Origin of the sequence: Aquimarina amphilecti, assembly GCF_900109375.1 — a bacterium.
Lineage (GTDB): Bacteria > Bacteroidota > Bacteroidia > Flavobacteriales > Flavobacteriaceae > Aquimarina > Aquimarina amphilecti.
This window is the reverse complement of record NZ_FOAB01000014.1, coordinates 1-42705: the sequence shown is the minus strand read 5'-3', so window position 1 is coordinate 42705 and position 42705 is coordinate 1. Positions and strand designations below refer to the sequence as shown.

Sequence of the window (42705 nt, the reverse complement as noted above, 5' to 3'; positions counted from 1 at the left end):
CTGCTCCAATTCCGAATAAAGTTTTTCCTGGTTTATAAGTAGCTTCTAAACCAGCATTATATGCGGACAGATCAACCGTTTCTGTAAACTTTCCAGTTTGTGCATATAAGTTTAAGGCTATTTTTAATCCCTTCGCAGGTTTCGCTACTAAATGTGTCCCAAAGGTTTGTCTATTTACAGTTCCATCAATTGGAGTTTGACCATCGGTATCTAAATTCTGATATGAGTTATTTACAAAAAGAAAACTTCCAGAGAATTTAGACCAGTCTTTATGTAGCCAAGCATAAGCCATTCCTTTGTAATCGAATACAGCTCTTACATTACCATCATTATTAGGATCAAATAAAGTATTTACTCTGCTTACTCCATTTTGATTAAAAGAAAAACCAAGATCTAGTTTTAGCCCACTTTCATTTTTATATTTAATCAAAGCTGCATCATGAAACCTTCCTTGCATTGCCCAATCCAATCCACCAAGTATTCTTTGATCATCATAAGACAGCGCTTGTCGACCTATTTTTGTAGACCATCCACTACCAAACTTAAAATTAATCCAAGCCTGCGCTAAGGAAAAACTATTGTTATTATCAGCAGCAGCTATCTGAGGTGTATCTCCCCAAACACTAACATCCTGCACACTAAGATATGTAGAAAACTTATCCGCAGTATATCCAAATTTTAAACGAGAACGTTGTTGTACAAATATAGCAGCATCTACTCCTGATGGAACAAGATTCCCGAAACCACGTAAATATTCTGCTCTGGGTCTTATGTCTGCATCAATACTAAGTTCTTGGGCCTTTATACTACCTATTAGTAATAAAGTACACATTAATAATTGTAGTCTTTTTTTCATATGAATTGGTTTTTTAAAATTTAGGTAAAAAAAAACGTATTAAAAACTTGTTTAAAATACGTTTTTTTCCCCGTTTAAATAACAGGTAATAACTTTAATTTATATTTTCACTTTTTCATATAAACCTGTAATTGTGTTAAAAGCTTTTGTTAGATCATTACTGATCTTATACATCTCAGCAGGCTTGAAACCCTGATTCATCAACTTATTTTTATTGTTTTTAACACTTTCCCACTTGGTCATTGCAAGTCCTAATTTTTCATCAATTTTTTCATTATTAAAATTAGAAATTAATAACATTGTTATAGTTCCATCAATTTCATTGAATACATTATTCAACATCTGTTCAGAGTTCTTCGTTTTTAATGTAGTCTGATTTGCAAAATAATACAATGCTAATCTTTGAGAAAGCATACGTTGTCTTCCTGCCATATTAATAATTTGCTTAAGCTCTAAGTCAGATTCACCTGAACCGTCATCCTCTAAAAGATCTTGATCATTTTTATTAGCTCCTTTAGACTCAACTATAACTGCAGATACTACATCATTTGTTGCTTTTAATAAATCTGTATTTAAATCAATAATCTTTTTTGCATTATCATAATTTGGTGTACTTTCTATAAGTTTTTTAAACTCTGTCCAGATACCATTTACTTTTGCAATTCTATCTTTAGTTACCTTATAACCAGAATTTTGATTGATGATACCATTCTGTTTCTCAAAGATAATTTTACTTGTTAAAAGATCTCTTTTTGCTTTGGCATCACTAGGGTTTTCTACTAGATATAAATAAGACTTAGCCATCTTCTGACTTAACATTCTTTGTTTTCCAGAAATATTAACCGCTTTATTAAACGTTAACATTCCATATTTCATACTTTGTTGTGCACTTATGGTGTTTGTACTTGGTACCATCATTCCTACTAGGAATAATAATATTATAGACTTAAATGTAAAACTGTTTTTCATTGTATAATTTTTATAATTGAGATTAATTTTAATATTCCTCTAAGGATAAATGGGTGATTTTATTATCTGATGATAGTCCTAAAACTAGAATTGTAGAAGAATTTTCGAATTCCATTAAATAACGTTTATTTCCATCGTCATCCATTAAAAAAGAAGATTCTCCCATCGTTCCTTTTTTAGCCTGATTATCAGTAATAAAACTCGTTACTTTGTCCAAAGTAAAAGAAGACTGTAAATCAGAAGAAAACAGTCCAAAAAGGGAATTAGCATCTTTTGCATTATATGCATCAGAAATTTTTGTGATAGTCATTTGATAACTATCCTCGGTTTGTGTAAAACTAAAACATATAGATAGTAATAGTACGTAGGTAATTTTTTTCATAAAGTTTGGGATTTGGTATTAAAGATTAATATTTTACTTATTATTCCATATTGGGAATTTACGGTTTAACCGTAAATCATATTGGATAACTGAAACAAAACTATTTCAAAAGTCGATTAAACACATATATCTTCGATATAATGCAGTTTTAATACGTCTAGTAGCATTTACTTTAAGTTTATTAGAAAATTTATATAAAAACCTATAACATTCGTTAGACAATATAAAATTGGTTTTTGCCAAAAAAAAACTGTTTATCAAAAAAATATTATGGCAGTCATAACTTTAAATATTTGATTTACTGAATAGTTACTAAGAGCATTTATAAAGTTTATTTTACGTACAAATCATTTTTAATATTATCTAAAACTAGATCAAGATTACGGGTAAACCGTAGTTTTGATACGCTTTTAACATAATTTTAACTTACGTTTAACAAGATGTCGTTAAAAAACTGATTTTAACGCTTAAAATGAATCTAATTAATCCAAGAAAAATATCTTGTTGTAAAATAATAAACACAAAAATCTCGTTATCAATTATTTAAAAAAACCGTATTCGTAAGCTTAATCCTACCAAAATTAACTAGCAAAATTACCTCACAATGTTTATGAAGAAAATATCTAAAACAATTTTAAAAATTTTAATAATCTGTGCTTTAACTATATTCACACAAATTGGTGGACTGCTTTTCTTTATTTCAGAATTAATGATCTCGAAAAACATCAAAAGTTATCGATTAAAAAAAATTAGCTGGTTTATTGGCTTATACATATTTAGTACATTCTTAATTGTACCATATCTCGCTCCTTTATTTGGGAGAGAAAAAATTAGAGATAATGATCTTATAGCATCGTGTACTTTTTTCACCAAATTATGTAATAGAAATTATGTAACTCCAGAATTGAATATCGCCTTACAAAACATAGCTAGAATTGTGAATAAAAATAATAATAAAACTAAGCTCATATATCTAGATGCTAATTTCCCTTTTATTAACGGATTTCCATTACCTCCTCACCTTAGTCATAATGATGGTAAAAAAATTGATCTCTCTTTTATTTATGCAAACACTAACGGTCAGATCACTAATAAAAAACCTGCGCTTTTTGGGTATGGTATTTATGAAGGCCCAAATTCTAAAGAATACGATCAAATTAAAGTATGCATGAAAAAAGGATACTGGCAATATGATTTTGCTAAATACTTGACTTTTGGAATTTCAAATAATCAACTTAAGCTTTCAAAAAAAGCAACAAAAGATTTACTTTTGACAATTGTAAATCAGAAAGAAGTAGGGAAAGTTTTTATAGAACCTCATCTAAAAAATAGATTAGGGGTGCAACATCCTAAAATTCGATTTCATGGTTGTCAAGCAGTAAGGCACGATGATCATATACATTTACAACTAAAATAACTTCAATAAAATTGAACCTTAGCTAAAAGAAAATGGAAGTCAAAACCTTATCATTACATCATATCATTAAAGAACCAACTATTAAAAAAGATAAAGCACCTGTTTTATTTATGTTTCACGGATATGGAAGTGACGAAAATGATTTGTTTTCATTTGCTTCAGAATTACAAGAAGAACTATTTATCATTTCGGTTAGAGCGCCGTACCCAATGCAACCTTATGGAAATGCTTGGTATGCAATCTATTTTGATGCCGCCCAAGGAAAGTTTAGTGATGATGCACAAGCCATTGAGTCACGAGATAAAATAGAAACATTTATAGATGAAGCTGTCGTAGCCTATAATTTAGATCCAACTAATGTTACATTACTTGGTTTTAGCCAAGGTACAATTCTTAGCTATTCTGTAGCACTATCATATCCTGAGAAAGTAAAAAATGTGATAGCATTAAGTGGTTATTTAAATGAAGATATCCTTAAAGAAGGTTATGAAAACAATGATTTTTCAAAACTTAACATATACTGCTCACACGGTAGTGTCGATCAAGTAATTCCTATAGATTGGGCAAGAAAAGCTCCTATAAAACTTTCTGAATTAGGAGTACAAACAACCTTAAACGAATTTCCTGTTGGTCATGGAGTAGATCCTCGCAATTTTTATCAATTTAAAGAATGGCTAAATAAACATATTTAGAAATACCTTACATCTGATAATAAGCGATAGTTTTTTTCGTTGAAATAGAGTCACTTATCTTTTAAATTCCAAAAATGAAAACACTATCCTCACTAATTGTTTTCGTGTTCTTTTTTGTTACCTTTTTAGGTAATGCACAGATCACGTATGAACCGGCATTCCCCAATATAGATTTTGAGTTTCCTGTAGAAATACAATCACCTAGTGATGGAACTGATCGAATGTTCATTGTAGAGCAAAGAGGACGAATTAAGGTTTTTCCACGAGTTAATAATGTAGTGCCTAATGGTGTAGATACCTTTTTAGATATAACAGATCGTGTACGTTTTAGAGACGGTCAAGAAGTTGGATTATTAGGATTGGCTTTTCATCCCGATTATGATACTAATGGATATTTTTACACCTACTATACCACGGATAGCCCTGTATCTGGTATATCAGTAAGAATGGTCCTTTCTAGGTTTACGGTTAATACTTCTAATTCCAATTTTGTAGATCCAGATAGTGAGTTGGTTCTTTTTCAATTCGATAAAAACCAAAATAATAGTAATCATAATGGTGGTAAAATTGCTTTTGGTTTAGATAATTATCTATATATATCTATTGGTGATGGTGGGGGCGGTAATGACCCTGAGGGAAATGGACAAAATATAAATACTGTTTTCGGAAGTATTCTTCGTATTGATGTAGATATAGATGGAAATAATCCAGTAGAAACAAATCCAGATTTACCAAATGGTAATTACGAAATCCCAAGTGATAATCCATTTGCCAATACTAATGGACTAGATGAAATATATGCCTATGGAATTAGAAACACTTGGAAATTTTCATTTGATAATGAAACTGGAAGGTTATGGGGTGCCGATGTAGGTCAGGGTTCTTTTGAAGAAGTAAATATAATAGAAAATGGAAAAAACTATGGATGGAGCAGGTTCGAAGCTAATTCTGTAGTCAATAGCAATGTAACCATCACAGAACCCACAATTTTCCCTGTACACTTTTATAATCGCAACCAGGGTGATCGCTCTATAACTGGTGGTTATGTTTATAGAGGTTCTGAAATCACTAGTTTAAGCCCAGACATTAATTCAAAATATATATTTGGAGATTATGTAAGCGGAAGAGTCTGGGTATTGGATTATAATCCTTCTTCTGGAACTGGTAATAGTACATTATTATTTAATACTTCAGGTGAATTTGTTTCTTCCTTTGGAGTAGATAAAAACGGAGAATTATATTTTAGTGATTATGGGAGTAATGCCCAAATATATAAACTAGTGGATGGAACGACCACAACACCGGGAACTGCTATAAGTGGTATTGGACAATGGCAATCATTAAATCAAGGAGTTCCCAATGGCGTCATTCAAGCTATCGTAACAGATACTAATGGCGATGTATATCACGCTGGAACTTTTAGTGAAGTAGGAAATATAAGCGCTAATAATATTGCCGTTTGGAATGAATCATCTGGATGGAGATCGCTAGGTACTGGATCTAATGGAACTATTAATACACTTAAAATTTCTTCCAATGGAAATTTATATGCTGGAGGAGCTTTTACTGAAATAGGAGGTGTTTCTGCACAAAATATAGCCGTCTGGAATGGGAACAACTGGTCTGCATTAGGATCAGGAATAGATGGAACAATAGCGTCTATTGAAATTGATGATAATAACAACATATATGCTGGAGGTGTTTTTGAAACAATAAATGGGAACACTGTAAGAAATATTGCATTATGGAATGGCACAACTTGGTCAGCATTGACTGATGTAGCTAGTGGAATAGCAGGCACAAATAATGAAGTAAGATCATTGGCATTAGACACAGACGGAATACTATATGTAGGTGGAAATTTTGATGAAGCCGGAAACGTTACTGCGAATAGAATTGCTACTTGGAATGGAACTAGCTGGGGAGCATTAGGTACAGGAACTAGTGGTTTTGTAGAGGCAATCGCAATAACTCCAACAGAAGTGTTTATTGGAGGTAATTTTTCTATAGCAGGTGGTCAAACTGTTAATAGAATAGCAAGATGGAATAAAAGCAATACTACTTGGTCATCTGTTAATAATGGAGTAAATAATATAGTAAACACATTAATTCACGATGGAAATAATTTATACGTCGCTGGTGCTTTTGACACTGCCAATATTGATACTAATAATAGTGTTATTGTTAATAATATCGCAAGATGGAATGAAACAAATGGTTGGGAAGCATTAGGTACTGATATTAATGTTGGAGTAGATATTAAAATAAACACCATGAGTTTTGCATCCGATAATGAAGGTATTAATACTGTTTTTGCTGGCGGTAATTTCTCTACTGCAGGAGCTATCAATGCTAGCAATACTGCGCAATGGATATCCGAAAATATCTTAAGTACTCCCGAAACTAATGACCCAACTGTCTATTTGTACCCCAATCCAACTACTGGCATAGTGCAATTACCTAAGGAAAATGAGTGGATACTTACTAATAATACCGGGAAAATAATTAATACCGGTAGAAGTACTACTATCGATATTTCTGGGTATGCTACCGGTATGTACTTTTTGAAATTAAAAGACAAAAAGACTTTAAAGATCATTAAAAAATAGAAAGCAAATTTTAACGGTATTTATCTCCAAGACCAACTCCTCTTAAGATCATAGGTGTTATTTTTTCTAACCTTTTCATTTTGGTAGTTTCTCGTTTTGCATTAGCAATATATTCTATATATTCTTTTTGTTTGTATGGAGTCAACTTAACAAAACCATTCTTTAAATTTATGTTAGCCTCTAACCTTTCTCTTAGCATTTCTGGTATTTTTAAATCAAAAGATGATTTTTTAATCTTTATTTCTTTACCCTCCTTTTGATTTCGTATTGCTTCTTGCACATATAATAATACTAAATCTTTATCTATATCGTCCAAAGATCTAAACCTCCATTGCCGTAAACCTTTTGTCTTCCCTTCTTGGGCATTAATCAATTTATTATGAATATCTTTTAGAAAAACCCCTTGATGAAACCATAAACCAACATAAGATTTAAATGCAGTTATACCTATCACATTTTTACTATTAACTGTGTACGTTGGTATTCCCCATTTTATGGTTTCTTCCATTTCTGTAGAAATCATGATTGATCGTAACAATTCTAAGCTTTTTCTCCAATATGATTTCTTAGTAATAAAAGCATCTACAGATTTAGTATTCTTCATAACATAAAAAATATAGTTCTATTTCATCTTTAAAATAAACCAACTTTAGTTTTTAAAACGAGTAAACATTATCCCTCTAAATATTCCTTTAATCGTTCCCCTAAAAAATAATTCCAACCTGCAATGCAACTTTCTCTAGAAAACTCAGGGATATCAGAAGGAAAATCTTCAATTACTGTAAGAGATAGCTTAAGTCTAGTTTGATTTTCTTTTTTAGACAATTCAAAAGTTACAAATGCATCACCTGAGTACTCGGCATAACTCCAAGTATATGTGATTTTTTCATTTGGCACCACTTCTAATACCTCCCAACAATGCGTATAGTTTCTATCTTCTACTTTTACTAAAAATTCAGTTTTAAAACCAATTTCTGGTACAAATGAATTTATAGTGGCAAAGAACCAGAGTCGCATTTCTCTTACATCTGTAATTGATCTCCAAACCTTCTCTTGAGAAATGGCATAACACTCTTCTATAACTATAGGTTCATCACTAGTTTTCATTAAGCTAAATATTTACATATCAACGTTTTGTTAACTTTACTAAAATAAACATGTTATATGTATTTACAAAAGATTACTATGGCATTGAATTTGATAAACTATCAAAAAAATCAATTCATGAGAACGCTACTTTCTTTAATATCTATCTTATTTTTATTTTCAGCCTGTTTTCCAACTAAAATAGCGCCTAATATCAAAGAGGATAAGGTAATGGTAGCTGAAAAATTTAAGAAAGGGTTGCCTAAAAGAAATTCCTTTATTTTCGAAGATCCCAAAGATGCGAATGAATTTTACCAATATATCAACAACAAATTTAATTTAAACGACACAGACGTTCGATGGAATGTTCCATTCATAGTAAATAACACAGAATATTATCTCTCTTTTAATGAGGTAGAAAGAACTACAAAAGTAATTAATGTTGCTCCTATGATCATAGATGCAGCTTTAGAAAATAATGACTTAGGGCCTGCTTTAGAGGATTCTTATACTAGCCGTAGCGGAAAATGGTATTTAGTCCTTACGGTTAATGATGAAGAGTTTATGGACTGTCTTAAAGAAAGTTATACTAAAAGAGACGAAATTGTAGTATTCCTTAGACAACTGAGAAAGGAGTATTTATCTACCAAAAATTACACATCTTTATTATTCAAAAAACAATAAAATTGATTTTTTATTTTACAGTCCAAAAACCACAACAACAATTTACTTTATTGGAATGTAAAAATCTACTAAGCATTTATTATCAGGGTGTTCTCGGAAATCATTGTGATAAATCTCAAAAGGCTTCTCTTCCTCTTTCTGATATCCTTGTTCGCTCATCCAAACAAATAAGCTACTCCAAGATTTTTCAAAATCATCTGGTGTAATTTCAAAAGATCCAACAATACATTTCCCATTTTTGATAGAAACAGGAGTTATTTCATTTTCTGTTGTAAAAGATTCTTTCATTAATATAGCAACGCTCATTCTTACTTTATCAGGTGATGTAATCTTAAAACTATCATGAAATATCCTTGCCATTTTTGCTTCTGGATTTTCTAATATCCCTTTGGACCTAGCCCATTTTAATATAGTATTAAAAGCATTTTCTATTCCGTTTACTCCTATATGAGTTACACTAGCAAAATGTAAATCAGAGATTTTTTTAACTTCAATTTTTGCATTCATTTTAATCCAATTTATATGATTATTAATATTGCAAATATATTTGTCAAAAATCAGGTCTTGTTGTCCAATCTTGCTTTCGGCTTTACTAATCTTGCTATATGTATCTGGAAGTTGTTTTCTAAATTTCGTTGGACTTACTCCATAAAACTTTTTAAATGCTCTAGTAAATGATGAATTACTATTAAAACCATACTGCATCGACAATTCGGTGATACTAACTTCTTTTTGATGCATTAAAACAGCCGCCATTTTCTCAATGCGCTTTCTATTAATATAAATATTTAGTGTTTCTCCTATTACCGCTTTAAAAATCCTATGAAAATGATATGGAGAATACATAGATATATCTGCAACAATATCTAGGGATAAGTCAGAATCCAAATGTTCATCAATATAGCCTAAGGCTAAGTTAATTCTGTGAATGTATTCTTTATTTGATTTTTGTTCTAAATAGAATTTCATAAAAACATTATAAGTTCTTTACTACTTTCTATATAACAATTCGAATTTTTATGTTCTCCCATATAATTAATTCAATTGATAAATAAAACATTGAATAAAACCCATTTTAGCACAATTTATTTTTTACTATAAGCTCTTTACTACACCAGTACCAAACAGCATCTTCACTCCCAGGTTCATAAGGAGCGAATTTATCAAACTCCATCCCTACTTTTTCCATCACTCTGATCGATGCTTCATTGTCTTTAAATGCAATTGCAATTATCTTTTTTAGTTTAAGGAAATCAAAGCCATACTTTAAAATTGCATGGGATGCTTCAGTTGCTATACCCAACCCCCAATATTCTGGCAAGAATCTATAACCAAGATCAATCTCATCAAATTCTGGCAAATATGCTAATCCTGCCCAACCAACAAATTTTTTCTCTTTTTTTAATATGGTAGCCCATCTACCAAATCCATATTTTTTATAATTAATAATTCTTGATTCTATAGCTTTTTTAATTTCTTCCCTAGATTTAACAACAGGTTCTCCAGTGTATTTTTGTACTGCTGGATTGGAATGCAATTTAAATAGTTCTTCTTTGTCATCAAGAGTAATTTCTCTTAATAACAACCTTTCTGTTTCTATTAAAACTTTCATTTTATCTTCTATAACGATTAGATATATCCTATTTAGAATATAAATATACCTAAAATGTTATATCTATTTGCTCAACGTCACTAGAGTTCCATTCAAATTTAATAATCAAAACATGCTCTTTTTCATTCCAATCAGCATCAATTATCTTATCCCCTAACTTAACGGATACTGGAGCTGTTTCAATATTATGAATAACTAAAGACACTACGCGAGAACTTTTGTCATAACTACTGCCTCTATCAGCTTTTAAGTTTACGCTAAGTGTTTTTTCACTATTCTTACTTTCGAAGTTTAAGATTTCATACTTTTCTTTTTCATAAGCGTTTGGTGTCTTACCATCATCATCGTATAATTTCCCAAAACTAGTCTTAGCTTGAGCATCATAGTAATAATGTAAGAAAAACTCTTTAGTACTATATTCTTCTGTACTCTGGATCTTTTCGATCATAGGAATAAAAGCACCTGCTTTTATAAATACGGGAATATGATCCTCTTCTGTCTCTACAGTAATATATCTTCCTCCTTCATATTTTTTACCGGTATAGAAATCATACCAATTAAAACCTTTTGGAAAATATACATCCTTAGAAGCAACTCCTGATTTTACTATTGGAGATACCAAGAAACTATCACCCCACAAGTAAGTATTAGATACTGTTCGTAGTTCTTTAGTATCAGCATCTTCAAAAAATAAAGGTCTCATTAGCGGAATACCTGTTTGATTATTTTCAAAAGCTAATGTATAGTTATAAGGAAGCATTTGATATCTCATTTCGATACTTTTCTTCGCTAAATCTTTTGTTTTTTTATCATGAAAAACTGGTTCTGGTGCGATATGCTCCTGAGCATGAGGTCTATAAATAGGTTGAAAAACTCCATACTGCAGCCATCTAGTATATAATTCTGAATCAAATTTATCTCCCCCTGCAAAGCCACCAAGATCAGAATGCATATAGCCTAATCCCTGAATTCCCATTGATAACGCAATTTCTGTTTGCGGCTGTAAACCACCCCAACTTCTACTAACATCTCCAGACCAAGGAATCATCCCGAATCTTTGCGATCCAGAATACCCTGCTCTCATTAAAATAAAAGGACGCTGATCAGAAAAATCTTTTTGATATCCTTCCTGAACTAATCTTGCCCAATCATGTCCATAAATATTATGCACTTCATCAGCCGATCCAGTCGCATGTAATAATGCTGAAGGGTGAACTTCAGGTTCTCCCAAATCTCCCCACCAACCTGCTACTCCATAGTCTTTAGTGTATGTTTTATAAATATTCCAAAACCAGTCCTTACCTTTTTGATCATAAATATCAATAATTCCAGTATTTCCAAAATAGAAATCATATCTAAAAGGACCACCTAATGTGTCTTTCCCAAGAACTTTTTCTGCTACAGCTTCTTCCCACTTTTTTGATGTTGATAAAACAAAAGGTTCTGTGATTAATATGGTTTTTACTCCTTGTTCTTTAAAATCATTGATCATTTGTTTTGGATTAGGAAATGAATCTTTTAAAAACTCAAAATTCCCCATATGACCTTTAATATCTTTCCCAAACCAATAAATATCTAAAATTACAGCATCAAGAGGAATCGAATCTTTCTTAAATTTAGCTATAGTCTCTTTAGTTTCTTTTTCTGAATGATATCCAAAACGACTTGCAAAATTACCAAAAGCCCATCGTGGAGGTAACGGTTGTTTACCCGTTAAATCAGTATACTGATTCATCAGATCTTTCCAATCATCACCAGCTACAACCTGATACGTCTTTCTTCCATTTATCGTTTCGTAACTAAGTGTATTATCCCGGTTACTATCAATATCCAAAAAACCAATTGGAGCATTATCAAAATGAACTGCATATTTTTTCGAAGACAACACTAATGGCATTGTATAGTTCATCAACTCAGACCGCGTTTCATAACCATAATGTGCTCTATTATATAATTGTAGACGATTACCTCTTCTATTCATCCCTACCACTCTTGCTCCTGCTCCATAAATAACTTCATCTTTATCTAAATTAAAATTTAAGATTTCTGTAGAATCTGTTTTTATATACCCTTTGTTTTCAGAAATTAGTTCTTTTCCTTTGTATATATAAGAAATATGAAAAGGTTCCTTAGTTATACGAACACTGATACCTTCAGAATCACCATATATTATCTTACTTTCTGTTTCTTCAACTTTAGCAGTAATCCCTTTTTCTAAAATGACAGCATGAGATTGAGCATTAAACGTTTCACTTGTTGGAATGAATGAAGTTTCAATAATCTTACTAGAATAGAGTTTTATTAAATATTTCCCATTATCTCTAGAAATTTCAATAAAACCATCTTTATTATAACTATCAATATTTGTTACAAAATCACTAGCATTAGGTTTACAGGAAAACGCTAAAAATGTTATTATTCCTGAAAGGAAAAAGAAAAAAAGTCTTGACTTCATTATATAATGGGTGTTTTCTAATGTTGATATCATCCAAATATACTAGAATCCCTTTAGAATAAGGACACAACGTTAAATGGCTATATCGAATTATCGATTATTCAGTCAAAACAAAAAAACACAACAAAAATCACAACAGTTTACTACAACGATTTCGTAACTATATTGAATTAATTTCACGATATAGTAATCGAATTCATACAGTATAAGCATTATCATAAAACACCTAACCTTAACCTAAAGATTTCTTGAGATACACTAAACATTTTGGTAATATCGAAAGACTACTTTTAAGGTATTAATAACCAATTTAATCTTAATTGTATCTCACATGAAAAATCATTTTTACGCTATGTCAAGTCGACACAGAAAATCAGTATGCATTTCTGCATGCCTAAGTTTTCTAATGTCTTTTTCTTCTTTTGCCCAAATAGAAAAGGACAAAACAACAGCACAATTTGACCTACCTAAAGACAATTATTATGGCCAGGAAATTTATGCTAAAGGAAAAGGAAAGTCCTTTGGAAATTTTGGGGATTTATTGTTTTCAAGAGCTGTATTAGCTGCACCTAGTTTTTCAGAAGGCCCAACTTCTGGTCTTTTTATTGGTAATGACCCTATTAATGAACAAGAACTTCCTTTTACTAATAAGCAACCTATTCAGGGGTTCTCTGCTATATTAAATAATATGGATGGAACTTTCACTGCAATGTCTGATAATGGTTTTGGGAGTATTGAAAACTCTTCGGATTACAACTTACGTCTATATAAAATTAAACCTAGGTTCGAAACTTTCTTTAGAAGAGGTAAAGGAGATATTCAGGTTCTTGGATACATTGAACTAAAAGATCCGAATGAACTAATCCCATTTGCGATCACCAACCACTTTAGTCAAGATCGAGTTCTAACGGGTGCTGATTTTGATATTGAATCTATACAAAGAACTGATAATGGAGAATATTGGATTGGAGATGAGTTTGGTCCTTTCTTATTACATTTTGATAAAAATGGAGTATTATTAGACGCTCCTTATCCCCTACCCGATCTAGATAATGAAGGGAAAGAATTACGTTCCCCACAAAATCCGTTTAGTGAAGAAGCAAGTGCTATTAGAGTTATGAATGCAATGAGAGCACATGCACAAGCTAATGGCAGTAAAGCTCCCGTAATGTCGCCTTGGTTTGTTATGTTGGATGATAATGATGAAACTACAGTAGTAGGAAGTAGAACGACAACTGCCAATGGTTTGGTTGAAGCATCAAGTGAATTATTTAATGTTTCTTCTTTAAATCGAGCTGGTCATCCAGTAGTTGTATACACCGTTAACGATACCGAAAACATGAATCGTTTATTAGATTTAGACTTACAAGGGATTATCTCTGATCGTCCAGATCTATTATTAGAAGCTGTTCAGAGTTTTGACAAAAATCAAGATGGACGCGCTGATTATATGGATGTTGATGGTCTTATCGACGTAACTCTTTTTGATGCACAAGGACATCGTGGCGCTAGAAATTTACGTCCAGAAAACACATTACCGTCTATGGAAGCTGCTTTAGATTACTTAATGCCTACATTAGAAACCGATTGTGGAATTACACTGGATGGCGTTCCTGTATTAGATCATGACCCTCATATAGAAGCAACCAAGACTAGAAAGGTAGATGGAACTCCATATGAACTTGAAGATGAAGTATTGGTAAAAGATCTTACATTATCTACTATTCAAAATACCTTTATAGCTGACAAAATATTAGCGGGAAGACCTGCCCAAACAAATGATCTATCACTTTCCCCTGTTGCAGTAGCATTCGCTATTGAAAAAGATTTCATCAATCCTTATGTAATGCCATCATTGCAACAATTATTCGATTTTGTAGAGTTTTATGTAGCATATTATAAAACGGGAGAAGGATCTTCTCATCCCGAAGCGACAAAACGTTGGATGAATGCTTCTAAAGTTCGTTTTAATATAGAAACTAAGATAAATCCAAGAACAGATTTAGATGACCGAGGTGATATTTTCGCCGAAAGAACATTTGGTCCAGAAACATTTACGAAAGCAATTGCAGACATTATCGTTACTAATGAATTAACCGATCGCGCGGATATACAAAGTTTTGATTTTAGAACATTACTACTTTCACAAGAACAATATCCAGAAATAAGAACGGTATGTTTATTTGGCGACTTCCCTAAAATTGGAGATGCTGGCGACGGTACTAACTTACAAGATCAAAATGGAGAAAATACTCCATGGTTAGCCGGAATGTACTGGCCATATAGAGTTACAAAATTAGATACTCCTTTTAATGTAAAACAAAGTGGTGGTTTCGAAGGGATGGCCTTAACAACAGACAATACCACATTACTACCTTTATTAGAAAAACCTTTAGAAGGTAGCGAGAATAACAATTTATTAGTCCACGAATTTGATCTTGCTAGTAAATCATATACTAACAAAAAATACGAGTATCCACTTAACGAAAATGCAACTGCTATAGGAGACTTCATAATGTTTAGTAGACAAAGAGGGTTAATTATTGAGCGTGACGGATCACAAGGGGATCTTGAAGGGTTTAAAGCGATTTACGAAATAGAATTAGATGAGGACTCAACTATTGTGCAAAAAAGATTAAATGTAAATTTATTAAAAATCAGAGATCCAAGAAGGATTTCGGAACCTGGTTTGTCCGGAGATATAGGAATCGGTAGAGAATTTGCATTCCCTTTTGTTACCATAGAAAGTGTTGTTGTTCTTAACCCTTATTTGATAGGTGTATTAAATGATAATAATTATCCATTTAGTGTAGGTAGACACGTAGGTGAAGGATTACCAGATGATAATGAGTTTATTCTACTTTGGTTAGATCAACGGTTAGGATTACCTTGGTATAATGAAAAAGATACTGCTTTAAGAGTTAAAGAAAGTGATTTCAAAACTTATCCAAACACTTTCTCCAATAAAGTAACTTTTTCTTCTACTAATAAAAATATAAACACGGTAGTTATTGATATATTTGATCTGGCTGGGAACTTAATTAGGAAGATTAATTCTGCAAAAACTGATGAAATTGGTTTTGAGTATACTTGGGATGGAAAAACCGATAGTGGTGCCGAAGTGTCCGCAGGCATTTATATTGCAATCATTGAAGCTGATGGAGAATTTATCAAGAAAAAACTGGTAAAAAAATAAAGTCAAAAATTAACCAACTTACCAATAACAATAACCAAAAAAAGAGACCTGCTGTATAAGCAGGTCTCTTCATATATTCGTTTACTGTATTCTAATTTTTAGGATATAAGAATGATTTTTCGACTTCGAAATCTACTACTCCATCTTTTCTAACATCATAAATAATAAATAACTGTCCCCAATAAACACCATCAGTAAAATCTGCTATAATCCACTTATGATTTAATAATCTTACTTTGTTTATTGCCATATTACCTTCCATTCCTCCAAAAGGAACAATTGGATTGTCAGCTCCTGCTTTATTTTGACTTATAATTTGATCACTAATTGTTAATTCTAATTTTTTAGCATCATACCCTTGTTCTTCAAAATAATTGATAGCTTCTTCATCACTCTCCAAAGAAAAATAAGTTAAATCAAGAATTCTATCAATCAAGGAATCTTTCTCTACGTCCTTAGATTTCAACTCACTTTCCTTTTCTTCAAGTTTAGTCCTTAAATTTTCAACCTTACCTTCATAAAATTCTTCTGCTTTTTTAGCACTCATAAATTGAAATAATATGAATAATACTGAAAAAATAAATAAGTATAGAAATATTCTACTTCGCATATTAAATTGTGATTTTTAAATTATCGTAGGCTAAGAAAACGTTTTTGGGCAATTGTTGTTGTACTTCTTCATGAAATCCGAGCATATGACTTATATGTGTCAAATATGTTTTTTCTGGTTTTACTTCAGCAATAAATTCTAACGCTTCCTCTAAATTAAAATGAGAATGATGTGGTTCTATTCTGAGAGCACTAACCACTAATACTTTTAGTCCTTTAAGTTTATCTGTTTCCTCTTCTTCAATAGTTTTTACATCTGTTAAATAAGCGAAATTTTCAAATCTAAATCCAAAAACCTGTAACCTGTTATGCATTAAATCTATTGGAATCACATCCAGGTTACCCAGTGAAAATGGTTGGTTAGTTAGTTCATTTTCGATAACACTGGGCGCTCCTGGATACTTATTTTCTGAAGAAAAAATATAACTAAACCTTGTTCTTAAAGCATTTAATACTCTTTTATGCGCATATACTGGAATATCTCCTTGTCTAAAAAAAAATGGTCTTATATCATCCATTCCCATGGTATGATCTGCATGTTCATGAGTAAAAATTATTCCATCTATTCTACTCACTTCATTTGCCAACATTTGTTGTCTGAAATCAGGACCACAATCAATAACATACTGATATTCATCCCAAGAAACTAATACTGATACTCTTAATCTTTTATCTTTTTCATCTTTACTAAGACATACAGGATGTGTACTTCCTATTATAGGAATGCCTTGTGATGTACCAGTACCAAGAAATGTAACCTCCATATATAATATTGACCGCAAGCAAATGTAATTATAATTTTTTTGCTCAAAAAGTAATTCATTTCCACACTTTATTATTTATATCTATTATAAAATGCAAAAAATTGCGTTCAGTTTTTTTTAATAATACTTAATCTATTAGTAACTTTACATAAACAAAAAAAGCCCTTTTCGCTATGCCTATTACTATCATGGGAGACAAAGAATTCGAGTCCGTCCCTTCACTTAAGAGTAAAGCCTTACGAATCAATCTAAATGCCAATATCTATGGTACCTTTGCAGAAATAGGTGCCGGCCAAGAAACAGCCCGTAATTTTTTTAGAGCTGGAGGCGCTTCAGGTACTATTGCAAAAGCCATGAGTGCTTATGATAAAGATTTTAGTGATGCTATTTACGGAATAGAAGATGATAAACGTTATGTTACCGAGGCTCGATTAAAAAAGATGCTGAAACATGAGGTCCGTCTTATAGAAGAGCGAATTAAACGAGAAAAACATCCAAATAAATTATTTTTTAGCTACGCAAATACAGTAGCTACAATTGATTTTGCTAAGAAATATAAAGGCCACGGCTGGGTTGGTATTCGATACCAAACGAAACCAGACGAAGATTACAACGAAATTATATTGCACATTCGTTTTCACGAAAATGATGCGAAATTGCAACAAATGACACTGGGAGTGTTAGGAGTTAATCTTATTTATGGTGCTTATTATAAATATGATAATCCTAAAAAATTGCTTCGTTATTTATATGACCATTTAGATAAAGATCAAATTGAAATAGATACTATTAACTTTTCGGGTCCTAGATTTAAAAAGGTTGATAATCGATTGATGAGTTTACAATTGGTTAAGAATGGAATGACAGAAGCAGTAATGTTCGGTCCTGATGGTAATAATGTTTTACCTGCTGCTGTCTTGTACAAAAAGAATATTCTTGCACTTAGAGGTAGTTTTAGACCAGTGACTAAAGTAAATATGGATATTTACAAGAAGTCACTTAATATGTTCCTAAATGAGAATAAGGTTAATAAAGATAAAACGATAGAAATTTTTGAAATCACTTTATCTAACCTAAGAGCAGAAGGAGAAATCGATGAAGTAGATTTTATGTCTAGAGCCAGACTATTGTGTTCTTTAGGGCAAACCGTGATGATTTCTAACTTTCAGGAGTATTATAAAGTTGTAGAGTATTTCTCTAACTATACCAAAGAACGTATGGCACTATCAATGGGTGTAAATAATCTAATTGATATTTTTGATGAAAAATACTATAGACATCTAAGTGGTGGTATTCTAGAAGCATTTGGTAAACTTTTCTTTAAAGACCTTAAAGTATACTTATATCCTCTAAAGAATCATAAAACTGGTAAACTAACTACTAGTGAAAACCTTAAGGTACATCCAAGAATGAAAGAATTATATAAATTCTTTAAATATAATGGAAAGCTGCAAGACATTGTAGATTATGATCCTACTATAATGGATATATTTTCTCGAGAAGTTCTTCAGAAAATTCAGGAAGGCGGAACCGGATGGGAAGAGCAATTACCTGATCTTATTCCAGAAATGATTAAGGAAAATAATTTCTTCGGTTATAAAGAAGCAGAAAAAATACAATAAACAGTTATTTTAGATTTTATACACTAATAATTAAGTATACATATTGGATAATATTATCCAATATGTATACTTAATTACCAATCTACAGTGTAAAGATGAAGATTTTCAAAACATGGTCTGAATCAATTTCCTATACACTTAGATATTAAATGCATAAAAAACATAACGCTGCATTGCATCCCATCTTAAGGTCTATTTCATCAATCTAATAGTTTCTCTATAATATTGTAATAAACAATAAGACTGCATTCAATTCCACAAATTAAAATAAAACAACCAAAATATTTGATACTGTAATTATAATAATTACATTTGTACTGTAATAAAATAAATTACAGTACAGAATTGGTTAAAACAAGATTTTCTATAGCGCTACACATAATGACATTATTAAGTATGTATGATAACGACTGGTTGTCATCTACTTTAATTGCCAGTAGTCTTAATATGAATCCAGTATTAGTTAGAAAAGAAATTGCTACACTAAAAGAAGGTGGTTATATTGAAAGTAAAGAAGGTAAAAATGGAGGTGTTCGATTGCTAAAAACATCTAATAAAATTCTTTTGTCTGATATATTTAATCTTATAAAAGGATCTGATACTGTTTTATCATTACTAAAAAATACGCCAAATCCTAATTGCAAAGTAGGTAAACAAATAAATGAAAAATTAGCTTCTGTGATGAATACAATTGATAATGCCATTAGTAAAGAACTACAAAAACAGACGCTAGAAGATTTCAAAAATCAGTTTTGATTTTTTTTAGGTTAAACTGTCATAAATTTTATTACAATTAAAAATTATAAAGGAAAATAACAATGATTGAGAAAAACAAGATAATTGACATAAATGGAATTTCCATTTTTTATAGAGAAGCAGGTATCGAAAACAAAGAAACTATTTTACTTCTACATGGTTTCCCTTCATCATCATACATGTTCAAAGACATTATCAAAGTATTATCTGATGAATATCATGTCATCGCACCTGATTATCCTGGTTTTGGATTAAGTGCAGCTCCTAGCCCAAGTGATTTTAACTATACATTTGATAACGTAACTAATGTGATAGAACAATTCATAGACGTTATTCGGTTAAATTCATTTTATCTATTAATGCAAGATTATGGTGGACCTATCGGGTTTAGAATTGCTACCAAAAGAACAGAATTAATTAAAGGATTAATCATTCAAAATGCCAATGCCTACATGGAAGGTTTAGGAGAATGGGCGATGAAGATTGGAACATTCCAACAAGCAAATGATTTAGATGGTTTAAACAATTTTAAAGATTATCTAATGTCAATTGAAGGACTTAAAGAGCAACATCTTACTGGTGCATCAAATCCCTCAAACGTTGACCCCTCCTATTATTTAATGGACAATGCTTTCTTAAATCGTAAAGGAGCAAAAGAGATACAAACTGTTATGTTCTTTAACTACGGAGCCAACTTCTCTAAATACCAAGAATGGCAAAACTATTTTAAAACACATCAACCTAGAACACTAATCGTATGGGGTGAAAATGATAAGTTTTTCAGCAAATCTGGTGGAGAAGCTTACAGTAAGGATCTAAAGAATATTCAATCATACTATTTTAACGGAGGTCATTTTTTACTAGACGAATATTATACCGAAGTAGCAGAAAAAATAAAAAAATTTATAAACAAGTAATAAGAACAACAAAATTATGAAAGTAACAATTATCGGGGCTGGTGGGAACATCGGACAAAGAATCGTTAAAGAAGCGGCATCAAGAAATCATGAATTACAACTTATTAGTTCTAAAGACAAGAGTTTTTTTGGGTTAAATAACGTGCACATTCAACAAGCAGACATTTTTAAAACAGAAGCATTAGTAGAATTATTAAAAGGAAGTGATGTAGTAATAAGTGCTTATGCACCACCACATGAAAACACAGATCTAATTATTGATGCTTCCAAATCATTAATAGAAGCCGCAAAAAAAGCTAATACCAGATTAATAGCTGTTGGCGGTGCTGGAAGCTTAAAGGTTAATAAAGACATGGATTTAGTTGATACTCCAGATTTTCCAGAAGACTATAAGGCTATTGCCATTTCTCACAAAAAGGCATTAGAAAATGTTTTCCTGAATGAGTCAGAATTAACTTGGACAAATGTATCGCCTTCAGCTTATATTTTCGAAGGAGAAAGAACCAATCAATTCAGAATTGGTGAAGATTATTTACTATCTAACGAAAAAGGAGAAAGTACCATCTCTATGGAAGATTTTGCAGTTGGAATACTAAACGAGGTTGAAAAACCATCCTTTCCAAAAAAGCGCTTTACCATAGGCTATTAAGAGATAATGGTACTAATAGATGTATAAAAGCAATAATTGTTTAAATCCATACCTAAACAATTATTGCTTTTATTTTAATTAAGTATATTGTTATTCATAAAGTTACCTCTTATAAATCAATGCAACAAACTCTTATAACAACAAACCCAAAAGTCAAATCGATCTATAGTGCCTATCCCGACACAATTCAGAAAAAAATAATAGAACTTCGTAATTTAATTATTGAAACGGCTGAAGGGATAGAAGAAATAAAGAGCATAGAAGAAACTCTAAAGTGGGGAGAACCTAGTTTTTTGGTTACAAAAGGTAGTACTATAAGAATTGATTGGAAAAAGAGTAAACCGGATCAATATGCCATGTATTTTCAATGTACTAGCAAATTAATAACAACGTTTAGAGTTCTATATAAGGATACATTTCAATTTGAAGGAAACCGAGCAATAATTTTCCCTATAACATCGATTATACCAAAAAAAGAACTTAAAAACTGTATCGCTGCGGCTTTAACTTATCACAAAGTAAAACATTTACCAACTTTAGGTATTTAAAAATAAAAAAGCATATGCATTAATAAAACACATATGCTTTCAATATTTTATATAAGATACTATATTACAATATCTTATTAATTAAATTTTTAGTTTTTATTTAAAAACAATTAATTTTTAATCAATTTTTTAACTACACTATCACCTGAATCATTATTAATTTCGACCAAATAAAAACCACTAGCTAAAGCCGATATATCTATTTGATCAGATTGAAATACACTATTCATAATTTGCTCACCTTGAACATTATAAATTTTAAAAGATGATACTCCTAGAGTACTCGCATTAGCAATATCCACATATCTATTTGCTGGATTAGGGTACAACGAAACTGTATCAGAATTGAAAACTATATCATCCGCAGATAAAAAATTCTCATAATTAAGCTCAATAATACCCCAACAAGAATCAAAAGTTCCAATATCTAATGTTATAGCACCTGTATTATCGGTTTCAAAAGATAAATCAACTGAAGTTTTACCAGGCGTATGAACAGTAGCTCCCGTAATAGCATTAGGAAAAACAGCTGCTGGAATTTTTACTGAAATATTTTCATGTGCTTGAGCTGTATCTTCTGCAGCATTGTATTTTCTATTGATTAGGTGAATTACATATGGTGCTGATGGATCTTCAGAAGACATTCGCGGTAATGCGGAAATAAGAAAATTTACCCACTCACCATTACGTAAAACATTGATTTTCCATGAAAGATTACCATTTATATCACCAGCATTATCCATACTGATTACATTAGAAGAACTTTGATTGAGTATCTGATTCTGTCCAGTAGTTAAGTATTGAACATCACTATCGTGAACAACCACATCATATTCCCCCAATTCTGAAACAGTAGGAGCAACAGGTTGATCGGGATCACCAAATATTTTTAGATCAAACGAAATATTCCTCTCCACTAAATATTCTAAAGTTTGACGAGCTTTCAAGCTACCTGCCATTCCGCCTTCCAATAATGAAGCATATACGGAATAAGCAAGTGCTACATTCGAAACTGCTTCATAATCATCAAACAATTCATTATGGTCATGAATGAATTCATAAATATCAGCAAAATTCTCCCATCCCGTATCCCATGTATTGCTTCCACCTATCCATACTTTTCCAGGAATTGTAAAAATAGAACCTGTGGCATATGCTTGAGCTATCCAAGCACGAGCCTGTCTAGGAGAACTTCTATCATATAATGCTTTAAATGCATCAGGATATGGAAAATAAATTAAAGTTTTATCAAGAGCCTCAGCAGCTTTATAATGTAATAATGGCTCAACAGATGGACTTGTAGCTGCATCGCTTGGATGACCATACTCACCAGCGAGATAAGTTAATCTATCAGAATAAATGTATCCTCTAGGTTCCACTACATTTGTTGTGGCTCCAATTTCAATTCCTGGTCTAATAGTATCAACATATTCGAATAACTTTTCCATCATTTCATTAAGCGATTGACGCTGAAAGTAAACAAAATCCTTATAAAGTGGTATATTTCCATTAATACTATTTGCGCGGTTTCTATAGGTTTGTAGCGTCATTCCACTATTTAATAGAAATTGACGATAATTGAAATTATTAATATTGCTAATTCCTAAATTCGTTAGCTCTAAAGCTGTATACTTACCTCTCATATACTCTCTAAAGCCATTCATAGAATGAACAGAGAAATCTCCTCCAAGCCAATGCAAAGTCCGAGTTGCAGATGTTTGTGAATCAAACATCATATGTGTTACAGGTGCTAGGGTCATTCGATCCACCTGATACTTCAACCACTCTAAGAAATCAGGGCCTTGATGACTCATCCAGCTATGAACCTGACCATTATATGTACCACCATTATCAGCAGCATTTCCCCAATGAATATCTTCACCGTCGAGATTCTTTGCCCAGTATGATCCTGGATCATCCATAAAATCGATCATCCACTTCCATCCCCAATCGAACTCTCCTCGACCAAAATAATAGCTACCATCAGACGTATGATTCTCTACTTTTGTGACCCATTGATTAATAGCCGCCTCAGATTCAATATTAGCATTGGGCATAAAACCCCAAAAAATACCATCGGCTTTATATTTATCATAATTAAACGGAGTTGCAACTGATTCCTGGGTAAATAATACTGTTGATTTTTCTATAGAGCCATTTGTTTGCCCTAAGAGATTATATGACATACAGTAAAAAGCCATAGCGAGTAATAATAATTTTCTTTTCACCTGATTTTTTTAAAGGATTAAGTAATAATTAGATTAAGGGAGTTTTTTAAATTTTTAGTACTGAACGAACACAAATGTATAGGGACAATGCACAAAAACCATTTTACTATATTTAAAAAACTAAACACAGCAAAAATAATTCGACAAAGCTAACTGCAAGAAATGAAATAGAATTCGTAGTGAATCAATTAGTATTTGTTATAGATCTCAAACACCATTTTTCCTTAATCAATTTTATTTTTGCTCATTCTAACCTCTTTTTTTTAAGAAAATTAAACTAAGCTTTGGGTATTTAAAAAGAAAAAAACATATGTATTTTATAATACATATGCTTTCAATATTCTATATAAGATACTAGATTACAGTATTTGAGCAGCGTGATCTTTGGTTTTTACTTTAGTAATAACTTCAGTAAGAACCGAATTTTCGTCTATTACAAAAGTAGTCCTATGAATTCCATCATATTCTTTACCCATAAACTTTTTAGGTCCCCAAACATTAAAAGCTTCTATCACCTTCTTGTCTTCATCCGCTAGCAATGGATAAGGCAATTCATATTTATTCTTAAAATTTTGTTGGCGCTTTGCGCTATCAGCGCTTACTCCAAGAATTTCGTATCCCTGAGATTGAAAAGTTTGATAATTATCCTTTAGGTTACAAGCTTCTGCAGTACATCCTGGTGTGCTAGCTTTTGGGTAGAAAAAAACAACTAATTTTTTTCCTTTATAATCATTTAAACTGATAGTGTTTCCATCTTGATCTAATGCTGAGAAATTAGGAGCTTGATCTCCTGCTTTTAATGATGTCATTCTTCTTTAGTTAATTTAAAAATATAAAATTAGTTTTGTTTAAACATTTTCGATAAAAATAAAACAAATAAAAGAATTTGTGCTTGTTTTTATTAAAATTTTAAGCTTTAATTATACTCATAGAAACACTCAAATATTTATATTTTAGCATAAAATAATATCACACATATGACCAAGCAAGAGAAAGTAGATTTTACTATCAAAAAGCTTAAAGAACTATACCCTAGAATACCAATACCATTGGATCATAAAGACCCATACACATTGCTTATAGCTGTTCTTATGAGTGCTCAAAGCACAGATGTTAGAGTAAATAAAATAACTCCTCTCCTATTTGAAAAAGCAGATAATCCATATAGGATGGTTAAACTAACTGTAGAAGAAATAAGAGAAATTATAAAACCCGTAGGATTAAGTCCAATGAAATCTAAAGGGATTCATGGATTGTCTCAAATATTAATAGATAAACATAACGGAGAAGTACCTCAGAGTTTTGAAGATTTAGAGGAATTACCAGCTGTAGGGCATAAAACTGCTGGTGTAGTAATGTCTCAGGCATTTGGAATACCTGCATTTCCGGTAGATACACATATTCATCGCTTGATGTATCGTTGGGGGTTTAGTAATGGTAAAAACGTTACCCAAACAGAAAAAGATGCAAAACGTCTATTTCCAAAAGAATTATGGAACGATCTTCATCTACAAATTATTTGGTATGGACGAGAATACTCTCCTGCTAGAGGTTGGGATCTGGATAAAGATATAATAACCAAAACTATAGGAAGAAAAACAGTAATTAATGAATATCTAAAAAAATAAAAGACCCGCTATTATCATAGCAGGTCTTTTACAAAGTTTAGTTTTAATTTAGAAGCGCTTCAAACTTCATTTTATTGTAATCTATAACACTTAAAGCCTTTGAGTAATTCAAAAGAAAATCTACTGTAATTTTCTTTGGTACTAATTGTTGTTGCTCCTCTTTTCGAGAAGACTTAAAGTAAAATTTTGCCATATTAACTTATCTTAAAGTAAGGGTTATTTTTTATAAATAACGATGACAAATATACTTTATTGCATAAAGAAATGTTAATTCGTTAAAACAATGTTGTTTTTCTCAATAACCTTTCTAAGGTTTATTAAAGCGTATCTCATTCTTCCTAACGCAGTATTGATACTTACACCTGTTTTATCAGAGATTTCTTTAAAGCTCATATCTCTATACATTCTCATAACCAAAACTTCCTTTTGGTCTTCAGGTAATTCCTGTATCAAATTACGCAAGTCTTCTTCTACTTGATCTTTGATTATTCTTTTTTCCGCATTTAGATCTCCATCACTAATAATAGAGAATATACTAAATTCTCCATTATCTTCGAATTTAGGCATACGGTTACCTTTTCTAAAATGATCAATCACTAAATTATGTGCAATACGCATCACCCAAGGTAAAAATTTTCCTTCTTCGTTATATTTTCCAAGTTTTAGTGTACGAATCACTTTAATAAAAGTATCCTGAAAAATATCTTCAGCGACATCTCTATCAAAAACTTTAGAATAAATAAAACTGTAAATACGTTGCTTGTGACGTTCTATTAACGTAGATAATGCACATTCGTCACCTTTGATGTAATTATTAACCAGAACAGCATCTGATATCTTGTAATCTTTCATACCTATCACTTTATTTTAGTACCAACAAGCTTGGGGCTCGGGCTATGTTAAACTTTAAAGTAATGGTATACTATAGGCTATTCTTTTTTAGATTTTGGTTCAATTACTGGGGCTAATATAGTAACAATCCTTGAAAATCAAACTATTTTGTGTTAATTTTTTTAACTTAACTTTCAATATCAATACCTTAGAATACTTGTTTAGTAATTATTATATTTGTCCTCACACCGCATAATTGCTATGATTCAAGACATTACTACCCTAGATCCAAAACACAATATATTAATTAAAGGAGCCAAACTGCATAATCTCAAAAATTTAGATGCAGCAATCCCAAGAAATAAATTAGTGGTAATCACTGGGTTATCTGGGTCAGGTAAATCTAGTCTAGCATTTGACACATTATATGCTGAGGGGCAAAGGAGGTATGTAGAAAGTCTTTCTTCTTACGCAAGGCAATTCCTTGGACGACTTAATAAACCCAAAGTAGAATATATAAAAGGGATAGCTCCTGCTATTGCCATTGAACAAAAAGTGAATTCTACGAATCCAAGATCCACCGTAGGTACGACTACAGAGATATATGATTATTTAAAATTACTTTTTGCTAGAATAGGAAAAACCTACTCTCCTATTTCAGGTAATCAGGTCAAAAAAGATACGGTAACTGATGTTATTGAATATGTAAAAGAATGTGAAGAAGGTGAAAAGTTATTATTACTTGCACCAATTCACGTAGAAAGCGGCAGAACAACAGAAGAGAAACTTAAAGTATTACAACAACAAGGATATGCTCGAGTAAAAATCAATGATACTGTTTGTAGGATCGAAGAAGCGCATATTACCAAAAAAGACATAGTTCATCTTGTTATTGACCGAATTATAAAACGAGATGAAGAAGATTTTTATAATCGTTTAGCAGATGCAGTAGCCTCTGCTTTTTTTGAAGGAAAAGGAACCTGTTATATTGAAACCTTAAAAGATAATAGCTCACGACAATTTAGTAATAAATTTGAGTTGGATGGGATGACTTTTTTAGAACCTAATGTTCATTTATTTAGCTTCAATAATCCGTATGGAGCCTGTCCGGAATGCGAAGGATACGGTGATGTAATTGGTATTGATGAAGATCTTGTGATACCAAATACTTCTCTTAGTATATATGAAGGAGCTGTTTTTCCTTGGAAAGGTGACACAATGAGTTGGTATAAAGATCAACTAGTTAATAGTGCATACAAATTCGATTTTCCGATACACAAACCCTATTTCGAACTATCTCCTGAACATAAAGAATTACTTTGGAAAGGAAATAAATATTTTGAAGGTATAGATAGTTTTTTTATTGAATTAGAAGCAAAAGCCTACAAAATTCAAAACAGAGTAATGCTTTCACGATACCGCGGTAAGACCAAATGTGCTAGTTGTAAAGGGAAAAGATTACGTTCTGAAACTAATTATGTGAAAATTAGTAACGCTACTCTTACAGACCTTGTAGAAAAGCCGTTAGATGAACTCTCAGATTTCTTTAAAACCATCGAACTTAATGAATATGATGCACAAATTGGTAAACGTTTATTAAAAGAAATAAATAGTAGACTAGAGTTTTTGGACAATGTAGGATTACAATACCTAACATTAAACCGTAAATCAAATACTTTATCTGGTGGAGAATCTCAGCGAATTAATCTAGCAACTTCTTTAGGTAGTAGTTTGGTGGGATCGATGTATATTTTAGATGAACCAAGTATAGGTTTGCACCCTAAAGACACCGAAAAATTAATAAAAGTTCTTCAGTCTTTGCGTGATTTGGGGAATACAGTTATTGTAGTTGAGCATGATGAAGATATTATGAAAGCTGCTGATGTTATTCTAGATATTGGGCCGGAAGCGGGTACTTTTGGAGGTAATTTAGTAGCTAATGGTACTTTTGATCAAATCCTTGCCTCCGATTCTCTTACTGCAAAATACCTGAATGGTGATCTAGAAATTGAAGTGCCTAAAGAAAGAAAAACTTCTAAATATTATTTAGAAATTATTGGTGCGAGAGAAAATAATTTAAAAAATGTAGATGTAAAAATTCCACTTGGTATTTTCACAGCAATCACTGGAGTTTCTGGTAGTGGAAAAAGTACTTTAGTAAAGAAGATTGTATATCCGGCTATTTTAAAACAATTGGGCGGTTATGGTGAAAAAGCTGGACAATTTACAGAGTTAAAAGGAAATTACAGTAATATAAAGCATGTAGAATTTGTAGATCAAAATCCTATCGGTCGTTCTTCTAGGTCCAATCCAGTTACCTACATTAAAGCATATGATGATATTAGAGCTCTATTTGCCAGTCAAAAACTTTCGAAAATCCGTAATTACCAATCCAAACACTTTTCATTTAATGTAGATGGAGGACGCTGTGAAACTTGTAAAGGAGAAGGAGAAGTAACTATAGAAATGCAGTTCATGGCAGATGTGCATTTAGAATGTGAAACTTGTGGTGGAAAGCGATTTAAAAAAGATGTGCTAGAAGTAACTTTTGAAGATAAAAACATAGACGATATCCTTACAATGACTATTGATAATGCTATCGATTTTTTCTCAGAACATAATCAAGCTAAAATTATAAGAAAACTACAACCTTTGCAGGATGTAGGTCTTGGATATGTGCAATTAGGTCAGAGTTCCTCTACCCTTTCCGGTGGAGAAGCACAACGAATTAAGCTTGCTTCATTTTTGGTAAAAGGAAATACCAAAGATAAAGCATTGTTTATTTTTGATGAACCAACGACGGGTTTACATTTTCACGATATTAAAAAACTATTAAAATCGTTTAATGAATTAATTGCCAAAGGACATTCTATTTTAGTTATTGAACATAACTTAGATTTAGTAAAATGTGCTGATTATGTTATAGACTTAGGTCCGGAAGGAGGAATAAATGGAGGGGTTATTATTGCTAAAGGAACTCCAGAAGAAGTTAGCAAAAACAAAAAATCATATACTGGTCAATATCTAAAAGAAAAGATTTAAAAACATTAACATAATTGTAATAAATTATTCTGTAAAGTAAAGTGAAACATTACGGCTAAGCTAACCAATAATTAAAATTTAAAGAATGTCACTTACAGAACAATTAAAAACACGAGCTGCTCAATCAGCAAATAAATATCCAGAAACCGTTCATAAAATAATGAATACTGGTATCTCTGAACTTAGAGACAGTCAACTAGCAAATCGATCGTTAAAGACGGGTGATAAAATACCAGAAATACAATTACCAAATGCTGCGGATAAAAATATATCTATACAAGAATTATTAGTTTCCAAAAAAGTGGTACTTACTTTTTATCGCGGCGGTTGGTGTCCTTATTGTAATCTAGAATTACAAGCTTTACAAGGGTTTCAAAATCAATTCGAAGCGTTGGGAGCTACTTTGGTTGCAATTAGCCCAGAAACACCTGATAATTCTCTTAATACATCTGAGAAAAATAATCTGAGTTTTGAAGTTCTCTCTGATATTGATAATAAAATTGCAAATGAATTTAATTTAGTATTCACGCTACCAAAAGATTTAATAGAAGTTTATAAAGGGTTTGGAATAGATTTAATTAAAAGTAACGGTAACGAAGATCATCAATTACCTATTGCTGCAACTTATGTAATTGATCAAGACGGAACTATTACATATGATTTTATTAAAGAAGATTACAAAGAAAGAGCTGATCCAGAAGAGATAATCAAACACTTGAAAAACAACTAACTACACCTCTTTTAACAAACATTTCATCATAACACAAAAAATTTTGGCACGCCATTTGGTTATTTACTAATCAAATAGCGGAAACCGAAAAGCTAATGAGTAGGTAAAAACCCAAAACATTTTAGTTATGAAAAAAATGATACTTTTTATTGCAGCAATGTTACTAATTGGAACAACTGCACAAGCGACCAATCAAGAACTGTCGGATCAAGTTGATAGGGTTACAAAACGCTATCGTGATACACAACCTATTGTATTTGTCGAAGGTGGTATAAGATTCTTTGTATATCCTAATGGAGAAATTGATTTTAAAACTCCTAGAAGAAGAAACTATAATAATCGGGATTGGAATACTAGAAATTATAATACTCCTGGACGTACTAGAGGTTACAGATCGAATAATCGTTTTACTGTAAGATATGATTACTATGGAAGATTAAGACGTGTTGGTATTACCACCATAGGATATAATAGATTTGATCAAGTTAAAAGAATTGGTTCCGTTTTAATTAAATATAACAGAAGAGGAAAATTAGCTAAGATTGGTGGACTACACATATATTATGGAAAAAGAGGAAGAATAAAACATATAGAAGGAAATATTCATCATACAGGATGCGGTTTCTGTGGTGTAGATGGATGTAGTATCACTCACGATTCTCATTATAACTTTAATAGAAAATCAAATCATAAAGATTGGAAAAATCATAATGATGATGATAATTACAAGAATAGAAAAAGAAAAAAGAAATATAATAATCATGATGATGATTAATATAATTTAGTTAGTTGGTTAGTTGTTAGAAAGCCTGTTATCGTTTTGATAGCAGGCTTTCTCTTTTAACTAAAAATGTTAAGGTTTCTTCTAGACAAGGTGAATATTTTATATTTATATAGTAAAATAGCAATATAATTTTTTATGAAATTCTACAAAATCTCATTCTTCGTAATTTCAATTTTAAGTATTCACATGTTGGTTGCACAAAAAATGCAATTTGAAGATTATGATCCCCCTTCTACCCTTGTGGTTCCAGAAAATATCATAAAAAAAGCAAAATTTCCTTTTATCGATGTACACAACCATCAGTTTAGAATGCCTACTCAAGATCTAAAGGAGTTAGTAACTGAAATGGATAAATTAAACATGGCGGTAATGGTTAATTTATCTGGCCGAGGAAGAGGATCTGATGAGCATCTAAAAGGAGCATTAGAAAATGTAAAAACCAATACTCCCTCACGCTTTATAGTGTTTACCAATATTAACTTACAAGGTATTGATGATCCAAATTGGACGGAAAACACCGTCGCTCAATTAGAAAAAGATGTAGCTATGGGTGCCAATGGTTTAAAAATATATAAAAGCCAAGGAATGGATAATAAAGATAGTAAAGGCAATAGAATTAAAATAAATGATCCTCGCATCGGACCTGTATGGGAAAAATGTGGTGAATTAGGTATTCCTGTATTAATCCACGCTGCAGATCCGAAATCATTTTGGGATGCACACGATAATCAAAATGAAAGATGGTTAGAATTAAAACTACGCTCAAGAAGAAAAAGAGATGCTAATGTGACTGGCTCGTGGGAAACAATTATAAAGGAACAACATAGCATATTTAGAAAACATACAAACACTAAATTTATTAATGCACATTTAGGGTGGTATGGGAATGATTTAGCGAAACTTGCCAAGTTAATGGACGAAATACCAAATATGTATTCTGAAATCGGAGCGGTGATTGCCGAACTTGGAAGACAACCACGAAATGCTAAAGTTTTTTTGACTAAATATCAAGATAGAATAATGTTCGGTAAAGATTCCTGGAATCCTGAAGAATACTATACTTATTTTAGAGTTCTTGAATCCAATGATGAATATTTTCCATATTATAAACGATATCATGCCTTCTGGAAAATGTATGGGTTAGATTTAAGCGATGAAGTCTTGAAAAAATTATATTATAAAAATGCATTAAATGTTATTCCCAATATTGATAAAAATTTATTTCCAGAATAACACCATTTTACTTAAATCAAAAAAAATAAACATAAAGCACTAATAAACAGGTTTTTATAAATAAAAATCATTTCATTCACTAATACTCTATACAATAATCTGTGTTTTTGGCACGCTGCTTGATACTATATAAACGAGTGATAAAAACTAATTTTTACACTTCTTTTAAAATCACAGATTATGAAAAATATTGTTTTACTATTTACAGGCTTACTATTAGCATCTTTTACTGCTAATGCTTTTGACACAAATACAGAAACTGTTTCTAGATATTATAATTACGGAAAATCATTCATTTTTAGTGAAAGCGGAGTTGAATTTTCTGTGTACGCAGATGGGCAGTTTGATTTTTATGTAAACGGACAGAGAAATGGTGTAAGCGTTAATGTTAATCGTCCTGGAGTAAATATCAGTTTCAATTCTGGTTATGATTACGATGCTTACGTACAGTATGATGATTATGGAGCTGTAGTTCAGGTAGAAAATGTACCTATCTTCTATGATTATTATGGTAGAATTAGTCAAGCAGGTGATATATACATTAACTACAATCGCTTTGGGAGAGTATCTAGAGTTGGTGATTTATATGTAAACTATAATAGCTACGGTAATTTTATAAACTGTACTGGATATATCAATAGTTTTAACAGACACTATACATACAGACCTTTTCACGCATTCTTTACCGTACCAGTTGTAAGCAGATGTATCGTGTTTAACAGACCTTACAGAAGATTTTATAATCCATATAGATGTTCATTTAACGTTTTTAGAACAAACTATTACAACGGGTATTACGCAAAACCATATAGAAGTCGTAACTATTATAGACCAAATCAAAGAGTAGCTAGTTATAATAGAGGTAATAGAGTTAGCAGAGCAAGAAGTATTGATTACAGATCTCGAGATAGAAGAACGGCTATGTATAAGAGAAATGATCGTAATTATAGAACTGTAAATCGAAGTAGATCTACTTCTGTAAATAGAAATAGAACAGGAGTAAATAATAATACTTCTAGAAGCAGAAGTGTACAGTCTAGAGATAGAGCAAGATCTACTAACAGAAGTGTTCAGAACAGAAATAAAGTAAAGAATACGCAAAGAACTAGAAACGCAGTTACTAGTCGCTCTACAAGGAATGCAGAAACAAGAAATCAAGTTCGAAGAGCCGATCAGAATAGAGTTAAATCGACTCCAAGATCACAGAGGACTAGAAATACAGTTGCTAATAGATCTACTAGAAGTAACAATAAAGTAAGAACAACGACTAAAAGTAATAGAAATAATCGTTCAGGAAATGTAACAAAACGTTCTAATAACAGTCGATATACTAGTAAAGGAACTAATAGTTCTAGAGCTAAAACACAAAAACAAAGAAGTAATACTTCTAACAGAAAAGCAAGATCAAATAATTCAAGATCTCGTACTGCTAGAAGTAGAAGTTAAAAAATTATAAAGAATTTATTTTTTTGGTTGGTTAGTTGGAAAATCCCCCAGAGTAGTATGCTTAGGCACCTCGGGGGATTTTCTTTATTATAGTATTAATATCATCTGATATTTTAAGAAAATATAATAAAGCAATATAAGCAATCCCTATAATAATACTTTTCAAAGCAATGTTTACTATCGGATAAAATCCAAAATCCCAAAAATAAAACCCAAATACAAATATTATAATAAGCATTAGAATTAAAAATGTTTTCTTAGAAAACGGATGCATTTTAAACTTGATTTGAACAATCAATACTTTTGCCAAATTATAACAAAAAACTGCAGCAAAAGTTGCTATTGCAGCTCCTTCTACACCAAATATTGGAATACAAATCCAATTAAGAATAAACGCCAAAATAGCCATTCCAATTCCAATGTATAAAATCAATCGATAATAATCTGAATTAAATAATATAGAGTTATTATTTCCCAACAAATTATCAAATAATTTAGCACTCCCTATTAATACAACCACCCATATAAACAATTCATACTCTTGCGGAATTAACTCAAACAACTGATTTACGTTACATAGTATCAATACGAATAATAATCCACTAATAGCAAAAAGGTTCAATGAACTTTTTTCATACAATACCTTAAGTTCTTTAATTTTTTTCTCATTAATTAACTTAGCCGTCAACGGATACGTAATTTGATGCATTGCACGAGAAGGGATTATAATGACACTAGCAATATATGCGCAAATACCGTATTTAGCGACATACTCTATAAGAAGATAACGTTCTATCATTGTTTTATCTAAATCAATTAAGAATGTTGCAACCGATCCAGCCAATAAAATCAATAAAGAATACTTAAAAACAGAAGAATAGTTTTTAGGTAAAGAAAAACTAAATTTAAAATCTTGCAACCCATACACATATACCACCATAACACATAATCTAGCAATGTAAACAATGACAATTGCATATATAAACTGTACCACCGTTATTATCTCAAAATATACCAGAATTAGAAGTATCATGATACAAACCCGTACAAATAGCTCTTTCAAAATATTACCAAAAACACTTTTCAGTTTTACTTTTGCCCAAGCAAAAAATATTTCAAAATAAGACAAGGCAATCGTTATTACATAAATAGTCCAGATATAAGGCTGTACTATTGAATTATTGTCACTAAAAAAATCTTGAATATACTTGTACGAAACAGAACCTATAGCCCCAATAATTATGGCAATAAACAGTGGTGAGATCAGCATTATGGTCATAAACCTATTCCGCTCTTTTTTATCAGAATAAGAAGAATAAAACTTAACAATAGTATTATGCGCCCCAAATGCCATCAAAGGCCAAATTAAATTAGATACTGAAAACAAGTAAGAAACGAGTCCATAATACTCTTCGTCAATAAATTTTGTAAATAAAAAAAGAGTGTTAATAGCACCAATCCCAAACCCTAAACAGGTAATGATAACATTTTTTATAGATTGATTTACTACTATTCCCACGATATTAAAGTATGATTTTATTTATTGAATCTCTTAAGTAACGAAGACATTTCTTTGGTAAGCGCTCTCCTACTATACTTTTCAATACCTTTCGTCTCTGTTATTAAATTTCCTTCTTGAAATTTTCTGAAACACTCAAGTATTACTTTTTTCATTTCACTATACTCCTGAAATTCAAAAAAATGACCAGAATTTGTTTCTTTTATCAATTTGGAGATATCTGCACCTTTAGGCCCTACTGCAAGAATAGGTCTTCCAGAAATCATATATTCAAATAATTTTCCAGGTATAATACATTTAGTTTCTTCGCTATTAATTTCCACTAACAATAAAACCTGAGAACTACGCTGAATCTCTATTGCTTCTTTATGTGATACATACCCTTTATTTTCCAAAAAAATAGACAAACCTGCCTCCTTGATAGATGATAACACATCTTCACTTACAGCTCCCACAAGTCGCAATCTAAAATCTTTTGCAAAATCCGTGTTTTCTTCAGTTAGGTCATATAGTACTTTCCATAGTTTTTCTGGGTTCCTTCCCGACAATAAAGAACCTATATGAGAAACCGTAAACTTAGTATCCAATTGTATATCCGAAACCTTTTCTGTATCATATCCATTCGTAATTACAGAGATAGGTTTATTAGTAATCTCTGTAAATTCTTCTTTTGTTGTATAACTTGTAACTGTTATATGATCTACCGTGTTTAATACGTGTTTTTCTAAAGCCTTGTGTTTATCTATAGATCGTTTCGTTAATTTTAATTTATTATGATATCCAATGGTTGTCCATGGATCTCTAAAATCAGCAATCCAACTAAGATCTAGTTTATCTTTAAGCTCCTTACCTATTAAATGAACACTATGTGGAGGACCCGTAGTTATAATAGTATTAATATTATTATCTTCAATATATTTTGAAAGAAACTTAACAGAAGGTCCTACCCAAAATTTACGAGCATCTGGTATAAAAAAGTTTCCTCTTATATAAAGTAACAGTTTCTGAATTAAGGATTGCTTGTTATCTTTTGCTATAATCCCTTTGCTAATAGTTTTGGATTCATTTTTAGAAAAAACTTCTGCAAAACGATAAGGTTCAAAAATTGGATGCTCTATAATCCGTACTCCTTTCGGAATATCTTTGAACAAAGATTCATCTGTTAAAGGGTATGTTGGATTTTTAGGAATATAAACTATAGGTTCGATTCCGAATTCACTAAAATATTTAACAAATTTAAGCCAACGTTGTACTCCAGGACCTCCCGCAGGAGGCCAATAATATGTTATCAGTAATACTTTCAAAATATTTTATGCGTTCTCTTCTAAAACCATTCCTTTTCGTTTTTTATATTCGAAAAAAAGTGCTCCCAAAAATAGTAACCCAAAGATAATAGAACTTGCCAAAGTAATAGTACTTCCCGTTTTTACAACTTGAGGTTCAAATTTAAATTCTATTGTATGCTTCCCTGCAGGAACTTTTAAACCTCGTAACATATAATTAACTGGATAGATATTTTCAAGGTTTCCATCTATATAAGCCTTCCATCCATCTTTATAATATGTTTCCGAAAAAACAAGAAATCCGGGTTTCTCTGTATATGAATTATACGCCAAATGATCAGGTTCTGTTTTGGATATAGAAATCGTAGAAATACTATCTCTTGACGGTTTATAATTCTTTAACTCTTCTTTAAAATCATTTCTAATAACAGCTGTGTTCTTAGTATTTATAGTATTTAAAGCTTCAAATTCTGATTTATATCCATCAACAAATTTTAAATCATTTATAAACCAAGCAGGGCCATTTACTGAAGGGTTTTCCTGGACATCTAGTCTTCTTTCTTCATTTTGTTGAATAACATACTTTATATTAAGCATATTAATAACTTGTAAATTTCCTTTTGCAATATGACCAAAATAGACATCTTCCATTTTTCTTGGCCGGACCGCGGAGTATCCGTTTACTGTATTAAAGAAATAATTGGTATGGGAGTTATTAAAACCTCTCGCTTGATCCAACACCCTATAATAAGACTTATCTTTTAAAATTTCCTGATCTACAGCTGTTGGTTGAAAATATGATTTATAAGTTCGTTTAGAAATAAAAGATTCACTATCCACACTACGACGATCTACACTAACTAAATCTACAAGAATAAGGATACCAACTCCTACGAGCATTAAGTTTTCAGAAAGTTTCTTTTTTAAGGTAAACCACAACAAACCACCGATTAACAAAATAAAAATTAATGAACGTAAACTATCACTTTTCATAATAGTAATACGATCTTCTTTGATAGCATCAAAAATAGCAGGTTGTTCTATTGCTAATTGTACATCTCCAGGAGATTTAAAACTAAATAGACTTCCTCCAAACAACCAGAAAATTAAACATAACCCACCAAAAACACCTAAGGATATTAAGAATTTCTTTTGTCTTTCTTGGAAAGATTTTTTCTCATTGAACAATTGATACAAACCAAATACAGCTGCAATTGGCACAACTAACTCTAGGATCACTTGAATACTGGATACCGCCCTAAACTTATTATATAATGGGACATAATCTACAAAGAATCGAGTTAAGAAATCTAAGTTTTTACCCCAACTTAATACTAGAGATAGAATGATTCCACCTAGTAACCACCATCTTAGTCTACCTTTTACTAATAACAGCCCTAATAATGCTAGAAACACTACCGTTATCCCAAGATATGGAGGTGCTTCTACAAAAGGCTGAGCTCCCCAATATAATCCAGTAACATTAGCATAATAATCCGCTTGTTCTGGTGGTTGACCTAACTCAATCAATTTTTGATAAAAAGCAGAATCTTTTCCCAAATCAGAAGCCCGTCCTAATCCCATTAATTTAGGGACAAAAAGGTTTAAAGACTCTAATTTACCATAACTATACTCAGTAATGTATTCATAATCTAATCCATTCTTTTCTGAATCAGTTGTAGTAGCATCTGCCAATAAGTTTTTACCACGAATACTAGTTGCCGCATATTCTGAAGTTGATAACAAGGTTGTTGCATTCGTTGCTAGACCCAAAATAGCAGCTACAATCAATATAACCGATGATTTAAGAAAATGTGGTATTTCTTTTCTTTTAAAAGCATCAATGAAATATGTAACTCCAATTATAAATACTAATAACCCTAGGTAATAGGTCATTTGGTAATGATTCGCTTGAATTTCTAATCCCATAGCTAATGCTGTAAGCATAAATCCCCAGACATAGCGCTTTTGAAAAACTAACAGAATCCCTGCAATTACTAACGGAAAATAAGCAATTGCGTGTGCTTTAGAATTATGTCCGACGCCTATTATAATTATAAGATATGCAGAAAAACCAAATGCCAATGCTCCAAGAATTGCCATTTTCCAAGGAATTCGCATCACTAATAATAAAATATAAAAACTAGTAAGATATAGAAAAAGATAATCTGCTGGCCTTGGTAAAAATCGAATCAATCGATCTAACTTATCCATATAATCATGAGGAAATCTAGCTCCAAGCTGATAAGTAGGCATACCACCATATGCAGAATTATTCCAAAAAGTTTCTTCACCTGTATTTTTACGATGATCCTTTTGTTGTTTTGCCATGCCCTCATAAAGCTTAATATCATTCTGAAACAACATTTTTCCACTAAGGACAGGATTAAAAAATGCAAGAGAAGCAATTATAAAACCTAAAATAACAAGTAAATGAGGTATGAATCTTTTTAGATAAGCCATCATGTGCGAAACAATTTATGATTGAAGCGCCAAATTAATCAATTTCCTCAAAATCGATGTACTCACCTACATCTTTATTACTAGATTTTTCTTTAGGCTTTTTATCGATAGTAGTATCATTATTAGGAGAAGATTGTGGTTCTTGATATTGCTGAAATTGCTGTTGAAACTTTTCTCCAGCTTTCTTTGTTACATATCTAAGCAATAGAGGACCAAATAAACGCGTTAGTATCTTTAATCCATAATATATTAATAATAGAATGAGAATTACCTTTAACACCCCTGATAAAGAAGCTAATTGCATATTATTTTTTTTCAAAAATAGGGAACTCTCTATACAATTACATGATGTCAGTCCTAAAAAAATGATAAAATCTGCTATATTTGAACCAAATCTATTGAATATGAGCCCTAAATTTATGCTGCTGTTAGTTAGCCTATTCCTACTAGGCTTCACTGCATCTGCACAATACACTGAGAAAATTAACACGAATAGACCCGGAACCTCTCAGGGAGCTTTCTCAGTTGGTAACAATGTATTACAGCTAGAAGGTGGATTTGGTATTGGAAAGGAAAAACATAAACTATTTAATACCAAAACAAATACTTTTAATTTTGATTATGCTATTAGATATGGATTACTGATAGAACAACTTGAAATTAATATAAATGGTAGTTTCAGAAGTGAGGGTATTAGACAAACGGTTGGAGCAAATGAAGAAAAAATAAGAAGAACAGATTTTGAATATAATACCATCGGAGTTAAATACCTTATATATGATCCATATAAAAAACCAAAAGAAAATGATTCTATAAACTATGATGAATTAAAAAGTTGGAAAGAACGCTATAGATTCAAATGGAAAAACCTTATTCCTGCTGTATCTGCATATGTAGGTATGAACTATGTGAATACCGATAACCCTTTCACATTTACTAATGACCAAACAATTAGCCCAAAAATTGTTGTAATGACACAGAATAACTGGTGGACTAGTAATGCTGGGAGTTGGGTGTTAGTTACAAATCTTATAGTAGATAAAATAACTACAGATAATCCTGCATATGGTTGGATTATAACAAGTACTCACACTCTAAATGATAAATGGGCCGTCTTTGGAGAATATCAGGGACAGAAAAGTGATTTTTATAGTGATAATATAATCAGACTTGGTGGAGCTTATCTATTTAATAATGACCTACAAATTGATGCAAATATTGCAACAAATTTTAAAGACACCCCTTCCATTTTTAGAGTAAGTGTAGGGGCCTCCTATCGATTTGATTGGCATAATAAAGATGAGATCATAGAAAAACCAGGTTTCGAGAGTGGTATAAAAGGAAAAGAAGATGAAGAAGAATTAAACAAAAAAGAAAGTGATAGTTTAAATATTGATCAAGAGTTTGAAGAAATAGAAAATGATAGTTTAAAATTAGAGAAAACTCCATTTATTAATGAATTCGAAGATGGGAGCCATAGAAATGCTATGGAGCAAGATCTAGACGAAAGAAGAACAGAACAACGTTTAGAACGTGAACGAATAGAAAAAGAAAAGCAAGATAAGAAAGATGATAAAAAGTTCCAGAAAGAAGAACGTAGAAGATTGAAACGTGAAGCAAAAGAAGCTAAAAAAGCAGAAAAAGCCAAAATCAAAGCTGAAAAAGAAAAGCAAAAAATGATTGAGGATATAGATGCCGAGCTAGATAAAATGGAACAAGACGAGGGTGTAGATGATGAGTTAAAACAAATTGATGATGAGCTCAAAAAACTAGAAGAGATGGAGAAAGATCTCGAACCTGAAAAACCAAAAGAAGAAGAAAAGAAGAAGGACAAAGAGGTAGAGGAAGAAGAAGATATAGACGCTGCTTATGAAAAACTTCAGAAAGAACAAGAAAAAGTTAAGAAAGAAGAAGAAAAACGCAGAAAGAAGGAAGAGAAAAAGCGTTTAAAAGAAGAAAAGAAAAGAAAGAAAGAAGAAGAAAAACGAAAAAAAGCTGAGGAGAAAAAGAAAAAGAAAGAAGAGGAAGAAAAAGAAAATGAAAGTGATAATGAAGGGTAGTTCTCTATAGTTTTTTAATAATATTCCTACAAAAGGGCTGAACACATTGTGTTTAGCCCTTTTTTTACATCCATTCTTATCATATTACACTATTATGATTCTGTGCTCAATAATGATAATATCTAATAAAATGGAGTGATTTTTTAATATTTCTATCATTTTTTAACATTAAAAATACGTAGGTTAAAATAATTCTCTTATATTTGGTTAACCAATTTGGTTGACCAATTTAAAATTATGAGAATTAACTTAGAAACCGACCCATTATCACCAAAAGATGAAGTAGAAAAGGTGATATCCAAGATACGAGATCTAATTATTAACCGACAATTAGAACCTGGAGATAAATTACCATCAGAAAGAACACTATCCGAAAAATTTGGAGCTAGTAGAAGTCAATTACGACTGGCAATTCAAAAATTAGAATTTTATGGCTTAGTTAAAAGGTATCCTAAAAGCGGAACTTTCGTCTCTAAAATTGGAGTGGGCGCATTAAATTCTATGATGGCTAATATTTTACATTTACAAATACCAGATTTCAAGTCGTTAGTAGAAACAAGGCTAATATTAGAAACAAAAGCAGTAAAGCTCGCTGCTATAAGAAGAACGGATAAACAACTCTATCAAATAGAACAAGCACACGAGGCCTACATAAAAAAATCAATAAATGGAGAAAACGCCGTGGATGAAGATTTACTATTTCATCTAAAAGTAGCAGAAGCAAGTTGTAATAGTGTCATCAACTCTTTAATGTTAGTTATTACCCCTGAAATAATAACAAATTTCGTTACAAATAAGATTTGTGATGAGACTAACTTCTCTTCTCTAATTCAAGAACATCAAGATATTGTAAATGCAATAAAAGATAATGATCCTGACCAAGCAATTAAAAGTTTAAAAATTCATTTCAACGATTTATATAATTATTGTAATACTAATTAAAAACCTAGCCTATGTAAATTCTAATATTAAATGAAAAAAGGACAGGCGACAACCTATCCTCTTAAATTATTCTGTAATCACTTCAAGTTAGAGGGAGAAGTCAATTAACAAGAATAATAGCACACAATTACCTAAGTAAACATGCAGCCGCAAATATAACGAATCATGATATGGTTCAAATTTTGCCTTTGTTAATGTTTAGTTAAGTAACACACAAGTCCAAACAGCTTAAAAAAGCAGATAGACTTATATCTGAAATAAAACTAATCATTGAAACAATTACACATGAATCACAAAATAACTATAGCTTTATTACTATCGTTATTCTATCATTTTAGCTCATATGCGCAAGAAAGTTATGAGTTGACTGGTACAGTAACATCAATAGAAACAAATACACCTATTCCTGGTGTGAGTGTCCTTGTTATTGGATCTTCTACGGGAGCCGTAACCGATTTTGACGGGAAATATAGCATAAATGTAAAATCCGGAGATGTATTACAATTTTCCTATATAGGACTTACTACAAAAGATATTACCATATCTGGCCAGACTACATTAAACATATCTATGGAAGAAGATTCCGAAGCACTAGAAGAAATCGTTGTTGTGGGTTATGGATCTCAGCGCAAGAGTGATGTAACAGGTTCTGTATCTTCTGTAAAATCGGATGAATTAACGGCTTTTCCTGTG

37 protein-coding genes are annotated in these 42705 nt (G+C 31.4%); 19 read left to right on the top strand and 18 right to left on the bottom strand.

The genetic code is table 11. The features are described from left to right. The 3 genes from BMY33_RS23210 to BMY33_RS23200 all read right to left on the bottom strand — a co-directional run. Positions 1-856: alginate export family protein (locus BMY33_RS23210; protein WP_170837167.1), on the bottom strand; the 856-nt coding region annotated here is incomplete at its 3' end. 99 nt (positions 857-955) lie between these two features. Next, positions 956-1825 (bottom strand): type IV pili methyl-accepting chemotaxis transducer N-terminal domain-containing protein, encoded by an 870-nt coding sequence (locus BMY33_RS23205; RefSeq protein ID WP_091412979.1) that lies wholly within the window; start codon positions 1823-1825, stop codon positions 956-958. 28 nt (positions 1826-1853) lie between these two features. Continuing rightward, positions 1854-2207, bottom strand: coding sequence for a hypothetical protein (locus tag BMY33_RS23200; RefSeq protein WP_091412977.1), 354 nt, complete (start codon positions 2205-2207; stop codon positions 1854-1856). A 610-nt stretch (positions 2208-2817) separates the two neighbouring features. Here BMY33_RS23200 and BMY33_RS23195 point away from each other — a divergent pair. The 3 genes from BMY33_RS23195 (at position 2818) to BMY33_RS23185 (ending at position 6925) form a co-directional block, all read left to right on the top strand. After that, a complete protein-coding gene (locus BMY33_RS23195) occupies positions 2818-3624 on the top strand; it encodes a hypothetical protein (RefSeq protein ID WP_091412982.1) in 807 nt (268 codons plus the stop codon). A 32-nt stretch (positions 3625-3656) separates the two neighbouring features. Continuing rightward, positions 3657-4316 carry an alpha/beta hydrolase gene (locus BMY33_RS23190; RefSeq protein WP_091412975.1) on the top strand — a complete coding sequence of 220 codons (660 nt, stop codon included), beginning with the start codon at positions 3657-3659 and terminating at the stop codon, positions 4314-4316. Positions 4317-4390: 74 nt separating this feature from the next. Next, complete coding sequence (locus BMY33_RS23185; protein WP_091412973.1) at positions 4391-6925, top strand: PQQ-dependent sugar dehydrogenase; 2535 nt, start codon at positions 4391-4393, stop codon at positions 6923-6925. A 10-nt stretch (positions 6926-6935) separates the two neighbouring features. Here BMY33_RS23185 and BMY33_RS23180 read toward each other — a convergent pair whose 3' ends face one another. Then, on the bottom strand, positions 6936-7529 hold the full coding sequence (locus tag BMY33_RS23180; RefSeq protein WP_091412970.1) for a YdeI/OmpD-associated family protein: 594 nt from the start codon (positions 7527-7529) through the stop codon (positions 6936-6938). A gap of 68 nt (positions 7530-7597) precedes the next feature. After that, positions 7598-8032 carry an SRPBCC family protein gene (locus tag BMY33_RS23175; protein ID WP_091412967.1) on the bottom strand — a complete coding sequence of 145 codons (435 nt, stop codon included), beginning with the start codon at positions 8030-8032 and terminating at the stop codon, positions 7598-7600. 117 nt (positions 8033-8149) lie between these two features. On the opposite strand from BMY33_RS23175, the gene BMY33_RS23170 reads away from it, so the two are divergent. Beyond that, the gene (locus tag BMY33_RS23170; protein WP_139195729.1) at positions 8150-8695 is read left to right on the top strand and encodes a hypothetical protein; all 546 of its coding nucleotides are present in this window, start codon (positions 8150-8152) and stop codon (positions 8693-8695) included. A 42-nt stretch (positions 8696-8737) separates the two neighbouring features. Here the strand turns inward: BMY33_RS23170 and BMY33_RS23165 are convergent, their stop codons facing one another. The 3 genes from BMY33_RS23165 to BMY33_RS23155 all read right to left on the bottom strand — a co-directional run bounded on the left by BMY33_RS23165 (position 8738) and on the right by BMY33_RS23155 (position 12762). Continuing rightward, the gene (locus BMY33_RS23165) at positions 8738-9664 is read right to left on the bottom strand and encodes an AraC family transcriptional regulator (protein ID WP_091412963.1); all 927 of its coding nucleotides are present in this window, start codon (positions 9662-9664) and stop codon (positions 8738-8740) included. A 106-nt stretch (positions 9665-9770) separates the two neighbouring features. Further along, the gene (locus BMY33_RS23160; RefSeq protein WP_091412961.1) at positions 9771-10307 is read right to left on the bottom strand and encodes a GNAT family N-acetyltransferase; all 537 of its coding nucleotides are present in this window, start codon (positions 10305-10307) and stop codon (positions 9771-9773) included. Positions 10308-10356: 49 nt separating this feature from the next. Then, positions 10357-12762 carry a glycoside hydrolase family 31 protein gene (locus BMY33_RS23155; protein WP_091412959.1) on the bottom strand — a complete coding sequence of 802 codons (2406 nt, stop codon included), beginning with the start codon at positions 12760-12762 and terminating at the stop codon, positions 10357-10359. A gap of 331 nt (positions 12763-13093) precedes the next feature. Here BMY33_RS23155 and BMY33_RS23150 point away from each other — a divergent pair, with 331 nt between their 5' ends. Then, entirely contained in the window at positions 13094-15958 is a 2865-nt protein-coding gene (locus tag BMY33_RS23150) for an esterase-like activity of phytase family protein (RefSeq protein WP_139195728.1), read from the top strand. Positions 15959-16049: 91 nt separating this feature from the next. Here BMY33_RS23150 and BMY33_RS23145 read toward each other — a convergent pair whose 3' ends face one another. After that, positions 16050-16505 (bottom strand): hypothetical protein, encoded by a 456-nt coding sequence (locus BMY33_RS23145; RefSeq protein ID WP_244543081.1) that lies wholly within the window; start codon positions 16503-16505, stop codon positions 16050-16052. A gap of 64 nt (positions 16506-16569) precedes the next feature. Next, a complete protein-coding gene (locus tag BMY33_RS23140; protein ID WP_091412953.1) occupies positions 16570-17331 on the bottom strand; it encodes an MBL fold metallo-hydrolase in 762 nt (253 codons plus the stop codon). Positions 17332-17504: 173 nt separating this feature from the next. Here BMY33_RS23140 and BMY33_RS23135 point away from each other — a divergent pair, with 173 nt between their 5' ends. From BMY33_RS23135 to BMY33_RS23115, 5 genes are all read left to right on the top strand, one after another. Then, entirely contained in the window at positions 17505-18953 is a 1449-nt protein-coding gene (locus tag BMY33_RS23135; RefSeq protein ID WP_091412952.1) for a TonB-dependent receptor, read from the top strand. A gap of 312 nt (positions 18954-19265) precedes the next feature. Next, positions 19266-19709 (top strand): Rrf2 family transcriptional regulator, encoded by a 444-nt coding sequence (locus BMY33_RS23130; RefSeq protein WP_342028446.1) that lies wholly within the window; start codon positions 19266-19268, stop codon positions 19707-19709. A gap of 62 nt (positions 19710-19771) precedes the next feature. After that, positions 19772-20626 (top strand): alpha/beta fold hydrolase, encoded by an 855-nt coding sequence (locus BMY33_RS23125; RefSeq protein ID WP_091412950.1) that lies wholly within the window; start codon positions 19772-19774, stop codon positions 20624-20626. Between the two features lie 16 nt (positions 20627-20642). Then, positions 20643-21275 (top strand): NAD(P)-dependent oxidoreductase, encoded by a 633-nt coding sequence (locus BMY33_RS23120; protein ID WP_091412948.1) that lies wholly within the window; start codon positions 20643-20645, stop codon positions 21273-21275. A gap of 119 nt (positions 21276-21394) precedes the next feature. Further along, the gene (locus tag BMY33_RS23115; protein WP_091412946.1) at positions 21395-21823 is read left to right on the top strand and encodes a DUF1801 domain-containing protein; all 429 of its coding nucleotides are present in this window, start codon (positions 21395-21397) and stop codon (positions 21821-21823) included. Between the two features lie 110 nt (positions 21824-21933). Here the strand turns inward: BMY33_RS23115 and BMY33_RS23110 are convergent, their stop codons facing one another. Then, entirely contained in the window at positions 21934-24051 is a 2118-nt protein-coding gene (locus tag BMY33_RS23110; protein WP_139195727.1) for a T9SS type A sorting domain-containing protein, read from the bottom strand. Positions 24052-24410: 359 nt separating this feature from the next. After that, positions 24411-24860 (bottom strand): thioredoxin-dependent thiol peroxidase, encoded by a 450-nt coding sequence (gene bcp / locus BMY33_RS23105; protein WP_091412942.1) that lies wholly within the window; start codon positions 24858-24860, stop codon positions 24411-24413. Positions 24861-25028: 168 nt separating this feature from the next. Between bcp and BMY33_RS23100 the strand changes: the two genes are divergently transcribed. Further along, positions 25029-25679 (top strand): endonuclease III domain-containing protein, encoded by a 651-nt coding sequence (locus tag BMY33_RS23100; RefSeq protein ID WP_091412941.1) that lies wholly within the window; start codon positions 25029-25031, stop codon positions 25677-25679. Positions 25680-25722: 43 nt separating this feature from the next. Here the strand turns inward: BMY33_RS23100 and BMY33_RS23665 are convergent, their stop codons facing one another. Next, the gene (locus BMY33_RS23665; RefSeq protein ID WP_170837166.1) at positions 25723-25872 is read right to left on the bottom strand and encodes a hypothetical protein; all 150 of its coding nucleotides are present in this window, start codon (positions 25870-25872) and stop codon (positions 25723-25725) included. A 74-nt stretch (positions 25873-25946) separates the two neighbouring features. Further along, entirely contained in the window at positions 25947-26531 is a 585-nt protein-coding gene (locus BMY33_RS23095; RefSeq protein ID WP_091412939.1) for an RNA polymerase sigma factor, read from the bottom strand. A gap of 240 nt (positions 26532-26771) precedes the next feature. Here BMY33_RS23095 and uvrA point away from each other — a divergent pair, with 240 nt between their 5' ends. The 5 genes from uvrA (at position 26772) to BMY33_RS23070 (ending at position 33745) form a co-directional block, all read left to right on the top strand. Then, positions 26772-29552, top strand: coding sequence for an excinuclease ABC subunit UvrA (gene uvrA / locus BMY33_RS23090; protein WP_091412937.1), 2781 nt, complete (start codon positions 26772-26774; stop codon positions 29550-29552). A gap of 85 nt (positions 29553-29637) precedes the next feature. Then, on the top strand, positions 29638-30282 hold the full coding sequence (locus BMY33_RS23085; RefSeq protein WP_091412935.1) for a peroxiredoxin-like family protein: 645 nt from the start codon (positions 29638-29640) through the stop codon (positions 30280-30282). A gap of 127 nt (positions 30283-30409) precedes the next feature. Then, positions 30410-31057, top strand: a complete 648-nt coding sequence (locus BMY33_RS23080) for a hypothetical protein (protein ID WP_091412933.1) — start codon at positions 30410-30412, stop codon at positions 31055-31057. A gap of 144 nt (positions 31058-31201) precedes the next feature. Beyond that, the gene (locus BMY33_RS23075) at positions 31202-32299 is read left to right on the top strand and encodes an amidohydrolase family protein (RefSeq protein ID WP_091412931.1); all 1098 of its coding nucleotides are present in this window, start codon (positions 31202-31204) and stop codon (positions 32297-32299) included. A 180-nt stretch (positions 32300-32479) separates the two neighbouring features. Then, positions 32480-33745 carry a splicing factor U2AF large subunit gene (locus BMY33_RS23070; RefSeq protein ID WP_091412929.1) on the top strand — a complete coding sequence of 422 codons (1266 nt, stop codon included), beginning with the start codon at positions 32480-32482 and terminating at the stop codon, positions 33743-33745. A gap of 61 nt (positions 33746-33806) precedes the next feature. On the opposite strand, the gene BMY33_RS23065 is transcribed toward BMY33_RS23070, so the two are convergent. From BMY33_RS23065 to BMY33_RS23050, 4 genes are read right to left on the bottom strand one after another with little or no spacing between them, the layout of a single operon-like run. Next, on the bottom strand, positions 33807-35264 hold the full coding sequence (locus BMY33_RS23065; RefSeq protein ID WP_091412927.1) for a lipopolysaccharide biosynthesis protein: 1458 nt from the start codon (positions 35262-35264) through the stop codon (positions 33807-33809). Positions 35265-35281: 17 nt separating this feature from the next. Further along, entirely contained in the window at positions 35282-36571 is a 1290-nt protein-coding gene (locus tag BMY33_RS23060; RefSeq protein ID WP_091412925.1) for a glycosyltransferase family 4 protein, read from the bottom strand. A 3-nt stretch (positions 36572-36574) separates the two neighbouring features. Then, positions 36575-39013, bottom strand: a complete 2439-nt coding sequence (locus tag BMY33_RS23055; protein ID WP_091412923.1) for a YfhO family protein — start codon at positions 39011-39013, stop codon at positions 36575-36577. A 31-nt stretch (positions 39014-39044) separates the two neighbouring features. Further along, positions 39045-39314: a DUF4834 family protein gene (locus BMY33_RS23050; protein ID WP_091412921.1), complete on the bottom strand. Its 270-nt coding sequence runs from the start codon at positions 39312-39314 to the stop codon at positions 39045-39047. Positions 39315-39414: 100 nt separating this feature from the next. Between BMY33_RS23050 and BMY33_RS23045 the strand changes: the two genes are divergently transcribed. The 3 genes from BMY33_RS23045 to BMY33_RS23035 all read left to right on the top strand — a co-directional run. Continuing rightward, positions 39415-41070: a transporter gene (locus BMY33_RS23045; protein ID WP_170837165.1), complete on the top strand. Its 1656-nt coding sequence runs from the start codon at positions 39415-39417 to the stop codon at positions 41068-41070. A 237-nt stretch (positions 41071-41307) separates the two neighbouring features. Continuing rightward, the gene (locus BMY33_RS23040; RefSeq protein WP_091412916.1) at positions 41308-42012 is read left to right on the top strand and encodes a FadR/GntR family transcriptional regulator; all 705 of its coding nucleotides are present in this window, start codon (positions 41308-41310) and stop codon (positions 42010-42012) included. A 285-nt stretch (positions 42013-42297) separates the two neighbouring features. Then, on the top strand, positions 42298-42705 hold a 408-nt coding region (locus BMY33_RS23035; protein ID WP_170837164.1), incomplete at its 3' end, for a carboxypeptidase-like regulatory domain-containing protein.

Bases quoted from the DNA above. Each gene is read 5' to 3' on its own strand.
- BMY33_RS23070 (WP_091412929.1), top strand. From the start codon at position 32,480: ATGAAAAATATTGTTTTACTATTTACAGGCTTACTATTAGCATCTTTT.
- BMY33_RS23155 (WP_091412959.1), bottom strand. From the start codon at position 12,762: ATGAAGTCAAGACTTTTTTTCTTTTTCCTTTCAGGAATAATAACATTT.
- BMY33_RS23165 (WP_091412963.1), bottom strand. From the start codon at position 9,664: ATGAAATTCTATTTAGAACAAAAATCAAATAAAGAATACATTCACAGA.
- BMY33_RS23085 (WP_091412935.1), top strand. From the start codon at position 29,638: ATGTCACTTACAGAACAATTAAAAACACGAGCTGCTCAATCAGCAAAT.
- BMY33_RS23140 (WP_091412953.1), bottom strand. From the start codon at position 17,331: ATGGAGGTTACATTTCTTGGTACTGGTACATCACAAGGCATTCCTATA.
- BMY33_RS23100 (WP_091412941.1), top strand. From the start codon at position 25,029: ATGACCAAGCAAGAGAAAGTAGATTTTACTATCAAAAAGCTTAAAGAA.
- BMY33_RS23145 (WP_244543081.1), bottom strand. From the start codon at position 16,505: ATGAGTGCTAAAAAAGCAGAAGAATTTTATGAAGGTAAGGTTGAAAAT.
- BMY33_RS23150 (WP_139195728.1), top strand. From the start codon at position 13,094: ATGAAAAATCATTTTTACGCTATGTCAAGTCGACACAGAAAATCAGTA.
- BMY33_RS23180 (WP_091412970.1), bottom strand. From the start codon at position 7,529: ATGAAGAATACTAAATCTGTAGATGCTTTTATTACTAAGAAATCATAT.
- BMY33_RS23190 (WP_091412975.1), top strand. From the start codon at position 3,657: ATGGAAGTCAAAACCTTATCATTACATCATATCATTAAAGAACCAACT.
- BMY33_RS23170 (WP_139195729.1), top strand. From the start codon at position 8,150: ATGAGAACGCTACTTTCTTTAATATCTATCTTATTTTTATTTTCAGCC.
- BMY33_RS23665 (WP_170837166.1), bottom strand. From the start codon at position 25,872: ATGGCAAAATTTTACTTTAAGTCTTCTCGAAAAGAGGAGCAACAACAA.
- BMY33_RS23185 (WP_091412973.1), top strand. From the start codon at position 4,391: ATGAAAACACTATCCTCACTAATTGTTTTCGTGTTCTTTTTTGTTACC.
- BMY33_RS23205 (WP_091412979.1), bottom strand. From the start codon at position 1,825: ATGAAAAACAGTTTTACATTTAAGTCTATAATATTATTATTCCTAGTA.
- BMY33_RS23055 (WP_091412923.1), bottom strand. From the start codon at position 39,013: ATGATGGCTTATCTAAAAAGATTCATACCTCATTTACTTGTTATTTTA.
- BMY33_RS23080 (WP_091412933.1), top strand. From the start codon at position 30,410: ATGAAAAAAATGATACTTTTTATTGCAGCAATGTTACTAATTGGAACA.
- BMY33_RS23160 (WP_091412961.1), bottom strand. From the start codon at position 10,307: ATGAAAGTTTTAATAGAAACAGAAAGGTTGTTATTAAGAGAAATTACT.
- BMY33_RS23200 (WP_091412977.1), bottom strand. From the start codon at position 2,207: ATGAAAAAAATTACCTACGTACTATTACTATCTATATGTTTTAGTTTT.
- BMY33_RS23195 (WP_091412982.1), top strand. From the start codon at position 2,818: ATGAAGAAAATATCTAAAACAATTTTAAAAATTTTAATAATCTGTGCT.
- BMY33_RS23115 (WP_091412946.1), top strand. From the start codon at position 21,395: ATGCAACAAACTCTTATAACAACAAACCCAAAAGTCAAATCGATCTAT.
- BMY33_RS23120 (WP_091412948.1), top strand. From the start codon at position 20,643: ATGAAAGTAACAATTATCGGGGCTGGTGGGAACATCGGACAAAGAATC.
- uvrA (WP_091412937.1), top strand. From the start codon at position 26,772: ATGATTCAAGACATTACTACCCTAGATCCAAAACACAATATATTAATT.
- BMY33_RS23135 (WP_091412952.1), top strand. From the start codon at position 17,505: ATGCCTATTACTATCATGGGAGACAAAGAATTCGAGTCCGTCCCTTCA.
- BMY33_RS23175 (WP_091412967.1), bottom strand. From the start codon at position 8,032: ATGAAAACTAGTGATGAACCTATAGTTATAGAAGAGTGTTATGCCATT.
- BMY33_RS23095 (WP_091412939.1), bottom strand. From the start codon at position 26,531: ATGAAAGATTACAAGATATCAGATGCTGTTCTGGTTAATAATTACATC.
- bcp (WP_091412942.1), bottom strand. From the start codon at position 24,860: ATGACATCATTAAAAGCAGGAGATCAAGCTCCTAATTTCTCAGCATTA.
- BMY33_RS23075 (WP_091412931.1), top strand. From the start codon at position 31,202: ATGAAATTCTACAAAATCTCATTCTTCGTAATTTCAATTTTAAGTATT.
- BMY33_RS23045 (WP_170837165.1), top strand. From the start codon at position 39,415: ATGAGCCCTAAATTTATGCTGCTGTTAGTTAGCCTATTCCTACTAGGC.
- BMY33_RS23040 (WP_091412916.1), top strand. From the start codon at position 41,308: ATGAGAATTAACTTAGAAACCGACCCATTATCACCAAAAGATGAAGTA.
- BMY33_RS23050 (WP_091412921.1), bottom strand. From the start codon at position 39,314: ATGCAATTAGCTTCTTTATCAGGGGTGTTAAAGGTAATTCTCATTCTA.
- BMY33_RS23125 (WP_091412950.1), top strand. From the start codon at position 19,772: ATGATTGAGAAAAACAAGATAATTGACATAAATGGAATTTCCATTTTT.